This window comes from Pseudobutyrivibrio sp. JW11, from assembly GCF_900115355.1.
GTDB lineage: Bacteria > Bacillota > Clostridia > Lachnospirales > Lachnospiraceae > Pseudobutyrivibrio > Pseudobutyrivibrio ruminis.
Genome location: NZ_FOWB01000006.1, coordinates 1 through 57,671, shown reverse-complemented (window position 1 = coordinate 57,671; position 57,671 = coordinate 1). Strand labels below are relative to the sequence as shown.

General features: G+C 38.4%; 49 protein-coding genes and 1 pseudogene (1 of these 50 running past the window's edge). 10 read left to right on the top strand and 40 right to left on the bottom strand.

Annotation, left to right across the window (positions count from 1 at the left end; translation table 11 throughout):
- From BM102_RS07455 to BM102_RS07405, 11 genes are all read right to left on the bottom strand, one after another.
- On the bottom strand, positions 1-474 hold the beginning of the coding sequence (locus tag BM102_RS07455; protein WP_090480566.1) for a flagellar M-ring protein FliF C-terminal domain-containing protein. It extends 1,137 nt beyond the left edge of the window; only the first 474 of its 1,611 coding nucleotides appear in the window; its start codon is at positions 472-474; the stop codon falls past the left edge of the window.
- A 26-nt stretch (positions 475-500) separates the two neighbouring features.
- The gene (fliE, locus tag BM102_RS07450; protein WP_033153968.1) at positions 501-803 is read right to left on the bottom strand and encodes a flagellar hook-basal body complex protein FliE; all 303 of its coding nucleotides are present in this window, start codon (positions 801-803) and stop codon (positions 501-503) included.
- Positions 804-820: 17 nt separating this feature from the next.
- A complete protein-coding gene (gene flgC / locus BM102_RS07445) occupies positions 821-1,276 on the bottom strand; it encodes a flagellar basal body rod protein FlgC (protein WP_090480563.1) in 456 nt (151 codons plus the stop codon).
- 31 nt (positions 1,277-1,307) lie between these two features.
- Positions 1,308-1,703, bottom strand: coding sequence for a flagellar basal body rod protein FlgB (gene flgB, locus BM102_RS07440; RefSeq protein ID WP_033153966.1), 396 nt, complete (start codon positions 1,701-1,703; stop codon positions 1,308-1,310).
- Positions 1,704-1,991: 288 nt separating this feature from the next.
- The gene (gene codY / locus BM102_RS07435) at positions 1,992-2,768 is read right to left on the bottom strand and encodes a GTP-sensing pleiotropic transcriptional regulator CodY (protein ID WP_044934105.1); all 777 of its coding nucleotides are present in this window, start codon (positions 2,766-2,768) and stop codon (positions 1,992-1,994) included.
- A 137-nt stretch (positions 2,769-2,905) separates the two neighbouring features.
- Positions 2,906-4,978: a type I DNA topoisomerase gene (gene topA / locus BM102_RS07430; RefSeq protein ID WP_044934103.1), complete on the bottom strand. Its 2,073-nt coding sequence runs from the start codon at positions 4,976-4,978 to the stop codon at positions 2,906-2,908.
- Positions 4,979-5,102: 124 nt separating this feature from the next.
- Complete coding sequence (gene dprA, locus BM102_RS07425; protein ID WP_090480560.1) at positions 5,103-6,200, bottom strand: DNA-processing protein DprA; 1,098 nt, start codon at positions 6,198-6,200, stop codon at positions 5,103-5,105.
- The gene (locus BM102_RS07420) at positions 6,200-7,735 is read right to left on the bottom strand and encodes a YifB family Mg chelatase-like AAA ATPase (RefSeq protein WP_090480557.1); all 1,536 of its coding nucleotides are present in this window, start codon (positions 7,733-7,735) and stop codon (positions 6,200-6,202) included. Before BM102_RS07420 ends, dprA begins: the two co-directional genes overlap by 1 nt.
- Before the next feature lie 84 nt (positions 7,736-7,819).
- A complete protein-coding gene (gene trpS / locus BM102_RS07415; protein WP_090480555.1) occupies positions 7,820-8,827 on the bottom strand; it encodes a tryptophan--tRNA ligase in 1,008 nt (335 codons plus the stop codon).
- A 15-nt stretch (positions 8,828-8,842) separates the two neighbouring features.
- Complete coding sequence (locus BM102_RS07410; RefSeq protein WP_044934095.1) at positions 8,843-9,379, bottom strand: DUF5662 family protein; 537 nt, start codon at positions 9,377-9,379, stop codon at positions 8,843-8,845.
- Between the two features lie 3 nt (positions 9,380-9,382).
- Positions 9,383-11,230 (bottom strand): GlgX family protein, encoded by a 1,848-nt coding sequence (locus BM102_RS07405; RefSeq protein ID WP_090480552.1) that lies wholly within the window; start codon positions 11,228-11,230, stop codon positions 9,383-9,385.
- 130 nt (positions 11,231-11,360) lie between these two features.
- On the opposite strand from BM102_RS07405, the gene BM102_RS07400 reads away from it, so the two are divergent.
- The gene (locus BM102_RS07400; RefSeq protein ID WP_090480549.1) at positions 11,361-11,672 is read left to right on the top strand and encodes a DUF1292 domain-containing protein; all 312 of its coding nucleotides are present in this window, start codon (positions 11,361-11,363) and stop codon (positions 11,670-11,672) included.
- Here BM102_RS07400 and BM102_RS07395 read toward each other — a convergent pair.
- Both BM102_RS07395 and gltX read right to left on the bottom strand, forming a co-directional pair.
- Entirely contained in the window at positions 11,645-13,471 is a 1,827-nt protein-coding gene (locus BM102_RS07395; protein ID WP_090480546.1) for an ATP-dependent helicase, read from the bottom strand. The two genes, BM102_RS07400 and BM102_RS07395, sit on opposite strands and share 28 nt — an antisense overlap.
- Positions 13,472-13,531: 60 nt before the next feature.
- Positions 13,532-14,983, bottom strand: a complete 1,452-nt coding sequence (gene gltX, locus BM102_RS07390; RefSeq protein ID WP_090480544.1) for a glutamate--tRNA ligase — start codon at positions 14,981-14,983, stop codon at positions 13,532-13,534.
- Between the two features lie 184 nt (positions 14,984-15,167).
- Between gltX and BM102_RS07385 the strand changes: the two genes are divergently transcribed.
- A complete protein-coding gene (locus BM102_RS07385; RefSeq protein ID WP_177194932.1) occupies positions 15,168-16,199 on the top strand; it encodes a GGDEF domain-containing protein in 1,032 nt (343 codons plus the stop codon).
- 45 nt (positions 16,200-16,244) lie between these two features.
- Here BM102_RS07385 and galT read toward each other — a convergent pair whose 3' ends face one another.
- Positions 16,245-17,738, bottom strand: a complete 1,494-nt coding sequence (gene galT, locus BM102_RS07380; protein WP_090480542.1) for a UDP-glucose--hexose-1-phosphate uridylyltransferase — start codon at positions 17,736-17,738, stop codon at positions 16,245-16,247.
- Positions 17,739-18,033: 295 nt separating this feature from the next.
- Between galT and BM102_RS07375 the strand changes: the two genes are divergently transcribed.
- Positions 18,034-20,031 carry a methyl-accepting chemotaxis protein gene (locus tag BM102_RS07375; RefSeq protein ID WP_090394042.1) on the top strand — a complete coding sequence of 666 codons (1,998 nt, stop codon included), beginning with the start codon at positions 18,034-18,036 and terminating at the stop codon, positions 20,029-20,031.
- Between the two features lie 29 nt (positions 20,032-20,060).
- A complete protein-coding gene (locus tag BM102_RS07370; protein ID WP_044934081.1) occupies positions 20,061-20,540 on the top strand; it encodes a chemotaxis protein CheW in 480 nt (159 codons plus the stop codon).
- A gap of 39 nt (positions 20,541-20,579) precedes the next feature.
- Here BM102_RS07370 and BM102_RS07365 read toward each other — a convergent pair whose 3' ends face one another.
- From BM102_RS07365 to hrcA, 6 genes are read right to left on the bottom strand one after another with little or no spacing between them, the layout of a single operon-like run.
- Positions 20,580-21,305: a sulfite exporter TauE/SafE family protein gene (locus BM102_RS07365; RefSeq protein WP_090480539.1), complete on the bottom strand. Its 726-nt coding sequence runs from the start codon at positions 21,303-21,305 to the stop codon at positions 20,580-20,582.
- Between the two features lie 17 nt (positions 21,306-21,322).
- Positions 21,323-22,264 (bottom strand): DUF1848 domain-containing protein, encoded by a 942-nt coding sequence (locus tag BM102_RS07360; RefSeq protein WP_090480536.1) that lies wholly within the window; start codon positions 22,262-22,264, stop codon positions 21,323-21,325.
- A 10-nt stretch (positions 22,265-22,274) separates the two neighbouring features.
- Positions 22,275-23,444 (bottom strand): molecular chaperone DnaJ, encoded by a 1,170-nt coding sequence (dnaJ, locus tag BM102_RS07355; protein ID WP_033153950.1) that lies wholly within the window; start codon positions 23,442-23,444, stop codon positions 22,275-22,277.
- 58 nt (positions 23,445-23,502) lie between these two features.
- The gene (gene dnaK, locus BM102_RS07350) at positions 23,503-25,395 is read right to left on the bottom strand and encodes a molecular chaperone DnaK (RefSeq protein WP_044934063.1); all 1,893 of its coding nucleotides are present in this window, start codon (positions 25,393-25,395) and stop codon (positions 23,503-23,505) included.
- A gap of 23 nt (positions 25,396-25,418) precedes the next feature.
- Entirely contained in the window at positions 25,419-26,024 is a 606-nt protein-coding gene (grpE, locus tag BM102_RS07345) for a nucleotide exchange factor GrpE (protein WP_090480664.1), read from the bottom strand.
- Positions 26,025-26,069: 45 nt separating this feature from the next.
- Positions 26,070-27,125 carry a heat-inducible transcriptional repressor HrcA gene (hrcA, locus tag BM102_RS07340; protein ID WP_044934060.1) on the bottom strand — a complete coding sequence of 352 codons (1,056 nt, stop codon included), beginning with the start codon at positions 27,123-27,125 and terminating at the stop codon, positions 26,070-26,072.
- Positions 27,126-27,373: 248 nt separating this feature from the next.
- Between hrcA and lepA the strand changes: the two genes are divergently transcribed.
- From lepA to rpsT, 3 genes are all read left to right on the top strand, one after another.
- Complete coding sequence (lepA, locus tag BM102_RS07335) at positions 27,374-29,179, top strand: translation elongation factor 4 (protein WP_090480532.1); 1,806 nt, start codon at positions 27,374-27,376, stop codon at positions 29,177-29,179.
- 1 nt (position 29,180) lies between these two features.
- Entirely contained in the window at positions 29,181-30,383 is a 1,203-nt protein-coding gene (hemW, locus tag BM102_RS07330) for a radical SAM family heme chaperone HemW (protein ID WP_090480528.1), read from the top strand.
- 158 nt (positions 30,384-30,541) lie between these two features.
- Complete coding sequence (gene rpsT / locus BM102_RS07325) at positions 30,542-30,805, top strand: 30S ribosomal protein S20 (protein WP_033153945.1); 264 nt, start codon at positions 30,542-30,544, stop codon at positions 30,803-30,805.
- Between the two features lie 69 nt (positions 30,806-30,874).
- Here the strand turns inward: rpsT and BM102_RS07320 are convergent, their stop codons facing one another.
- Positions 30,875-31,681 (bottom strand): PilZ domain-containing protein, encoded by an 807-nt coding sequence (locus BM102_RS07320; RefSeq protein WP_090480524.1) that lies wholly within the window; start codon positions 31,679-31,681, stop codon positions 30,875-30,877.
- Between the two features lie 159 nt (positions 31,682-31,840).
- On the opposite strand from BM102_RS07320, the gene BM102_RS07315 reads away from it, so the two are divergent.
- On the top strand, positions 31,841-33,610 hold the full coding sequence (locus tag BM102_RS07315; RefSeq protein ID WP_090480521.1) for a sensor domain-containing diguanylate cyclase: 1,770 nt from the start codon (positions 31,841-31,843) through the stop codon (positions 33,608-33,610).
- A 37-nt stretch (positions 33,611-33,647) separates the two neighbouring features.
- On the opposite strand, the gene holA is transcribed toward BM102_RS07315, so the two are convergent.
- The 13 genes and pseudogenes from holA to BM102_RS07250 form a co-directional block, all read right to left on the bottom strand.
- Positions 33,648-34,628, bottom strand: a complete 981-nt coding sequence (gene holA, locus BM102_RS07310; protein WP_090480518.1) for a DNA polymerase III subunit delta — start codon at positions 34,626-34,628, stop codon at positions 33,648-33,650.
- A 68-nt stretch (positions 34,629-34,696) separates the two neighbouring features.
- On the bottom strand, positions 34,697-35,599 hold the full coding sequence (locus BM102_RS07305; RefSeq protein ID WP_330388597.1) for a radical SAM protein: 903 nt from the start codon (positions 35,597-35,599) through the stop codon (positions 34,697-34,699).
- A 56-nt stretch (positions 35,600-35,655) separates the two neighbouring features.
- A complete protein-coding gene (gene thrS / locus BM102_RS07300) occupies positions 35,656-37,425 on the bottom strand; it encodes a threonine--tRNA ligase (protein WP_090480513.1) in 1,770 nt (589 codons plus the stop codon).
- 362 nt (positions 37,426-37,787) lie between these two features.
- The gene (locus tag BM102_RS07295; protein ID WP_090480510.1) at positions 37,788-38,063 is read right to left on the bottom strand and encodes a hypothetical protein; all 276 of its coding nucleotides are present in this window, start codon (positions 38,061-38,063) and stop codon (positions 37,788-37,790) included.
- A gap of 116 nt (positions 38,064-38,179) precedes the next feature.
- Positions 38,180-38,650, bottom strand: coding sequence for an NUDIX hydrolase (locus tag BM102_RS07290; protein WP_090480507.1), 471 nt, complete (start codon positions 38,648-38,650; stop codon positions 38,180-38,182).
- Between the two features lie 7 nt (positions 38,651-38,657).
- On the bottom strand, positions 38,658-39,737 hold the full coding sequence (locus BM102_RS07285; protein ID WP_090480505.1) for a lysozyme inhibitor LprI family protein: 1,080 nt from the start codon (positions 39,735-39,737) through the stop codon (positions 38,658-38,660).
- A gap of 116 nt (positions 39,738-39,853) precedes the next feature.
- Complete coding sequence (locus tag BM102_RS07280; protein WP_090480502.1) at positions 39,854-40,645, bottom strand: hypothetical protein; 792 nt, start codon at positions 40,643-40,645, stop codon at positions 39,854-39,856.
- Between the two features lie 559 nt (positions 40,646-41,204).
- A complete protein-coding gene (locus BM102_RS07275; RefSeq protein ID WP_090480499.1) occupies positions 41,205-43,529 on the bottom strand; it encodes a DNA internalization-related competence protein ComEC/Rec2 in 2,325 nt (774 codons plus the stop codon).
- A gap of 19 nt (positions 43,530-43,548) precedes the next feature.
- Positions 43,549-44,538: a GerMN domain-containing protein gene (locus BM102_RS07270; protein WP_049960234.1), complete on the bottom strand. Its 990-nt coding sequence runs from the start codon at positions 44,536-44,538 to the stop codon at positions 43,549-43,551.
- Positions 44,538-45,974 carry a sensor histidine kinase gene (locus tag BM102_RS07265; protein ID WP_044934035.1) on the bottom strand — a complete coding sequence of 479 codons (1,437 nt, stop codon included), beginning with the start codon at positions 45,972-45,974 and terminating at the stop codon, positions 44,538-44,540. The genes BM102_RS07270 and BM102_RS07265 overlap by 1 nt, the downstream gene beginning before the upstream one ends.
- 12 nt (positions 45,975-45,986) lie before the next feature.
- Positions 45,987-46,685 carry a response regulator transcription factor gene (locus BM102_RS07260; RefSeq protein ID WP_033153935.1) on the bottom strand — a complete coding sequence of 233 codons (699 nt, stop codon included), beginning with the start codon at positions 46,683-46,685 and terminating at the stop codon, positions 45,987-45,989.
- Between the two features lie 21 nt (positions 46,686-46,706).
- Entirely contained in the window at positions 46,707-47,279 is a 573-nt protein-coding gene (locus tag BM102_RS07255; protein WP_074790306.1) for a ComEA family DNA-binding protein, read from the bottom strand.
- Positions 47,280-47,402: 123 nt separating this feature from the next.
- A pseudogene (locus BM102_RS07250) lies at positions 47,403-47,945 on the bottom strand (DNA/RNA non-specific endonuclease); the annotation flags it as partial.
- A 234-nt stretch (positions 47,946-48,179) separates the two neighbouring features.
- Here BM102_RS07250 and BM102_RS07245 point away from each other — a divergent pair.
- Complete coding sequence (locus BM102_RS07245) at positions 48,180-48,692, top strand: SprT-like domain-containing protein (protein ID WP_177194931.1); 513 nt, start codon at positions 48,180-48,182, stop codon at positions 48,690-48,692.
- Positions 48,693-48,699: 7 nt separating this feature from the next.
- Here BM102_RS07245 and BM102_RS07240 read toward each other — a convergent pair whose 3' ends face one another.
- The 6 genes from BM102_RS07240 to argC form a co-directional block, all read right to left on the bottom strand.
- Entirely contained in the window at positions 48,700-50,805 is a 2,106-nt protein-coding gene (locus tag BM102_RS07240; protein ID WP_090480490.1) for a glycoside hydrolase family 36 protein, read from the bottom strand.
- A gap of 72 nt (positions 50,806-50,877) precedes the next feature.
- A complete protein-coding gene (locus tag BM102_RS07235) occupies positions 50,878-52,077 on the bottom strand; it encodes an aspartate aminotransferase family protein (RefSeq protein ID WP_044934020.1) in 1,200 nt (399 codons plus the stop codon).
- Positions 52,070-52,966 carry an acetylglutamate kinase gene (argB, locus tag BM102_RS07230; protein WP_033153932.1) on the bottom strand — a complete coding sequence of 299 codons (897 nt, stop codon included), beginning with the start codon at positions 52,964-52,966 and terminating at the stop codon, positions 52,070-52,072. Before argB ends, BM102_RS07235 begins: the two co-directional genes overlap by 8 nt.
- 21 nt (positions 52,967-52,987) lie before the next feature.
- Positions 52,988-54,211, bottom strand: coding sequence for a bifunctional glutamate N-acetyltransferase/amino-acid acetyltransferase ArgJ (gene argJ, locus BM102_RS07225; protein ID WP_090480488.1), 1,224 nt, complete (start codon positions 54,209-54,211; stop codon positions 52,988-52,990).
- A gap of 12 nt (positions 54,212-54,223) precedes the next feature.
- Complete coding sequence (locus BM102_RS07220) at positions 54,224-54,724, bottom strand: GNAT family N-acetyltransferase (RefSeq protein ID WP_242839250.1); 501 nt, start codon at positions 54,722-54,724, stop codon at positions 54,224-54,226.
- 18 nt (positions 54,725-54,742) lie between these two features.
- On the bottom strand, positions 54,743-55,795 hold the full coding sequence (gene argC, locus BM102_RS07215) for an N-acetyl-gamma-glutamyl-phosphate reductase (RefSeq protein WP_090480484.1): 1,053 nt from the start codon (positions 55,793-55,795) through the stop codon (positions 54,743-54,745).
- A 262-nt stretch (positions 55,796-56,057) separates the two neighbouring features.
- Between argC and BM102_RS07210 the strand changes: the two genes are divergently transcribed.
- Positions 56,058-57,281 (top strand): argininosuccinate synthase, encoded by a 1,224-nt coding sequence (locus BM102_RS07210; protein WP_074790292.1) that lies wholly within the window; start codon positions 56,058-56,060, stop codon positions 57,279-57,281.
- Positions 57,282-57,671: the final 390 nt, after the last annotated feature.

Below are 57,671 nucleotides of genomic sequence, written 5' to 3'. Positions count from 1 at the left end.
AGGAATAGTAAGAATAACTGTTGCAGAATTAACAGCAGTCTGAGACTCCAACATTTCCTCAAACTGATTTTCAAGATAAAGCTTATATTTCTTTTGTTTGTCAGCCTCGGTTGTAGAAAAGCTTCCGTCTACAACATCGTTGATAGAGTATCCTGAACTAGGAATATCATTAGATCCAAGTAAAACATTGGCATTAGCTTTATCCTTGTCCTCAATATAGAAAGTAAAGCCATCCTCACTTGTCTCGTATGCGATTCCTTCGTCGTCAAGGAGCTGTTTAACCGATGCTGCCTGCACTCCGTCCTCACACTGAATCAACTGAACCATAGTAGGACGAGAAATAATCACTCCTAATATTATAAATGACACAATAACAACAGCAGTAATTGATACTATCAACACCTGCTGTCTTCTAGTAAACTTTCTCCACCATTCAAGTATTCGATTAATGATAGCTTGAATTTGTTCTGGCATATTGTTCTCCCTTTAATAATACCTAATTAGACCTGCATCTGCATAATCTGCTGATAAGCCTCAAGCACTCTATCACGTACCGCAACTGTATACTGTAATGCAATGTTTGCCTTCTGCTCTGCAATCATCAAATCATGAGTGTTGTCTGTCTCACCAAGCTGAAACGCAACTTCTTCTTTATGAGCCTGTTGAATCTGTGAGTTTGTGTCCTCTAATAAGCTCATAACAGAATTAAGCATGCTTTGAAATCCTGTATCTGCGTTTACTTTTGTTTCGCTTGATGTAACTGGCGTTGCGCCATATAAACTCTGAATAGAACTAACGTCCATTTAATTCTCCTTTAATATCATCCCTGTCCAATTGAAATACCGCTTGTCGCCATTGACTTAATAGCCTGGAATGCAGTGGTATTTGCTTCGTATGCACGGCTGGCATCGATAAGGTTAGTCATCTCTGTAACAGTGTTTACATTTGGATATCTAACGTATCCATTTTCGTCAGCATCTGGATGAGATGGATCGTACTCCATGATGTAGTCTGTCTCTGTATCCTCAGATACCTTCGAAACCTTTACACCATTTCCATTATATGCAGCTGTACTCTCTTTGAGAATATTTCTAAAAGAAGGATTGCCCGCCTTTAACTGTTTTTCCTGAAATGTAACTATTTTACGTGTGTAAGGGCCACCATTCTCTGTACGAGTGGTGTTGACATTTGCAATATTTTCAGCGATAACATCCATTCTGAAACGCTGTGCTGTCATACCTGATGCAGCAATGTCAAAAGGTTGAAATAATCCCATAGCCTTTCCTCCGTTTATTTAACAATCATGCTTATGAAATAACTGACTTGAAACGTCCAACTTCGTTGTTGACACTAGTTGTAAGAGTTTGATATCTGATTTGTTCAGAAGCAAGCTCTACGTTTTCTGTGTCCATGTCAACATTGTTGCCATCAAGTCTGTAAGAATAATTCTCGTAATCTGTATATTCAATGCCATCAACATGATTTCCATCATCGTCTAAGACATTAACTGCTCTTTCCAAGGAACGCTCATGAGTATTGATAAGTTCTTTTCTAAGAACACTCTCAAACTCTATATCCTGTCTCTTATAACCAGGAGTTGTAGCGTTTGCAATGTTATTCATAATAAGTGTCTGGCGCTGCCAGCTCACATCTGCTGTATTATCAAGTAAGTTGATATATCCAAATGCATCTGAACTAATCATATATACAATCCTCCTAGACTAATTTAATTATAAATTATATGTAAAAAAACACAAGGCTTTTTTACATCATGTAGTATATTTTATAAAATCTAAACACAAGAAATAGTGTCCTTCATTCATTTACTCAATTGCCATTAATAGTGTTGTATTTCGCGAATATTATGGAAATATAGAATACAAATCTCCATCTTATTATCACTTTCATCATAAAATAATTTTGTGTTTAAGTTATGAAATATAACAAAAAAGGGACCTACAAATGTAAGTCCCTTTAAAATAAAATCCTAATTATTTATTTTTCTTAATCTCATTAAGCTCATCAAATACAACGTCGTTGAGAACCTTGATGTATGTACCCTTCATACCAGATGAACGAGATTCAATTACACCAGCTGACTCAAACTTACGAAGAGCATTTACGATAACTGATCTTGTAATACCAACTCTATCAGCAATCTTTGAAGCAACGAGAACGCCTTCGTTTCCATCAAGCTCATCAAAGATATGGATGATAGCTTCAAGCTCTGAGTATGAAAGTGTAGAAATAGCACTCTTAACAACCTGGAGCTTTCTGTTTTCCTCAGCAGACTCTTCATTTACTGAACGCATCATCTCAAGTCCTACTACTGTTGTACCGTACTCTGTAAGGATGATGTCATCGATATCGTACTGCTTATCGAATCTGTATACAAAAAGTGTTCCAAGTCTTTCACCAGCAATATCAATTGGTGCGATGATTGCTGAATACATATCAATATCAGACTTTTCAAAACCTAATGTCTTTAAGTTAACATTTTCCTTTGTTGAAAGAATTGAAAGTAATCTCTCGTTTAAAAGTGGATCAATAAATCCGCCAACCTCGTCAACGATTAACTCACCGATTTCTGTTGTGTTTGGTAAGTGTGAAAGTCCAAGGACCTTACCCTTCTTAGAAATAACAAGTACTGAAGAATCCAAAATCTCTGTAAGTACAGAGCAAATGTCGTTGAAAACAACCTTTGATGAATTATTATTGTGAAGAAGTTTTCCAATCTTTCTTGTCTTGTCTAATAACTGTACGCTCATTTAAAATGTATTCCTCCTGAATCTAAACACTGTATTGTGCCAAATCAATCTAACTGTCGTCCCCGAACTAATGTGAAATTTGTACCAATTATAGCACCGATTAGAACAAATCGCAATAAATTTCAGAAAATTTACTACTATTTATTCTGATTTTCTACAAATCTGCAATCATCATTTGCACAAACAAGTTTATTACCCTTTTCCACCATATAAGTTCCACACTTTGGACACTTCTCAGTGGTTGGCTTTGACCAGCTAATAAAGTCACACTCAGGATGATTTGCACATCCAAAGAATTTTCTTCCCTTTTGAGACTTTCTAATAACTACATCACCGCCACACTTAGGGCATGGCACTCCTATCTTTTCAAGGAATGGTTTTGTATTTCTACATTCTGGAAATCCTGGACAAGCTAAGAATTTTCCATGAGGCCCAAACTTAATTACCATGTTTCTTCCGCACTCTTCGCAGATAACATCAGTAACTTCATCATGAATCTCAACTTTTGCAAGTTCCTCTTCTGCCACTTCAACTGCCTTTTCAAGGTCTGGGTAGAAGTTTCTTACAACAGATTTCCATTCAACTGTTCCCTCTTCAACACCGTCAAGCAGTAATTCCAAGTTTGCAGTAAATTTATCATCAACAATTATAGGGAATGAAGCCTCCATAATTGAATTGACTACTTCGCCAAGCTCTGTAACAAAAAGGTTTTTTGCCTCTTTGGTAATATAATGACGCTTTAAAAGAGTTGTAATAGTAGGTGAATAGGTAGATGGTCTACCAATTCCAAGCTCTTCCAATGTCTTTACAAGAGATGCTTCTGTAAAATGAGGCGCTGGCTGTGTAAAATGCTGCTTTTCCTCAAAAGAATTAAATCCAAGCTTTGTATCTTCTGTAAGCTTTGATAATGGATGTGTCTTTGACTCTGCCTCATCATCTGCTGAAACATAAATCATCATAAATCCATCAAACTTAATTGAAGAATCAGATGCTGTAAATACATGATTCTTTGCTTGAACATTTAATGAAACTGTATCATAAACAGCATTAGCCATCTGGCTTGCCACAAATCTCTTCCATACAAGCTGATACAATCTAAACTGATCTCTAGTAAGACTTTCTTTAATCTCAGATGGAATCAATTCGATATTAGCAGGACGGATTGCTTCATGAGCATCCTGAACCTTGCCATTATTTTTCTTACCTGTATTTACAGGGGCTGATAAATATTCCTGACCGTAATTGCCAGTAATAAACTGTTCTGCTGCTGCTCTTGCTTCATCTGATACTCTTGTTGAATCAGTACGAAGATAAGTGATAAGACCGATTGTTCCGTGTCCCTTAACGCTAACACCTTCATAAAGCTGCTGAGCAACACTCATTGTCTTTTGAATTGAGAAATTCAAAGCCTTTGATGCCTCTTGCTGCATTGTAGATGTAGTAAAAGGTAATGGAGCTTTCTTTTCCCTTGTTCCACGCTTGATTGAAGCAATATTAAAATCAGCGCCCTTTAAATCAGACATGATTTTATCAAGACTTTCCTTGTCAGAAATATCCTTCTTGCCCGATGTATCACCATAATACTTAGCAACGATAGGCTTTTTTGCATCCTTTGCATCAAGCAATACATCAAGAGTGTAATATTCCTGTGGAATAAATTGTTCAATTTCCTTTTCTCTGTCGCAAATAATGCGAAGAGCAACAGACTGTACACGACCTGCTGAAAGGCCACGTTTAACCTTTGCCCAAAGAAGTGGTGAAATCTTGTATCCAACCATTCTATCAAGCATACGTCTCGCCTGCTGTGCATCAACTAAATCCATATCAATTTCTCTAGGATTCTTAAGTGAATTCTTTACAGCAGTCTTTGTAATCTCATTAAAGGTAATTCGATATACCTTTTTATCTTGTAAGTTGAGTGCGTGAGTAAGATGCCATGAAATAGCCTCTCCCTCACGGTCGGGATCAGTTGCGAGATAAATCTTATCTGCTTTCTTCACTTCTTTACGAAGTGCAGCAAGAAGCTCGCCCTTTCCACGAATTGTTATATATTTAGGTTCAAAATCATTCTCAGGGTCAAAGCCAAGCTGGCTTTTAGGCATATCACGAACGTGGCCCTGGGATGCCATTACCTCGTAATTGCTACCTAAAAACTTTTTGATTGTATGCACCTTTGCTGGTGACTCCACAATGACTAGATTTTTTGCCATGTTTTTTGCTCCTATTCACAAAGAAATCGAAAATCACTATACAACATTATTTTTTTCTTTTCAAGGAAAATTTTACCTATTGACAAAACAATTTAATAATTTTCATATAAAATCCATCAACAAATCACGCTGTTTTTACGTAATTATTTTTGAACACTTCTGAAAGCAATTCAAGCCGCTCTAACGAAAGCACCACAGACAGTAAATTCAGATAATCCATGCCACTTTCCTCTATAACTGTGGAAATGCTTTTAGGATAATCATCAAACAATTTATATACCCTTTTCTGCTCCTCCGATAGAATAATTTTAGGCTTCTTTTTGGTGTTTATTGTCTTCGGATTTAGTCCATAAAAATTTGTTATATCAGCTATAAACTGATCTGTGTCGTATATGATTCCTGCCCCTTGGGCAATAAGTTTGTTGGTTCCAGCACTCAATGAATCCCCTATTCTTCCAGGAGTAACAAAAATATCTTTGCCTTGCTCTAATGCAAAATCTGCCGTAATTAAAGAACCAGATTTCTCTCTCGCTTCAATTACAACAACAATATCTGAAAGAGCTGATACTATCCTATTTCGTCTAGGAAAATTCATTGCTACCGGGCTTGTTCCCATCTGATATTCAGAAATAATTGCTCCACCAGATGAAACAATCTCTTCATATAATAATCTATTAGCAGTAGGATAAATCACATCACAGCCACTTCCTAAAACTGCTATAGTTTTACCCCCTGCATCTATACATCCTTTATGGCCATAAGCATCAATTCCTCTGGCCATTCCACTAATAACAGTGTATCCATTTTGTCCAAGCTTCTCTCCAATTTGGAGAGCAAGTCTTTTGCCGTAAGCGCTACATTGCCTAGCCCCTACAATGGAAATCGCCCTTTCAAAAGAAGGAATTTTTCCAACATAATAAAGGCCATAAGGCTTATCATAGATGTTTCTTAGCTTATCTGGATATGTCACATCCTCCATCGTTACAAAAGAAAAAGGTGAATGTGAAAATTCCTCATACTCCTTAGATAAGTCAAACTTTGCTCGATTGTTTATAAAAACATCAGCTGTTTTATTATCCACGAGTCCCGAATCCACCAAATCCTTTTTCGTTGCAAAATAGATATTATAACTATCGTAGAAATAATCAATAAGTTTATGCTTCTTTGAATATGTTATATCTTCGTTTCGCATAAACCAATACTGGTAAAGGTGTTTATCCATCAGATCCCCTCCTCCCAGTAATGCTTATCTAGCCCTCGATAGCAAATAGCCTCTTGAAGATGTAAAAGACTAATGTCCTCGCATCCATCCATATCCGCTATTGTTCTAGCCACTCTCAGTACCTTGTGATAGGTTCTGGCTGTAAGGGAGTACTTTTCATACATCTCTTCCATATATTTAGCTTCTTCAGCCTTCAGTGGACAAAACATATCTATATGGCTACTAGGGATCTGACTGTTAAACTTAAAGTCATAATTCTTGTATCGCTTACGTTGAATTTCGTGAACACGCTCAACTCTGACTCTTATATCAGCAGATGATTCGTTTTTCTGACGTAAGGCAATCTGTGCAAAATTCAAAGTAGGCGCTTCTACACAAATATCTATTCTATCAAGTAGCGGTTGAGATATCTTGGCCAAATATCTTTGAATTGACATCCTGCTACAATGACATCTGTTCAAATCCGGATAATATCCGCAAGAACAAGGATTCATTGCAGCCACCATTACAAAATCTGCCGGGAAGGTAAAGCTTCCTGATGCCCTAGAAATATTGACCTTTTTATCCTCAAGAGGCTGTCTAAGCATTTCTATGGTGGACTTTGTAAACTCAGTAAGCTCATCTAAGAACAGCACGCCTCCATGAGCCAAGGATATTTCCCCTGGTTTTGGATTCTGTCCTCCGCCAACTAATCCTTGTGGAGACACTGTATGATGTGGGCTTCTAAAAGGTCTTTTCTTCATAAGACCACCCCGTTCATCAAACATTCCACAAACAGAATAAATCTTTGATAATTCTAACTGCTCATCTGAATCCATAGCAGGTAATATAGAAGGAATACATTTCGCTATCATGGACTTCCCTGCTCCTGGTGGTCCAACCATAAGCATATTATGCATGCCTGAAATAGCTACCTCGCAAGCTCTTCTTAAAGCCTGCTGTCCATTAATCATGGAAAAATCGTACTCCATGTCTTCCTGAGATGTTTCTTCTATTTCAAGTGCTTCTTCTTTGACTTCGAAGACACCTTCATTTAGTAGCTCGATTACCTCTGAAATCTGGCTTACGCCAATTGTTGTCAAATCGTTTACCAACCTAGCTTCCACTAAGTTATCTTTAGGAACAATCATTATCTGCAAATTATTCCTTCTGGCCTCCATAGCCATGGATAATACGCCATTTACAGGCTGAATTTTGCCATCTAAGCCTATTTCACCACACAGACATATAGATGGAAGCTTCTCGCAATTAATTATTCCAATAGCAGATAAAATAGCCACAGCAATAGGCAAATCAAAGCCTGCTCCTGTTTTTCTAATACTTGCTGGTGATAAATTGACCGTGATTCGCTTTATAGGAAGTGCATAGCCTGCATTCTTTAATGCAGCTCTCACCCTTTCCTTCGCTTCCTTCACTTCTGATGAAAGATAACCCACCATCTCAAAAATGGGCATACCTTCAGATATATCTGCTTCCACAGATATAAGTTTAGAATCAATACCGAAAATAGTAGCGGTATTTACAATACTATACAATTAAACTCCTCTGGAATTAAAATTGAAAATAGAAAAAGACAGGAGCTATCATAGCACACTCCTGTCTTAAAAACAATATCATTATTATCTAATCATCTCTGTTAAACCAAGCTTCTTGTGAACCTTGCGAAGAGTTTTATTTGCAAAATAAGATGCCTTTTCAGCGTTCTCCTTTATGCAACCGTCGATATATGCCTTATCCTTCTCAAGCTCTGCACAACGAACATGGAATGGTTCAAGCATATCCGCTACTGCTTCACCAACAGCAAGCTTGAAATCACCATATCCTTTGCCCTCAAACTCCTTGGCAACTTCATCCATAGACTTGCCAGTAACAACGCCGTAGATTTCCATAAGATTTGATACGCCTGGCTTATTTTCAACATCATATCTTACTTCAGCATCTGAATCTGTAACTGCTTTCTTAAACTTACGGATAATAGTATCCTTGTCATCAATAAGATAGATTGTAGCATTAACATTCTCGTCTGACTTAGACATTTTCTTTGTTGGTTCAGCAAGAGACATAATTCTTGCACCTGCCTTAGGGAAGTATCCCTCAGGAATAGTAAATACATCACCATAGATGTTGTTGAAGCGCTCTGCCACGTCTCTACAGATTTCCAAATGCTGCTTCTGATCTGCCCCGATTGGAACTAAATCAGACTGATATAAAAGAATATCTGCAGCCATTAATGCAGGATATGTAAATAGACCAGCGTTGATATTATCTGCATGCTTTGCAGACTTATCCTTGAACTGAGTCATACGGTTAAGCTCGCCCATGTATGTGTAGCAGTCAAGAATCCAACCTAACTGAGCATGTGCTGGCACATGTGACTGAAAATAAATACAGTTTTTCTGAGGATCAAGTCCTGCAGCCACATACTGTGTATAGATTCTTCTTGCATTTTGTCTAAATTCTGTAGGATTCTGTCTAACTGTAAGGGAATGTAAATCCATAACACCAAAGAAGCAATCATAATCCTCATGAAGATTTACCCAGTTCTTTAATGCTCCTATATAATTGCCAATGGTAAGCTTTCCTGTTGCCTGCATACCTGAATATAATACTTTCTTCTCTTTTTCCATAATGTTATCTCCAAATTACTTTTTATTCTTTAGTATATTTTTACGAATGTATTCGTTTGTCGCACTCTCACCGTGTTCAGCAAGATATGTAAGCATATCTTCCAATAAAGCCGCTGTTTTAGGATGCATCATGTATCGGCCCTTGCCCCTATTGTAGTATTCCAGGGCACTGGCATCATTATACTTTTCCTTTTGATATGTCTTGCAGGCTGCAACTCTATCACAATACATTTCAACCACGTATTTAACAGGCATTTCCATACCAGTCATGTGATGATGCTCATCCAAACTATAATCTATCCAATATTCAAAGTGATGTTTGTTTCTACCCTTGTGATGAAGCCAGGCCATAGAAACTCCTGTCTCTAATCTTTCAGCATTATTAGGGCTTTGTGTCCCCTGATAGTACTTAGCTCCCACTCTGAATTCAACCCATGAATACTTAGATAAATCATGTAGAAGTCCTTGCATATATAAACCTACAGCAAAGCATCCTTTTCTAACTAAACGACGATGATGGGTGATTGTTTTAAAATGCTCCCAAGCCTTCATTAATTACCTCTTTCCTGGCTTTACCCCAACAAGCACGCTGATAGAATTGCCTGGAACATTGATTGACTGTTGGTCATGTATAGGCTTTGGTTCAAAATCATCAGTATATTTAGCCGTGTTAAAGCACAATCGCCATCGTTTTCCTGGAGCCAAAAGCGGAAGTGCCATATCTACAGCATCATAGTGGAAGTTATAGCAAACAAATACTTCCTCTTCTTCATCAACATAAGCGCCATTGTAAAGGACGCCCAACGCCTTTTGCTCCTCACCGATAGACATCATCCATGGCTCAGTACCATGAAATGACATATCTGGAAGACCTAAATGTCTGTAGTCGTTCATTAAAAATGGACTTTCAACTCTAAGACATTTATGGTTCTTTCTAAACTCAATTAAGTTTTTGACAAAGCTTGTAAGTGAATCCTTGCTCTTTGTCTTTGTAAAACAAGTGTATCCAACCTTATTATCCTGGCAATATGGATTGTTATTTCCAAGATGTGTAGCTGCAGCTTCATCTGCTGCCACAAACAATGGAACACTTTGAGAAAGCATCAACGCTGCAAAAGCATTTCGCATCTCTCTGAATCTATTAGCATTGATGGTCTTGTTTGTAGTCTTTCCTTCAACTCCATAGTTGAAAGAATAATTGTTGTTAGTACCATCTCTGTTATCTTCGCCATTATCCCAGTTGTGTTTTTCACCGTATGAATATGAATCCCACAATGAGAATCCGTTAACATTCGCCATGTAATTAACAAATCCATAGGCACTGTTTTGTCTGCGCATATGATTAGCAAACTGAACCATACTTCCGTTCATATGATTTTCTATCTGACGAGTCACATTCATAAATGAATCGTTGTATACAAACAAATGCTTTTTACCTTTTTCGTTACAAAGGATTTCCTCTGGAATAAATTCGTAGAATATCTTTGTATCTGCTAAATAAGGCTCAGATGCAATACGACCTATTGGAGCATTACATCCTACTATATGAAATCCATCTATGTGGAAATACTTAACATAATATTTTAAACATTCTAAGATAAGATCATCTGATGTTTCAGCAGCAAAAGCCATCTCCATAATGACTTCAAAACCACTGTTATGAAGATTGCTCACCATGTTGCGCAGGCCTTCGCATGCATTGGAAGCCCCACCAAAATAAGATGCCTTTGGTGCAAAATAATTAGCAATTCCGAATCCCCAATAGTTCTTCTTACCAGAGAATTCTTTTGTCTCGGTAATCATTCCCTTTGGGGATATCAGCATTTTATTATCTAAAAATAGCTCTTCGAAATCGTAAAGAGGCATAAGCTCAATACTGGTAACCCCCATACTTTTCAGATAGGATTTTTTTGAAAGGAGCCCATTGAAATTACCTACCTTGGATGCTGCCATATTAAATCCAGCAGTAAATCCGCGCATATGAAGCTTATAAAGAATCATATCCGAAGGTGCAACCTCCACCTTTGTATCCTTCCACTTCTTCTCCACATGAGAAATTCCAGAATATACCGCAAACTCTTTTGTCTGACGTTCTTTTACATCTCCCCACTTATCACGGCCTACAACTGCTGTGCAATATGGATCAAGCGCAGTTTTATCATCTTCTTTTATGAGATAACAAATCTTATCAATCTCTATACCAGTAACCTCAACAGAATATACTCTTCCAACGGCAAACTCTGGTAAAAGCTCTATTTCATGTAGCTGCTTTTTAGTCTTTATATCAAATAAAAGAATGGATGCTTTTTCCGTAGTAGATTTGATTGCTACTGTGAAAATAACACCATCCTTTGAACTTATCCTTGGACCATATTCCCTAAAATCGCCCCTCAATATCTTCATAACTATGCCTCGATTCCAAAAAGCTGTATATTAAACTCAATAAATAATTAATTTTGCTAGACAATATTCCTGATGAATTATATCATAAGGACATGCCTTAAACAAATAAAATAAACAAAAGGAGTATAGAATGGACGAAAATCAGGTATTTCCAGTTGACAATGAAGATGATGATGTTGTTGTCACTTTAAGTTTGGATGATGGCTCAGAAGTTACATGTGAAATTCTCACAATCTTCGACATAGGCGATCAGGACTATATTGTACTTCTTCCTCTCGATGAAAACGGCGAGGAAAATTCTGAGGGACAGGTTTACATCTATCGTTATTTTGAGGATGAAACAGGCGCTCCTTCTCTTGACAACATCGAGTCTGATGAAGAATACGATGCTGTAGCTAAAAAGTTCGATGAGCTTTACTGCGAATCATTAGAAGAAGAATAATTCAGCTCATCTAAGAATCGGGATTTATCCCGATTCTTTTTATTTGTATAAGTCAAATACAGATTCCTTTTTGTCCTTGTAATTCCAACATAGAACAATCGACGCTCTGCCTCCATCTCCTCCTTAGAATCAGCTTTATTACTAGGGATTATTCCATCATTTACGCCTATTATAAAGACATTTTCGAATTCCAATCCCTTGCTAGAATGCAACGTATAAAGTCCGATTTTATTCTTTTTATCTATCACCTTTGTCTTGTTTTCATAATCCACTTTAAGCCTCATAATATTTAGCTTATCAATCGCCTGCTTAATAGTCTTACAATCCTTTGTCATTTCAATGAAAAAATCCAAAACATCATAGTATTCGTTAACATCAGCATTCTGTTTTACTGCTTCTTCTCTTAAGAAGCTGTCATACCCCATCACATTCTTTATATAATTAGCAGCAGCGCATGGGGACATTTTACTTATCAAATTTACGTCCGCGATTAACGCTTCTGTAGCTCTCAGGCAACCCGGATTGTCTTTATAAAAAGCTTTCATCCCCTGTAAATTTCCTCTGTACTCTACACTTCTTCTGTGCAGGAAGCGATTAGGGCGATTAAGGATAGATAAAAGCCTGGCTCTCGTTTCATTTCCAATAGCAATTTGAAAATATGCTTCCAAATCTGAAATGATGAAATGAGAATAAATATTAGGCATTTTCTCTTTTAGATAAAATGGTATTTTTGACTCCAGTAGTTTATCAACTATATACCTTGCGTCAGAATGATTGCGATACAGAATTGATATTTCATCAAATGATATTCCCTCAGCAGAAAGCTCATTAATCTTTGAAATAATGTATTCTGCTTCATCGCCCTCGGATTTAAGTTCTTTAATACACAAATTCCCCTGATCAGCAGTAGCCATAATTTTCTTTGGAAAGCGCATTGTATTTTTTGATATTAAATTTTCTGCTTTTTCCACAATATTGGTAGGATTTCTGTAGTTATAATCAAGAACCACAACCTTAGAATCCGGATAATGATTTCTAAAATCCTCCATTAATTTAGGATTTGCTCCTCTGAAGCCATATATAGACTGGTCATCATCTCCAACGCAAAAAATATTATTAGTCCTAGCGGATAGCATCTCAATTAATTGAAACTGTAAGTCGTTCATATCCTGCATTTCATCTACAAGATAATATGAAAACCGATTCTGCCATTTTTTAAGAATTTCTGGCTTTTCCATAAAAAGCTCGTAAGCCTTCTTTAGCATGTCATCAAAATCTATGACATGATATTTAGCCTTAAGGTTTTCGTAGGCTAAAACAAAATCTCTAAGTTCTTTCTTATCAACAGCCTTAGGCAGATAATTATCCATTCCTCCCACTCGATTATTTATCACCGAAAGTTCCGACGAAAAGCTTTTTACAAGCAAACTATCATCATGGCCCAAGTTAACCTTTGCCATTGCCTCTCTGATAATTTTCGTTCTGGTATTTCCAAGGATAATATCTGTAGATTTAAAGCCAATTTCTTTTTGTAGAATTCCCCAAAATAAAGAATGGAACGTTCCAAAAGTCACAGGATGAATATCATCTGATAACCTTTCGAAACGTTCCTTCATTTCTAAAGCTGCAGCCTTGGTAAATGTAATCACCAGGATTTCTCGAGCCGGTACACCAGATTCTATAAGAGCACAAACGCGCCTTGTAAGCACAGCAGTCTTGCCACTGCCTGGCCCTGCCAAAACAAGACAAGGTCCATTCTTGTGTGAAACTGCTTTTTGCTGGCTATCATTAAGATTCATAATTTATTGATAACCGTGTTTCTATATAGAGGTTTCCCAACTCTATCTGCAAGTATTTAATTATTTAGACAGCTTCTCGATAGCTGCTTTAATTCGTTTAATTGACTCTTCTTTTCCAAGAATCTCCATGAGCTCAGTTGCACCACCAGGAGTCATCTGCTTACCTGAAACAGCTGTACGTACTGGCCAAAGCACATATCCATTCTTGTATTCATGCTCTGTAGCAAATCCAGAAAGAAGTGCATATAAAGCATCATTTGAGTAATCATCCTGTGCCTCAAGTACAGGAAGAAGCTCTTTCAAAACTGCAAGTGAAGACTCTTCGTTTGTCTTCATCTTTTTATGAGTATACATTGCACTATCATACTCAGGTACTGCATCGAAGAAATCAACATGATCCTTGATATCAGGGAAGATTTCAATTCTGGTCTGAACCATCTTTGCAATCTTCTTTAAATCATAATCACCCTTGATGTATTCCTTGAGATAAGGCTCAGCCATCTCATAGAACTTATCAAAGTCCATAGCTTTCATGTATTCGCCATTCATCCACTTAAGCTTTGTAATATCAAAGACTGCTGGTGACTTTGAAATACGGTGATAATCAAACTCTTTAACAAGCTCTTCTAATGAGAAGATTTCGTTATCATTTTCTGGAGACCAACCAAGTAGAGCAACAAAGTTGACAACTGCTTCTGTCAAGAATCCCTGCTCAATTAAATCTTCATAAGATGAGTGACCTGAACGCTTTGAAAGCTTCTGGTGCTCCTCATTTGTGATAAGTGGGCAGTGAATATACTTTGGAACTTCCCAACCAAAAGCTTCGTAAAGACGATTGTACTTTGGTGAAGAAGAAATGTATTCATTACCACGAACAACGTGTGTAATACCCATAAGGTGATCATCAACAACGTTTGCAAAATTGTAAGTAGGATATCCATCAGACTTGATAAGAATCATATCATCAAGCTCTGCGTTATCAACTGTAATCTCTCCGTACAACTCATCTACAAATGTAGTTGTACCTGTACGAGGATTGTTCTGACGAATAACATAAGGCTTTCCAGCAGCAAGATTTGCTTCTACCTCTTCCTTTGAAAGGTTTAAGCAATGCTTGTCATAAATGTGGATTTCCTTACCACCAATAACCTGCTTGCACTCTTCAAGGCGCTTATCATCACAGAAGCAATAATATGCCTCCCCTTTTTCAACAAGCTGCTTTGCATATTCAAGATAGATGCCCTGTGCCTGACGCTCAGACTGAACGTAAGGACCAAAGCCTTTATCCTTATCTGGTCCCTCATCATGGATAAGACCTGTAGCAGCAAGTGTTCTATAAATAATATCTACAGCACCTTCAACAAGACGCTCCTGGTCTGTATCTTCGATTCTAAGAAGAAAATCTCCTCCCTCGTGCTTTGCTACTAAGTAAGCATAAAGAGCTGTACGAAGATTACCTACATGCATTCTTCCTGTAGGCGATGGTGCGAAACGTGTTCTAACCTTACTCATTTTATACCTCGCATAAAATCAAATTAATTTAAGACTTACATAAAATTGCAGTCCTAAACTATTCTATACTAATTTTGTAAATTTTCAAGTATATACCGTTACGTTATATAATGTAACGTTGTGTATAATAATATCCTGTCGTATAATCAGATTTATGGTGACTCGTAAAATTAGAAAAGATGAATTGAATAATTTCTACCAATCCAAATTTGATTATTTCAGGGTTGTCAGTGGCTATTCCGCTATCTTAATTGGTCTTTTAGAGATGACCTATTTCATCTCCGATTGCATTTTATATGGAAGGTTTGCAACAGAAACCGTCATCCCTCGATTTTCAATTGTAATCCCTCTTATCTTATTTCTGATTTTGTATCCAAGGATAGTTGATTACAAATGGGGAACTCTCCTATATTATTTGATGCCACATGCAGCTATGTGGTGTACAATATGGGCCATTTATCATCTTGAAAACCGAGACTATGCTCGTGAAGGCTTCATCATTATGCACTTTGCTTTCCTGGCCATCGGCTTTGCTACACCTCTGAAGTACCACATAGTTTTGCACGCTCTTTTGATGGCCAACATCATCGTTTCAAATATGTGGAATCATTATGAGTATTACACCATCATGTTAGCACTTGCAATTCCACTTTATATCGGTGTTGTTATTATGCTTTGGATTTTGGAAAACTCCTACGCTGATCAATACCTTGTTAAAAAGCAGTTGGAAATAAGCTCTGTATCAGATGAGCTCACAGGCGTAAATAACCGTTACATTATCAATGAAATAATCGATAATAAAACAGACAGAATTATACTCAACAAAGACATAGTAATTCTTATGTTTGATATAGATTTCTTCAAAAATGTCAACGATACCTACGGTCATGAAGCTGGCGATGAGATATTAAAATATGTATCAGCAAAAATTAAAAATCAACTTTCAAAAGATGATTATATTATTCGTTGGGGCGGAGAAGAATTCATAATAATCCTTGTAGATTACTCAACGGATAAAGCCCTAGAGCTAGCTGAAAAACTTCGTTCTGATGTTGAACAATCAGATAATGGCATTTGCCCTGTAACAATCTCTATGGGCCTTTGCAAATACAATAAAAACGAAACATATCATCAATGTGTGGACAAAGCCGACAAGGCTTTATACTACGCAAAGAATCACGGTCGTAATCAAATTATTAACTATAATGACTTATAAAACTAAAGCCATCTAGCTTCTAACTAGATGGCTTAATTTATATCATTATAAAGTATTTACAAATCTCATAAATGCTTCCATTCCTTCTTCTGTGCACTTATATACTCCAGCACACTCAAGAACTTCACAGAAGACCTTACCAATCTCCTGCTGAAGGATTTCATTTACATTGCTTTCATCAATCTTATCGTAATTCTTTGAAAAGCTTTCAACCCAATCAGCATGTTTTTCAAGTGCTTCATCTGCTCTTAAATCCTTGCCATTAACAATATAATCAGCAAGCTGCTCCATTTCACCTTTAAGACGGCTAGGAAGAACTGCAAGTCCCATTACCTCGATTAGACCAATGTTTTCCTTCTTAATATGATGTAAGTGAGCATGTGGATGATAAACTCCAAGAGGATGTTCCTCTGTTGTAATATTGTTTCTAAGAGCTAAATCAAGCTCAAACAAATCTCCTCTTTTTCTTGCAATAGGAGTAATTGTATTGTGCTTTTCTCCATCCGTCTCAGCAAATATAAATGCTGATTCGTCTGTATATCCTCTCCATGCATTTAAGATATGTTCAGCTAAATCAATGATTCTCTTCTCATCCTTGCACTGAAGACGAATAACTGAAAGAGGCCACTTAACGATGCCTGCTTTTACATCCTCATATCCCTTTACAGAGAACTCCTTAATAATAGGAGCTTTTTCCATTGCAAATGTATAATGACCACCCTGGAAATGATCATGGCTAAGGATCGAACCACCTACGATAGGAAGGTCTGCATTACTTCCAAGGAAATAATGTGGGAAAAGCTTTACAAAATCAAAAAGCTTTACAAATGTAGCACGTTCGATTTTCATTGGTGTGTGCTCACCGTTGAATACGATGCAGTGCTCATTGTAGTAAACATAAGGACTGTACTGGAATCCCCACTTGCTATCATTAATAGTGATAGGAATTATACGATGATTCTCTCTAGCAGGATGATTTGTACGTCCTGCGTATCCCTCGTTTTCCATGCAAAGCTGACACTTAGGATATGCTGATTGCTTTGCATTCTTTGCAGCCGCAATAGCCTTTGGATCCTTTTCAGGCTTTGATAGGTTGATAGTGATATCAAGTGTTCCGTAATCGGTTTCTGTGGTCCACTTTAAATCCTTCTTTACTCTATATGTACGAATATAGTCAGAATTACGACTCATATTATAGAAGAAATCTGTAGCAGCCTCTGGCCCTTCGTTCTTATATATATCATTGAATTTATCAATAACCTGTGATGGTCTTGGGCAAAGCTGATTCATAAGCTTTGTATCAAACAAATCTCTGTATGTAATGGAATCTTCTATAATTCCTCTTTTGACCGCTTCATCAAGTAAATCCTTTAACACATCTTCTAATACTATATTAGATAAATCACAATCAGGATCCGTGTACTCATCTTCCTTCATGCACTCTAGCAAAAGATTTGTTGTGTAGATTCTTTCACTCTCTGGTGTAAGTCCTGTATCAATTCCATACTGAACTAATTTCTTTATACTTTCCTGCAACATATTTCCCCTCCGAATCTAATGAAATAATAACTATGAAGATTGTCCATCTGGAAACTATTTTACACCTTTTCGGTTTTCTACTTCAAGTATTCTTGCAGGGAAAAATTGCAAAAACGACCATTCAAAAAATCCACTCATCAACTCGCAGTTGAGCAACATAAACAAATTGGAGATAAAAAATTGTGCAAAAACACTATACATAGTTATAAAACCATGTTAATATTGCGACTCGTGTTTCAAGTATAACTTAAAACACTGATAGCAATAACATGTTCATTATTCACGGAGGAATAAAATGAAAAAAACAACAACACAGAAAACAAAACAACAGAGCGTAAGAACAAAACTTATCTCTGTTATGCTCTTAGTATCAATTGTTCCTTTGTTAGTTGCCGTAGCAATCAGCTATAACAGCTCAACTAACAGTGCAGAGGAAACAGCAAAGCAGAATTTGAACTGGCAGGCAAAATACATTGAGTCTGAAGTAGACAAGATGTTAATCAAAGCTGAGACTTCACTGGGAAGCTTCGCTTCTTCTCCAGAGACAATCGCTTTCTTAAAGGGTGAGCTTGAAGATTCATCAGTAGTAAAGGCTCAGATGGTACAGATTAATGAGTCATTCAACGACGACAATACTATCGTTATGTCAAATGCAAACGGTGATATGGTACTTCGTAGTGATGATGGCGAATTAAAGAACATCGGCGAAAGAGATTACTTCCAGGCTGCAATCAAGGGTGAAACTTACGTATCAAATGTATTCGTAAGCTCAGTTACAAACTCAAGAAACATTTGTGTAGCCGTACCTATCTATGATACAAACGGTACTACAGTTCTCGGTGTTGTACATAAAACATTAAACCCAGATGATATTCATACATTATTAGCAGAAGAAGCTGATGAAGCATTCGTTGTAGATAAAAACGCAGATATGGTTGCTCACTCAGATTTCGAAATCGCAGCAACAGACGAAGCACAGAACTTCTCTTCTTCACCATATATGACATCAGAAGATGAAACTGGCTTCTATATCAGTACAGCAAAGGGTTATCCTGTATATGTAAGCTATGTAAGAAATGCTTCATCAGGATACGTAATCTGCGCGGCTGAAGCTCAGAAGGACATTGTTGCCGAAGCTAGACAGGGCGCTATGATAATTATTATGACTGGTATTGCTATGGTTATAGCTGTATTAGTTCTTTCTATCATTATTGCAAACAACTTTACAAAGCCAATGCTCGAGGTAAACAAGTTATTATCAGCATTAGCTAACGGTGAGTTTAAGAAAACAGATAAATTTACAAAGCGTACAGACGAATTTGGTCAGATGATCAACAACGCAAACTCTCTTATTGATAAGCTTTCAGCTATCGTAGGTCATATTAAGGATTCTACAAACACTGTAGGCGAGTCTTCAGACGAGTTATCAGAGATGGCAAACCAGATTGCAGCTACAACAGAATCAGTTGCTGTTGCAGTTCAGCAGATTGCAAGTGGCGCTGTAGAGCAGGCTGAGGAAATCCAGTCAGCTGCAGATAGCACAAACCAGATTACAACAGCTGTAGACAACGTACAGTCTTCTACAAACGATATGTCTAACCTTGCAGATCGTATGAAGTCAGCATCAGAAGCATCAAGCAACTCTCTTGCTACACTTCAGGCTACAAGCTCTGAAATGACATCTAAGATTGAAGAGATTTCTTCTAAGATTTCTTCAACACAGAACGCTGTTGCAAACATCAACGAGCGTGTTGAGGGTATTTCTGGCATCGCTGCTCAGACTAACCTTCTTTCACTTAACGCTTCTATCGAGGCTGCTAGAGCTGGTGAGGCTGGTAAGGGCTTCGCAGTAGTTGCTGAGGAAATCAGAAAGCTTGCTGATGATTCAGAAAACCTTGCATCAGAAATTAGAATCCTTATGGATCAGCTTTTAGCTGAGGCTGAGCAGGCTGTTACAGCTGCTGCTCTTGTTATGAACGGAAATGAAGAACAACAGAAGGCCCTTGGCGAGACACTTTTCGCTGTAGAGGGAATGCTTCAGGATATCGAAGAAACTGTAGCTAGCGTTTCAAAGATTTCTGGCGAAGCAAATAATTGTGTAAACTCAAACACAGTAGTAGCAAACGCTATGTCATCACTCTCTGCTATTTCAGAGGAAAATGCTGCATCATCAGAAACTACTGGTGCTTCAGTTGAAGAGCTTTCAGCTACAGTTACAAACCTTGCAGAATCTGCAACTAATCTTAGAGACATCGCTGAGCAGTTAAATGAAGAGATGAAGTTCTTCAAGTAAGGTAATTATAGTCATTTGGAGGATTAGAAATGTCTAATTTAATTACTAAAACAGATAATAATGTTGACGAAAAGCAATATATTATTTTCACTTTAAATAACGAGTTTTACGGTATCGACATCATCAATATCAACACTATTATTATGATGCCAGAGATTACTGATGTACCTCTCGCTCCTGATTATATTAAGGGAATGATTAGCTTACGTGGACACGTAATTCCTGTAATTGATTTGCATAAACGTATGAATTACGGTGAAGAAATCATAACAAAGGATACACGTGTTATCGTATTCAACATCAACGAAAACGAGCAGGTTGGCATCGTAGTTGATTCCGTTAAGGAAGTAATGGTTATTTCTGGTGAAGAAATCGATTACCCATCTCCTTTTATTAAGTCTGATGAATCATTCATCTCAGGTGTAGGTAAAAAGACAGATATGCTTATATCTATTCTTGATATCAACTCACTTGTTGATGAAAAGGCTATTGAGGAATGTGTAGCATAATATAAGGAAAACGCCTAGAGCAAATGCTCTAGGCGTTTTTTATATTATGTTCATATTATTTACTATCATAGCAATTCCAGAGATAATCAAGAAAATAATTACAAGCTTCTTTATCAGCTTTTCATCCATGATATCTCCAGCCTTCATGCCCACCCATAAACCAATAATCATTACAGGAACAAGGCATATTGCCTTTATAAGGCTATCAAAAGTCATTACACCTAGAAATATGTATGTAATAAACCTAAAGGTGTTTTCTGCTATGAATACTAGGCTTAGATTAGCTTTAAACTCTGTGCTAGTCTTTGTAACTTTACTCACAAATGCTGCTAAAAGCACACCTACACCAAACATTCCACACATAGCACCTGCAAGAATTCCTATTACAATATCGAATACTTTATGACTCTTTCCCGCGGAGGGCTTGTACTCTCGATACAGCATATTTATACCTACAAGAGTAACCATAACACCAAATATCATTTTAACGATATTCGCATTTACGTATCTAAGCACTATGGCTCCAGGAATGCTTCCTAATATCACTACTATAATTAACGGAATTACGATATTTTTATTAATATGTTTTCTATTTTTATAAACTAATGTGATATTTGCAGGATACCCTAGAACAAGCTCCACTGGAGAAATATTTACATTGTTTACTCCAAATCCCAGGATTGTATCGAATACTAACGTATTTGCGAATCCACATAGTCCCTTAACAAAGAAAGCACAAAAGGCTGCTAAAATCCATAAAAACATTAAATTAACCACCTAATCTATATTAAATCAAAAATGCTCATCTGATTATCAATCCAAGACTTTTGATTAGCCTCATGAATTATATCTCCCTCTCGAAATCCTCCAATTAAAAATGGAGAATTAACGTCGTGGAGCTTTTCATTTATTCTTACCTGACTTAAGTCATTATTTGCATAACAGTATTTACAAAAATGTCTGCAAGTATCGTATGCTCCTATGTCCGCACCAAGGTAACAAGCACAAGTTGCTCTGGCAGGCTTAACATTTGATTTAGGCACATTCAAATGAGCCGAAATGGCCTTTTCATACATGTCTACCGTCATACAGCCACTGCAATCAGCTCCGTATTTAGCAAGGAAATCTCCTTCGGCGCATGGCTTTACAACCATATTGTTGGCTTTTGCGATACGAATAATCTCCTGTCCCAAACGTATCTTATCCTCTGCAGATACAGCCATTGCGTCAGGAAAGTTCTTCTTTACCTTTTCATAAATATCAATAAAGCTGATCACCACATGATTGGTGTATCCTTTAAGATTTTCTGCCATCTTTGTGAAGGCTTCAATATGAAAATCGACTGTATATTTTTCATTTACAAAGATTGGATCGTATCGCCAGCCAATACGATTAATCCCCACAGTTTTAGAGAGGAATTTAAAGGACTCCATTACCTCTTTTTTATCTGGAACACCTGGCTCAATATCCTTGCCATAGGGTGTGATTGTCACATACCAATACTGACCATAGTCTTTTACTAAATCCAAATACGAAAAAAAAGGTGCTGGATTCTTTGTGCAAAAGCCAATAGCATCCACCACCTGTGGGTTTAAAATATATTTATTTACTGAACTTTGATTGTAAGGATTGCGCACACATACATAGCCTTCTTTCAAGCGATTGGCAAACCATTCCGGAAAGAATGCAGGTATGTCAGTGCGCTGCCCTGTATTAATAATCATTTATTATCCTTTATAGATCGTCGATAGCGTCCTTTATTTTATCTGCAAAGCCCTTCTTCTTTTTCTCAGCCTTTACTGACTTTGGACCGCCAACTGTTGTGTTGCCTGTAAGCTCATCGAACTTGCGAAGTGCTTCCTTAGCTTCCTTAGAAAGTCCTGTAGGAACCTGTACAACAAGTGTAACATACTGGTCACCACGAACATTTCTATTTCTAAGTGAAGGAATACCCTTTCCACGAAGTCTGATTGTTGTATCAGTCTGTGTACCAGGCTTAACCTCGTATGATACCTTGCCGTCGAGAGTATCAATGATAACCTCTCCACCAAGAGTAGCCTGCGCAAATGAAATAGGTGCTGATGAGTATACATCCATATCTCTACGCTGGAAAATAGGATGATTTTTAACGATTACTTCTACAAGTAAATCGCCTCTTGGGCCACCATTTCTACCAGGCTCACCCTTCTCACGAATACGAACGCTCTGTCCGTTGTCGATACCAGCTGGAATAGAAACAGAAATCTTCTTCTTGCGAGCAACATATCCAGTACCATTACAATCAGGACATGGAGTATCAATAACCTCACCTGTTCCCTGACAATCAGGACATGTTGTAACATTCTGAACCATACCAAAGAGTGATTGCTGAGACATCATTACACGTCCCTTACCACCACACTTTGTACATGTACGCTTGCTTGTACCAGGCTTTGCGCCTGTGCCATGACAAGCTGCACATTCGTCCTTAAGAACGATTTCAAGCTCTTTCTCACAACCGAAAGCTGCTTCTTCAAAAGTGATATGCACTGCTGCTCTAAGGTTTGCACCACGCATTGGACCATTTGAAGCACGGCCACCGCCGCCTCCAAAGAAGCTTCCAAAGATGTCGCCAAAGATATCGCCGAAGTCCATACCAGAGAAATCAAAGCCACCAGCTCCGCCACCGCCGTTTTCGAATGCTGCGTGACCAAACTGATCATACTGACGTCTCTTGTCTGCATCAGAAAGAACAGCATATGCTTCAGAAGCTTCTTTGAATTTCTTCTCAGCTTCTGCATCACCTGGATTCATATCAGGGTGGTACTTCTTAGCAAGCTTTCTATATGCACTTTTGATCTCACTATCTGAGGCTGTCTTAGAAACTCCAAGCACCTCATAGTAATCACGTTTTTGTTCTGCCATTTTTATCAATCCTTTATTACACTATAAGCTCCCCCGAAGGGGAGCTATTATTTATTATTTAGACTTCTTTGAAATCAGCATCAACAACATCGTCGTTTGCTGGACCTGACTGTGCACCTGCACCAGCGCCTGCGCCTGTGAACTGGCTCATATCTGGGCCTGCACCAGCTGCTCCCTGAGCTGCCTGTGACTGCTCATACATCTTTGCAAATACCTTCTGAGCTGACTCTGTAAGCTTCTCCTGAGCTGCCTTAAGCTCACCAATCTGTGAATCGCTCATCTCCTCTGGAGTCTGGTACTGATCAAGAAGCTTCTGAGCTGCTTCGATGTCAGCCTCAACTGCTGCCTTGTCAGCTGCATCAATCTTATCGCCTACTTCATCAAGAGCCTTCTTTGTCTGGAATACAAAGCTCTCAACATCGTTTCTTGTATCAACAGCTTCCTTACGCTTCTTATCCTGAGCCTCATACTCCTGAGCCTCTTTAACTGCCTTATCGATATCCTCATCAGACATGTTAGAACCAGCTGTAATTGTGATGTGCTGCTCCTTGCCTGTTCCAAGATCCTTAGCAGAAACGTTTACAATACCGTTTGCATCAATATCGAATGTAACCTCAATCTGTGGTACACCTCTCATTGCTGGTGGGATACCATCAAGTCTGAACTGTCCAAGTGACTTGTTATCCTTAGCGAACTGACGCTCACCCTGTACAACGTTGATATCAACTGCTGTCTGGTTATCAGCTGCTGTAGAGAAGATCTGGCTCTTCTTTGTAGGGATTGTTGTGTTTCTCTCGATAAGTCTTGTAGCAATACCACCCATTGTCTCGATTGAAAGTGAAAGTGGTGTTACATCAAGAAGAAGGATATCGCCTGCACCGGCATCACCAGCGAGCTTACCACCCTGGATTGAAGCACCGATAGCTACACACTCATCTGGGTTAAGAGTCTTACTTGGCTCGTGACCTGTAAGAGCCTTTACCTTATCCTGAACTGCTGGGATTCTTGTAGAACCACCAACAAGAAGTACCTTTGAAAGGTCTGAAGCGTTAAGACCAGCATCCTTAAGTGCCTGGTTAACAGGACCTGCTGTAGCTTCTACTAAATCATGTGTTAACTCATCAAACTTAGCACGTGTAAGGTTCATATCAAAGTGCTTTGGACCTTCTGCTGTAGCTGTGATGAATGGAAGGTTGATGTTTGTAGTTGTAGCAGATGAAAGCTCTTTCTTAGCCTTCTCAGCTGCTTCCTTAAGTCTCTGAAGTGCCATCTTATCTGTTGAAAGATCTACACCCTCAGCTGCCTTAAACTCTGCAAGCATCCAATCTGTAATCTTCTGATCGAAATCATCACCACCAAGTCTGTTGTTACCAGCTGTAGCAAGAACTTCGATAACGCCATCACCGATTTCAATGATAGATACATCAAATGTACCACCACCAAGATCGTATACCATAATCTTCTGCTCCTGCTCGTTATCAAGACCATAAGCAAGTGCAGCTGCTGTAGGCTCGTTGATGATACGCTTTACATCAAGACCTGCAATCTTACCAGCATCCTTTGTAGCCTGACGCTGAGCATCGTTGAAGTAAGCTGGAACTGTGATAACTGCCTCTGAAACTGTCTCACCAAGGTAGTTCTCAGCATCACTCTTAAGCTTCTGAAGAATCATAGCTGAAATCTGCTGTGGAGAGTACTTCTTATCGTCGATGATACGACCATTGTCTGTACCCATATCTCTCTTAATTGAAGAGATTGTCTTTTCTGCATTTGTAACAGCCTGACGCTTTGCTGGCTCACCAACAAGTCTCTCACCTGTCTTTGTAAATGCTACGATAGATGGTGTTGTTCTAGCACCTTCTGTATTTGCGATAACGGTAGGCTTTCCACCTTCCATAACAGCAACACAGCTGTTAGTTGTTCCTAAATCGATACCAATAATCTTTCCCATTTTTATTTCCTCCTATATATTACTTAGTTAGCAACCTTAACCATTGAATGACGAACTACTGAATCGTTGTACATGTAGCCCTTCTGGAATTCTTCTACGACGATGTTCTCGCCAACTTCCTCATCCTCAACATGCATTACTGCATTGTGGAAATCAGGATTGAATTCCTTTCCTACAGCCTCGATAGGCTTAACACCTGCTTCCTCGAGAGTTGTAAGTAACTGCTTGTATATCATGAGCATTCCATCAGCAAATGGATCCGCTCCCTCCTCAACTGTAGCAAGACCTCTTTCGAAGTTATCAACTACAGGAAGAACCTTTTCAATGATGGCCTTTGCGCCATTTCCAAACATCTGAGCCTTTTCCTGCTCTGTACGACGACGGAAGTTTTCGAATTCTGCCATCTGACGAGTAACTCTATCAGTAAGCTGCTCTATCTGCTCATCACGCTTATCTTTTTTCTTTTCTTTTTTCTTGAATGGCTTCTTGCCATCCTTTTCCTCTTTTGAAGATTCTTCTGAAGTTTTTTCCTCAGAAGCTTCTGTCACATCAGCTTCGGCTTCTTCAGCCATCGCTTCCGCATTTTCCATAGCTTCTTTAACTGCTTCTTCAGTAGAGAACTCTTCCATTTTTTCTTTATTCTCTGCCACGAATTTACATCTCCTTAATTTCTTTTATCCTTTATTTCTGTCAGCTTCCTGTTTCAGTAATTTATCTAGCTGACCTTTAAGACTTTTTATATTGTCAACAACATTTTCGTAGTCCATACGCTTTGGACCAACGATACCAATTGTACCTTTGACTCCATCGCCAAGCTCATATGTTGCTGTAACAATCGAACAATCCTTCATTGTTGATATTGGAGATTCGTCTCCGATATATACCTGAATTCCTGTGCTCTCATTTTCACTTGAGCTATCATTAAGAAGCTCTATAAGTGATTGTTTTTCTTCGAATGTATCTAATAATTCAGAAGCCTTCTTTGAATCTGCAAGCTCTGGATACTTGAAGATGTTGGTAGCACCTGAAGTATAAACCTGTAAATCATCGCCTTCAGTGATTGTCTCTGCTACGGTATCGAGTACCTGCTCTACAATCTCATCATGGATACCTGCCTGCTCCTTTAATCTGGATATAACTGCCAGATTAATCTGGTCAACTGTCAGGCCGTTAAGATTTGTGTTAAGAAGCATGTTAAGCTTTAACATTGTTTCATTATCAAGTGGCTTATCCACATTAATGATTTTGTTCTTAACGATGTTGCCATCCATGACAACTACTGAAAGTACCTGGTGTTCATCAACAGCTGAAAGCTGAACGAACTTTAATCTATTTGAAACAACTGAAGGAGCTGAAACTAATGTGGCATACTGGGTATTGTTTGCAAGTGTTTTTGCTACATTCTTGAGAAGGCTTTCCATCTTTTCTGTCTTCTCAATCATCCATTCCTGCATGTCAGCAACTTCTTTGTCCTTCTCAGCTATCAGGTTGTTTACGTAGAATCTGTAACCTTTATCTGAAGGAATACGACCTGCCGATGTATGCGGCTGAACTATATAGCCTAAATCCTCAAGATCTGACATCTCGTTTCGGATGGTAGCTGAACTAAGATTCAAATCAGTGTATTTTGATATTGTTCTTGAACCAACTGGCTCACCAGTTTCAAGGTAATTCTTAATGATTGCATTTAAGATTTTAACTTTTCTCTCATCTAGTTCGATATCAGCCATACATTCACCTCACTCCCACTCAGTTTTATGTTGTTAGCACTCATCTAATTGGAGTGCTAATCATTTTCTGATGTTAATTTACACCTAGGGTCCCCTTTTGTCAACCGCCTTAAGATATTTTTTATACTTTCTTTATTAATGTTATATAATTGTTATTTTTCCTAAGCTTTGGTAATATATGAGGGCAATCATTTTTGTAAATATCATCGTTTTTTGCAAAAATAATTACATTAATATAGAGGTGTTTTATGGATCAAAGTAAAATCAGAAATTTTTGCATTGTTGCACATATCGATCACGGCAAATCAACCCTTGCCGATCGTATCATACAGATGACTGGCACTCTTACTGAGCGTGAAATGCAAGCCCAGGTCCTTGATAACATGGATTTGGAGCGTGAGCGTGGAATCACAATCAAATCACAGGCTGTAAGAATCATTTATAAAGCCGATGATGGAAATGAATACATTTTCAATCTTATTGATACACCAGGTCACGTGGATTTTAATTACGAAGTTTCTCGTTCTCTCGCTGCTTGCGATGGCGCGATTCTCGTTGTTGATGCAGCTCAAGGTATCGAAGCGCAGACTCTTGCCAATGTTTACCTTGCACTTGATCACGATTTGGATGTTATTCCTGTCATCAACAAAATCGATTTGCCATCTGCAGATCCTGAACGAGTAATCGAAGAAATTGAAGATGTCATTGGTCTTGAGGCACAGGATGCTCCACAGATTTCTGCCAAGACTGGTCTTAATATACATGACGTTCTTGAAGCAATAGTTAATCAATTGCCACCACCATCAGGGGATGTTAACGCGCCTCTTCAGGCACTGATTTTCGATTCACTCTATGACCCTTACAAGGGCGTTATCGTATTTTGTCGAGTAAAAGAAGGCACATTAAAGGTTGGCGACAGCGTCAAAATGATGGCTACTGGTGCAGAATTTGATGTTGTAGAAGTAGGCTACTTCGGTGCCGGTCAGTTCATTCCTTGTGATGAACTCCCAGCTGGAATGGTAGGTTATATGACTGCTTCCATCAAAAACGTTCGCGACACTCGTGTTGGTGATACAATCACTCACGCTGATGCTCCTGCTACCGAGCCACTTCCAGGATACAAAAAAGTTAATCCTATGGTTTACTGTGGTCTTTATCCTGCAGATGGCGCTAAGTATCCAGATCTTCGTGATGCACTTGAAAAGCTTCAGCTTAATGATGCAGCTTTGCAGTTCGAGCCAGAGACATCAGTTGCACTTGGTTTTGGATTCCGTTGTGGTTTCCTTGGACTTCTTCATTTGGAAATCATCCAGGAGCGTCTCGAGCGAGAATATAATCTAGACCTTGTTACTACTGCTCCAGGCGTAGTTTACAGAGTTTACAAAACAGATGGCACAATGATAGAGCTTACAAACCCAAGTAATCTCCCTGATCCTAGTGAGATTGAATACATGGAAGAGCCAATCGTTGAGGCTGAAATCATGGTTACCAGCGAATACATTGGTGCAATCATGGACCTTTGCCAGGAGCGCCGAGGCCAGTATATTTCAATGGAATACATGGAAGAAACCAGAGCGCTTATCAAGTACACTCTTCCACTCAATGAAATTATCTATGATTTCTTTGATGCTCTAAAGAGTCGTTCTAGAGGATACGCTTCATTTGACTATGAAATGAAGGGATACATGAAGTCTGACTTGGTTAAGCTTGATATCCTTATTAATAAAGAAGAAGTTGATGCACTTTCATTCATCGTCTTCTCTGGTACTGCTTACGAGCGTGGACGTAAAATGTGCGAAAAGCTTAAAGAAGAGATTCCACGTCACCTTTTCGAAATTCCTATCCAGGCTGCAGTTGGTTCAAAGGTTATTGCCAGGGAAACTGTTAAGGCTATGCGTAAGGACGTTTTAGCAAAATGCTACGGTGGTGATATTTCACGTAAGAAAAAGCTTCTTGAAAAGCAAAAGGAAGGTAAAAAACGAATGCGTCAGGTTGGCAATGTAGAAATTCCGCAGGAAGCCTTCATGAGTGTTCTTAAATTGGACGAGGATTAAAATGACTCCTATCGAACTATATATTCATATACCATTCTGTGTAAAAAAATGTTTATATTGCGACTTCCTTTCAGGAGTGTTTGATGAAAAAATGCAGCGGCGTTATGTCGCTGCTTTGTGCACTGAAATAAAATATATGGCAAGCCAGGTCCACGGTGTTGAAGTGGCTACAATTTACGTTGGCGGTGGCACCCCATCTTGGCTATCTGAGGATTTGATGGATTTAATTATTACCACCGTCAAATCATCCTTTAGAGTCAATCCATTGGCCGAGATATCTGTTGAATGTAACCCGGGAACATTATCAGCTGAAAAGCTCAATGTATACCGTAGCGTCGGAATCAACAGACTCTCCATTGGTCTGCAGTCAGCAAATGACGATGAATTAAAGGAGCTTGGTCGAATCCACGACTACAATCGTTTCCTTCACACTTTTGATTTAGTTCGAAAGGCAGGCTTTGATAATGTAAATGTGGATATCATGACAGGATTACCTCATCAAACAGTGGAAAAGCTTGAACGCACCCTAAACGCAGTCACTATGCTTCGACCAGAACATATCTCTGCTTACTCTTTGATTATCGAGGAAGGCACTCCATTCTACGATAAATATAAGTTTGATGCTGTTAAGCAGCATGCAGGCATGGAAACCGAGGATTTACCTACCGACGAAGAGTCTTATCATTTGTATAAATACACAATGGACTATCTTGAAAAGAAAGGATATAAACGTTACGAAATCTCCAATTATGCCCGCGGTGGAAAGGTTTGCCACCACAATATTGGCTATTGGGACCGTGTTCCTTATTTAGGACTTGGCCTTGGCGCTGCTACCCTGTATCAAAACAGACGTGCAGACAACATTCGTGACATATACAAATACTGCGAAATTGCCGAGCAAATCGCTGAAGGCAGAGAAGTTCCTACCGAGCTTTCCTCTCCTTTCTATGACAACGAGGAAACCCTTTCTAAAAAAGAAGCCATGGAAGAATTCATGTTCCTTGGTCTTAGAAAAATCGATGGTGTCAATCGTTCTGACTTCTTTAATATGTTCGGAATTGATATCGAAGCAATATATGGTCCAATCATTACTGCCCTTAGGAACCAGGGATTTATGGACGCAAAAGAAGGTCGTTTGTTCCTTACCGACATAGGAATAGATGTAAGTAATCAGGTTCTTGCCCAGTTTTTATTAGATAAGTAGAAATATTTACATTATTTCAATAAAAATATTCTCAAACTATTGACAACTTAGGATTCATTAACTATTATATTTGAGTATGCGTTGAACTGTCCGTGTCCGGCTACAACGTATTTAATTTGAACATTTTATAATTATACAAATTGGAGGTGTAGCAACACATGGCAAATATTAAGTCTGCTAAGAAGCGTGTTCAGGTAACAGCTATCAGAACAGAGCGTAATAAGGCAATCAGATCAGAGGTTAAGACATACGTTAAGCGTGTTGAGGCTGCTGTAGAAGCTGGCGATAAGGCTGTTGCAGAGGCTGAGCTTAAGGCTGCTATCAAGGTTATCGAGATGGCTGGTTCTAAGGGCGTTTACCACGACAACACAGTTAGCCGTAAGGTATCTCGTCTTTCAAAGCTTGTAAACACACTTGCTTAATTTAAATACGAAATAATAAAAAGCATCGGTCCCGTCAGCCGATGCTTTTTTTGTGTTATTTTATTCTTGTTATTCATCTTCTTCAGATTTACTAATCTCTTCTGCTATATCTTCTTTCCAGAACTCTCCTGTTTTAACACGTTTTATACCTGACTGATTGCTCTTGCCTCTAATAGCCTCTATTTGCTTTGTTGCAATATATCTTTGTAGAAAAGCTGCATGGTCTGATGAAATAGTGCATCCACTAAAAACGCCACCATTCTCATCTTCCTTTTGATTGATAATCCTTCCAAAAAACTTTCCTACTTCTCTCTCTCCATCATCTGTATCCTCAAGAAGATGCAGTATGAACTCTCGATTCGGGTCAATTTGAGAACCTAAAGGCTCCACAAAGCCCACACCGCAATATGATAAATCTCGAACGATAACCGAATACATTATATCGTCCTGCTCAACGTCCATTACCTTATCAATATTGATGCGCACTCCACGACGTCGATTATATTTATTTCCCTCTTCTAATAATGGTAATACAACGTGGATTGCACGACCTGATGAAAATGTAAATTTATATATTTTAATATTTTCCCAAATAAAAACACCTTGATCATTCACTACTATCAAATCAAGTTTTGAAACGCTTCCTGTAAAATCAACTTCTCTAACTGAGTTTTGCCACATCTGAATAATGTTCTCTATTGGGATACCTTTATTGCCAAACTTAGTAGTAAACTCTTCTTGCTCCTTTTCGTTCAACACGGCATACTCTGTCGGCAACTCCAGTTTTTTATTCTCAAGAGTTGCTTGCACTGAGATGCGCGCCTTTTCTGTCACCTCTGAAATATGTAATTTCGTAATTGTTTTTTCTTTATTCATACTTTAATTTTAGCAAAGAAAAAAGTTCCTGACTACTATAGAATTACCGGCAATATATGGTTTCTTTCGTAACAAATACTTCACAAAATTTGCATGATTTATCGTACAGTATTATGTATATTTAAAGAGGGAGTATAAAAACGCAATGAGGGCGATAATTTGAAACAATATAATTTTGAACTAGAGAATATATCTCATCTAGAAAATGCACTCGATTCTTTACACAAAGACATCGACAATGATTCATATTCATCTATTCTATTCCATATATATACAAACGGTATCGACAAATCAGAAATAGACATTGTTAAATCTGAGATTCTTGATGCTTTTCCAACTGCGTCTATTGGTGGAACAAGTACAAATGGAGGCATTTGCGATGGCCATCTAGTTGATGAAGGAATGGTTATTTCTGTTTCAGTTTTTGAAAGCACATCAACTCAGGTCAAATTATTCAATTGCATTCCAGGAAATGAAGACATTGTAGGGAAAAGCATATCAGATTTTATAGATTCAACGGAAAATATCGTAGCAGCAGAATTGCTCATAACACTCAAATCAATTAACAGTCATATTATTTTAAATAATGTAGAAAAGTGTCATAATGATATTTTCGTATTCGGCGGAGGAAGTGCCGCCGTCACAATATCTGATGAAAATACCTGTGTAATAGATGAGAATGACATCTCTCCTAATGGTGTCCTTGTGATAACCTATTCCGGTCCAGATTTTCATATCGATGTGCACCATGCAATAGGCTGGAAGGCATTAGGCAAGGAATTAAAAGTCACCAAAATAAAGGGCAAACAGCTATTTGAAATCAATAATACCCCTGCCGGCAAAGTATATAGCAAGTACTTGGATATCCAGGCTGACGAAAACTTCTTTTCAAACATACTTGAATTTCCAATAATGTCTCATCAGCATGGCAATGAAGTATTACGATTACCATTTTCATGTAATCACGAAGATAACTCTATTATTCTTGCAGCAGATATCGACCCGGGAACTCCAATCAATCTTTCCTACGGAGACCCTGATGTAATCAAGGAAGACGTAATTGCTCTTATAAAAAAAGTAAAGGCCTTCGCACCACAGGCAATATTCTTGTACAGCTGTGGTGTACGACGACTCTATTGGAAATACCTTATAAACAAGGAAACAGCTCCATTTGCAGCCATCTCTCCAACCTCTGGATTCTACTCAAGCGGAGAGATTATGCGTATGGGAGACCACATCATCGAGCATCATGTCACACTAATAGCAATCGGAATGCGTGAAGGTGAAAAGGCTATTGTTCAGCCATCATTTAATGGCGACAAAGCTCTGCCTATACCAGAAGAGCAACAAATGCACAGTCAGGTTTCTATGGTACGTCGTTTGGCCAACTTTATTAACGTCACAGCTGCTGAGCTTCAGGAGGCCAACGAAAAGCTGCAAGAGATTGCAGATACTGACGAACTAACAGGATTATATAATCGCAGAATGCTCAACAAGCTTGTTTCAAACGCTATTGATAGAGCGAATAAAAACGGCTTTGATATGATTATCGGTATTGCGGATATTGATAATTTCAAAGAAATAAACGACACCTACGGCCATGTAATGGGTGATAAGGTACTGGTAGAGCTAGCTAAGCAGCTGGATAATGAAGTCGAAAAACTTCCTAGTGGAATTATCGGACGCTGGGGCGGCGAAGAATTCATGTTTATCGCCCCTACATTAAAGCTAGATGATGTTCTATCCAATATTGAAGAAGCCAGAAAACGAGTCTCCAGCATCAAATTTGATGGAATAGACTCTCCTACTATAAGTCTTGGCCTCACTGCTTTCGTTATGGGCGACACTGCTGAATCAGTATTTAAACGAGCTGATGCTGCCTTATACGAAGCCAAGGAAACAGGAAAAAACAAGACATGCGTAAAATAAAATAAGCCCTGTCCCACACATAGGGACAGGGCCATTTTTATTTACCTGCATATTTCATAATAATAAGTTCTACAGCCAGCTTTTCATCCAAGCGACCAGTCTTAAACTGCTCCTCAAAATCAGCCGCATCATTTAATAGATTCGTAATTTCCTTTGCAGAAAAATTGTTAGCCAGCTGCATTGTTCGTCTGACAGCAAAATCTGGCATTCCAACTTTGCTTGCTATCGTTCCTGCATTGTTGCCATATGCCGACAACTCCTTGATAACCTTCATCTGTCTGAACTGGCGAACTATCATAGTCAGAATTCGCATAGGAGGCTCCTTCGCAGAAAGCATATCCTGATACAAATCCAATGTCTTTTTCAAATCCTTGGCAGAAATAGCATTTAGCATATCGAAAATCTTTGTCTCTACTCGGGCAATACAAATAGCATTAACATCTTCAAGTGTTATTTGATTTCTATCCCCAACATAAGAAACAAGCTTATCAAGCTCTGTAGCCATGTTATCCATTGAGTCGTGAGTCATGTTCAAAAACTGAGACCAGGCATCTCTTTTCATCTGCTTGCCAGCAGCGTTTAGCTGACCACCAACCCATTTAGCCAAAACACTTTCATTAGGCATATTCATCTCTATGTCTCGACCTGCAGCTTTTGCTGCCTTATATAGCTTTCCTCTTTTATCTGCAGAAGGCTCTACAAATATAAAGATGTTAAAATCAGGGATGTTTGATAAATAGTTTCCTAAATCCTCAGGCATCTTTTTGCCAAACCCGCTATTCTCAATGAGTATAACTCTGTGCTCAGCAAAAAATGGCATTGTCTCAGCCTGGTCAATTACCTGGCCTACATTGATGCCATTGTCCTCGTATTTGGTGAAGTTCATATTATCCCCTTCATTCACAAGAGCTTTCAAAAGCTTATTCTTGTATTGAAGCTTTAAATAGTCTTCCTCGCCATAAAGCAAATATATATTTTGAAATTGTCCTGAACTAATATCTTCATCTATACGTCTCATAGGTAAAAGTATAGCCTAAATCCAGATTAACTACTAGTGAATATTAAAAAGAAATAATATTCTATAAACTAATCCCATTCGTTAGAAAACTCTGGAATAAAGCTCTCCTTCGCAACTTTTCTATCCTGTATAAAGGCGTTTTCTACACCCAAATCCAAAGCGTAATTAATAAGGCTATCGTATTCACGTTTAGTAACTCTTCTGTTTAATTCAGGGTATTTTGAAGCTATATGAGGCATCGGTGTATATTGACTCATCATGCTAATGAAAATACTATCCTGATATTTCTCATACAAGTATTTTATAATCGCTTTCCCATCCTTAACATGGCCTGGCAATAAAAGCTGTCTAACTATGACGCCGGATTTAACAAACCCCTGCTCATCAAACTCCACAGTCGGACACTGGCGAACCATCTCATCAATAGCCGCTTTTACTACCTCAGGATAATCTGATGCATGTGAATATTTTCCAGCCAACGCTTCATCCATATATTTAAAATCTGGCAGATATACATCTACTACTCCTTTTAGAAGCTTTAATGATTCCACCTTCTCATAACCACTGGTATTGTAAATTACAGGTATCTCAAGACGACTACCATCTTCCAAACCAGCTTTAGCCAGCTTCACCGCTTGAACAATCTGTGGGATATAGTGGGTACCTGTTACAAGATTTATATTGTTTGCACCTTGTTTTTGGAGCTTAACAAACTGACGTGTCAACTCTTCTACAGAGATTTCCTTGCCAACCTTTCCATGGCTTATCTCTTCATTCTGACAAAACACGCAGTGAAGATTACATCCTGAAAAAAACACAGCTCCGCTGCCGCTTTCCCCTGAAATACATGGTTCCTCCCAATAATGCAAGGCGATTCTGGCTATCTTAAGCTTATCAGATACCTGACATATCCCTCTTGAATTTACTCTATTAACTTTGCAATCTCTAGGACAAAGCCTACATTCATTCATAATTTCCATAATAAACAAAAAGTGCCTGGCATAATACCAGGCACCCTATCTTTTAATTATTTATTGCGACCCTTTGTCTTGATTTCATTAACAATAAGCTCTACAAACTCATCAAATGAAACTGTTGTAGTGCCCTGCTCTCCGTGAAGTCTGTATGAAACTGTTCCTTCAGCTTCCTCATTCTTACCAAGTACAGCAAGATAAGGAACCTTCTGGATCTGTGCTTCACGCATCTTGTATCCAAGCTTCTCTGAACGAGTATCAAACTCAACACGAACATCTGCATCATTGAGTGCATCAACAAGCTTCTGCGCGTATGCATTAAGCTCTTCATCATCATTCTTTACAGGAAGCACCTTAACCTGTGTAGGTGCAAGCCAAAGTGGAAGATTTCCCTTTGTCTCCTCAAGAATGTAAGCCATAAATCTATCAAGTGAACCCAGGATAGCTCTATGGATAACTACAGGTGTCTGCTTGTTAGACTCTGCATCTGTGTATGTAAGGTCAAACTTAGCTGGTAAGCAGAAGTCAAGCTGGCATGTAGAAAGTGTAATCTCGTTACCAATAGCTGGCTTAACGTTAACATCAAGCTTTGGTCCGTAGAATGCTGCCTCTCCGATTTCCTCTGTGAACTCAATACCGATTTCTGTAAGAGTCTCACGAAGAGCCTGCTCTGCTGTGTTCCACATCTCATCATCCTGGTGATATTTCTTTGTATCAGCTGGATCACGAAGTGAAAGGACACATCTGTAATCTGTGATACCGAAATCTTCGTATGTACTGAAGATAAGATCACAAACGTTCTTAACCTCGTCCTTAATCTGTTCCTGTGTACAGAAGATATGTGAATCGTTCTGGCAGAAGTGACGTCCTCTCTCAATACCCTTAAGTGTTCCTGAAGACTCGAAACGGAAATCGTGAGCGATTTCAGCAATACGAATTGGAAGCTCCTTGTATGAGTGTGGACGGTTAGCGAAGATTCTCATGTGGTGTGGGCAGTTCATTGGACGAAGAACAAAGTTCTCTCCCTCAACTTCCATAGCGGGGAACATATTCTCCTTGTAGTGATCCCAGTGACCAGATGTCTGGTAAAGCTGAACTGTACCAACACATGGTGTCATAACGTGAAGGTAACCAAGCTTACGCTCTTTATTACGGATGTAATTCTCAAGCTCTGTCCAGATTGTGTAACCATTTGGAAGGTACATTGGAAGTCCACGACCAATTAAATCGTCAGCCATGAAAAGCTGCATATCCTTGCCAATCTTTCTGTGATCACGCTCTTTTGCTTCCTCAAGAAGTGCAAGATGTTCATCAAGCTGCTCCTGTGTTGGGAAGCAAACACCATATACACGGTTAAGTACCTGATTCTCAGCATCGCCCTTCCAATATGCACCAGAGTGCTTGATAAGCTTGAAGTAACGGCAAAGCTTTACATTGTCAACGTGAGGTCCACGGCAAAGATCAGTGAAATCGCCCTGATCATAGCAAGAAATTACTGTTGAATCCTCATCCATATTATTGATAAGGTCTACCTTGTAAGGATCGTCCTTGAACTCCTCTAATGCCTCAGCCTTAGAAATCTCACGACGATAAATCTTAGCTCCTGTCTTAGCGACCTTCTTCATTTCTTTTTCGATTTTTGCGATATCCTCATCTGTAAGCATAACATCGCCAAGATCCATATCATAGTAGAATCCTTCCTCTACAACTGGACCAACCCAAAACTTAGCGTTTGGATAAAGATGCTTTACAGCCTGTGCCATCATATGAGCACATGAGTGATTGAGAGTGTTTAATGCCTCATCTTCTTTGAAATTAACCATTGCTTTTCTCCTTTTAAAATGTAATGAAATCTGTACATTACCAAGGGTGTAAAATAAAAAACACCCATAGGAAAGCTACTTCTAGCAATCCTAAGGGTGCATCATTCATTTTAATACACGGTTCCACCTTAGTGTTTCACTCATTTTGTCTTTAACGGAACTACCCGGAGGCGCTTCACCAAAAGGCTTCTACGCTCAGCTCGAGAATGGTGTTCATAAATGCTTCCGCTAGACGCTTCCAGCCTAGGCGTCCTCTCTCTTAGCTTTCACAAATACTACTGTTTCTGTCATCGCTTTTCGTGTCTTATCCTACCACAAAAATACTGTTAAATCAATAAAACAGTTTGGTTATCTTATATTCATTAAAGTCGCTCTATAACTCTTTTTGCCCAATCAAGCTCCCATTTGATTCTTACGTTTAGAATTTCTATCTGCTGATTTATGAGATTCTCAAGCGTATCCTCTTTTGATGTAATCCCCTTCATAGTTTCTATAGAATCAAACATGTTATCATACTGTGACACCTTGTTTCTATATTCATTTTTTAGCATTGATGGTACATTATCCATCTCAAATAAACTCTGGGCTTTGTCATGTACCTGTACCATTTTGCTGTGTAATTCTTCTAGTTTTGTCATATTTATTTTATGTCCTTCATAATTATTAATACTGCTATCATATAGCTAATAAGATTCATGTGGAATTTAAATTACTGTTATGCATCAAGGAATCAATTAATAAATTAAATATACTATTATTCATATATAGTTTGAATAAGATTATCATGACTGTCATACACCAATTTAATCGAGAAGAACTCACACTTACTCTCTTGGTCTTGGTTCATAAGAATCTTCAGGAAAGCCTTATCCCCCTCCCAAAGATTTAGGTCCATCACTTTATCAATATCAACCCAAGTCAGCTCACCTTCGCTACAAGATTCTGCCAAATTCCCAGAGAAATCATCGCTGGTGAAAAGTATAGCATGCTCAGTCTCATCTCCCATAACGAAAGTGATATAGCCTCGCATTTTTACAGAATTTAGTGTCAATCCAGTCTCTTCCATTACCTCTCGCTTAATGCAATCAGTAGGCGATTCTCCCTCTTCAACATGTCCACCAACACCAATATATTTTCCAGCATTGATATCATGCTCCTTCTTGGTGCGATGTAGCATCAAATATTTATTATCTTTTATTAAATAGCATAAAGTTGTAAGTGTCATATTATTCCTATTCTATATACTCCAGTAACTTTTTGCAGCGCTCCATTGTGGCACTGGCATAAGTATCATTATATGCAACAGACGCAAAACTACCACCATCATATTCGTCCGCTGACTCTTGTGCTTTAGCATCTCTGTCCTTTAACCATTGCCTCTGTTCTTCAAGAATCTTGTTAAATTCAACCTCATCTGTGTTGTACTTTATTACTCTCCAAATATTATTGAGGCAATCATCACTAATTCTTACCTGTGAAGAAGTTATTTCAACCATATCAGCAGTAGTTAACGCTTCAGAGAGCATATCGCTATAATACTCATAGCTGTTTTCTGTTGTATTATAGAAACCTTCGGCTTCTTTCTTTGCAGATATTCTCTCACTGCTGACAATACCTTGATTTTCTGCTACATTTACCAATGCCAAATTGTCTAATGTATCCTGCTGTTCTTGATAGTCTATGAATAACCATCTCTGTACTTGTTCATCAATTTCCGAAACAGGTTTACCTGGCATATAAATATCAACCTCATCGGCACCACTAAGGGCATATGGCGAAAGTGGCACATATTTCACTCCATCAGCAATATACTCCTTATCATCATTAAGAATTGTAATATCCTTCATCTGCATTTTATAAGTATATTCGTCCACCTTTTGAATATTCTCAAAATGTCCTTCGTAGTCACAATAATATCGAATGCCATCTGGATAATCTTCACCAGTATCCCCCATATCAGAGTCGTGATAACTGCCATGAAAATATCCATCTCTTTCTATATCAAAATCATCTTCCCAACCACCAGCTCCGCTGGAAAACGAATAGCTATACTTCGCTAAATCTGCAAATGTGATTGTAGAATCATCAATATCTTCGCTAGTTTCTGGAGCGTTGCCATTATCACCACTTGAATCCTTCGAGCTCTCTACCTGAATCTCGTTATTTCCATTTAGCTCTGTAGCTGTATCATCTGATTCTTTTCTATTTAATATTAAGAAAATGCAACCTCCAGCTAGTAATAATAAAACAAAGTCAATTATCAAAATAGTCCTAATTCTTTTTTTCTTTCTTTTCTTATGTTGTGTTTTCATCTAGCATTCTCCCTTTCTGTTTACAACATCACTAAAGACATTGTATTACAAACAATTTATTATTTCATCCAAGAACCACCGAACAATTACTTAATTTAGATTACACGCAATATGAACTACAACAAAAATAACTTAATTTTATGCTCAATCAAATTCACATCCAAATTTATTCCATAGGCTTCTGTAGATATTATTAGGTTTTCTCCGGAAATAATTCCAGATTTCTCATATCTTGCAAGCTTTTCTAGATTTTTATCTGAATATGTATTATCGGATGTTAAGCCAAAATGTTCCCAAAAATAAGTCTTCCTTTCTCGTAAGTTCAATAAAACAAAATCTGGATAGCACTTAATCCCATTATGTAGGATTATCTCAGGCTCATATTGATAAATAACACCATATTGATAAAACAAATCAGCAAGAATCTTTTCTGATTTAGACCTCACCTCCTCACCATTGTTTGTCGTATAAGATGATGACTTGTCATATTTATTTTGTGCTCCACAATACTTCTCATACCATTCTTTAATATAATCAGCATCTGATTTGATAATAGGATTTATTAATTGTTTTCTTCCCTCAGATAACTTTTCATACAAATTACTAACACTAGCACAATTATATTTTAATATAAACCTTTTTATGGCCATCTCCTGCCTATGAAGATTTGTTAGCATTTTCTCATAATAATCTTTCTGCGCTAAACGTTTTGCTATATCCTTATCCGCTGCAGAAATATACTCTAAATCATCATCTGCATCCCTATAATAGTATTGGTAAATGCCATTGCTTTTCTTCAATACAAGAGTTTCATCTAGAAGATCACTACAATTTGATAGTTCATTCAATACAAATTTTTTCTGTTCTGTAATTTGTGTTAGTTCCTCTTTTAATACTTCTATATTCATACTTTTAATTCCTTTCTTTTATCAAAATTACTATTTTTCCACAAAATAGTAAGCATTCACTCATGTCCTACTATCTAAATCTAGTTTTTCCCATTAGATAGTAAGAAATCTGTCATGGCTTACTATCTATAACTCTTTTTTCTTACTAGATAGTAAGAATCCGCCAGTTCATTACTATCTAAATAATGTTTTCACCATCAGATAGTAAGATTTCTGTCATGGCTTACTATCTATAACTCTTTTTTCTTACCAGATAGTAAGAATTCACCAGTTCCTTACTATCTAAATAATGTTTTCGCCATCAGATAGTAAGAACCAGCTCATTCCCTACTATCCAAGCGCAAACATCAACTATAGGTTTTTGTTTTTCATCAGAAAAACAAGAACCGGACATAGACCAATATTTTCCGAAAGAAAATATTGCTTGGCGAAGCCAAGTTCTTGTGGGCTTTTTCCTTAAGTAGCCCACAAGAAGTCATACAAATATGCGCTAGACCACGCCATACTTCTACTGTAAAACATTCAAGGCTACATAAATGCAGTAGCCAACTATCTAATATCACTGCGATTCCCGTATAAACACATCAACTCCCCCTGCCCTCGCTCTCACGCGGCCTGAGTCCATGGTGTAATAAATGCTTCCTGCCGCGGCCTCAATGCGTTCCACGGCTTCAGCGGCTGGGTGGCCGTAGCGATTTACCTTGGCGCAACTGATAACAGCAACATCAGGGGCCAGTAGGGACAAAAACTCTGAATCAGAGCTGAATCGGCTGCCATGGTGGCTAACTTTCAGCAGGTCAACATGTCCCACATTTCCCGACTGAGCAATAGCTATCTCTTGCTCTGCTCCTAAATCACCTCCAAAGAATCCTGAGTAATCAACAGTTCCGTCACCATCCTTGTCATACTCCATCAATAATGCCAATGACAGTGCATTAATGTCATCACTGACCACTCCATCAAAGGGATAGATGCAAGTAAATGTGAGATGTCTACTGCCACACTTATCTCCCTGGTTCATGTATAGAACATTGGTGCCATTAGCTTTACATAATTCCAGTAACTGGCTCAAAGTATCGTCGCTAGGTATCTCTGCTGAAAGCACAATATTATCGATTCTATACCCAGACTCAAGTAGTTCTAATACACCGGATACATGATCCATGTCCATATGAGACAGAAACCAATAATCAATATGGCTGGCTCCTTTATATTTAAGAAAAGGAAGCAACGTATATTTTCCAACAGCATCGGAGCTGGTGCTTCCTCCATCTATGAAAAATCTCACACCATCCTGAGAGGAAATATATATGCCATCCCCCTGTCCTACATCTAAAATATCTACCTCAAATGATTGTTTAGAAGGGATGAACCATGTGCAAATCACTACTATGAAAAGCCCCATTGTAACAAGCATTTTCCTTCGTATATACGATATTCTGGTTCTTGGATTAATTAGCTCAGCATCGATATGGCTATTAAACAATTCAGAAAGACGCCATGCCACAAATATTAATCCATAATAAATGACAATTCTTATAATTCCACGGTGCCCAACAATTGCATTAGCATTTGGTAGCTTCGAAAACATTGACGCTATCATCTCAAAAATGTAAATAACAAAATGACATGGCATCAGAATAAGCTTTCCCAGTGGTAAATAAATTAGTCCAAGAAATCCACCAAGCAAACCTAGCCCAAGCAGCACCGGCATAAGCGGCAAGATTAATAAATTAAGCATTGAAGAATAAACCGGAGTTTCATGATACATTTGAGTAACAATGGGAAGCATGACCCCGTATATACCAATAGAAAAAATAAAGCTAGATACGAAATATTCAACAATGACTCTATGGATTGGCTTTTTAATTGCTTTTCCAAAGCCGTCATCTGATTTCATAAGCTTCTTTCTTTCGTTACAATACTTTCCATATATCCCACTTAAAGGTAGCGCTACATACCAAATACCAAGAATTGCTCCAAAGGAAAAAATAAAACTTCCATTTCTGATAAGCAATGGATTTCCCAGAAGTAGAAAATCCGCCACAACTGCCAGCGCTGTCAAAGAATCATATGCCTCTCCTAAAATGTCCGCCAAAAGAAATATCAGAAACATGCAAATCGCTCTCACTGAAGATATACTTCCCCCTGTAAGTAATCCGTAAAAAACAGCCACTATTCCAGCAAGGATTCCAGCACAAATAAAGCTTTTTCCTCGTCGTCTCAGAAGTTTATAAAATGACATGCACACCACTGATACATGAAGTCCTGAAACAGCCAACACATGTGCCACCCCTACAGTTCGGAAAAGTTCGCGCAAATCGCCTAATAGGTCCCCCTTATTACCAATAGCAATGCTTGATAAAAAGCCAGCTTCTTCGCCTGGTAGCGCCCATTGATAAACTGCATCCAGTGCTTTGCTAAGCTTATATAAAATATCTTTTCCTGATAATAAGCCACAGCTGTATCCTAAAACTTCAGGATTAGACAGCTCAAAATACAGCCCCATTGATTGATAATAATTGTTCATATCAAAAGCGCCATCATTTCTGGCAGTCATAAAATGACTAACCTTACCTTTAATATTTAGTTTGCAATAATTTGGGATTTCATCTGAATTAAATTTGAAAATAAAAGATGTATTTGAAAGCCTACCTATTTCAGAGTCCACGGTGGCATTTCTTACATAATAGAGTACACTGTCGTTTTTGATTTCCTTATGATAAACCCTGCCAACAGCCTGCACCTGAGTGCCTTCTGGCATACAATCAGCTGCATTAGCTTTTGTATAGACCCCCAGAAAATCCCAGGGGCCATGTACACTAAAAGCAATCGTTATTATTATCAACAAGGAAATCTTACAAAGTCTTCGACCTCGTAACATATGTCCTCCTTGTTAAAAATTATTCTTCTGTTTCTGTATAGTCGAAATCGCTATCATCTTCTAGATATAACTCTTCGTCCTCTTCCTCTTGATCAGCAAGCTCATTGATAATATCCTCATTGCGAGAAATTGATGAAGATAAATCTACATCAACATTTGAGATGTGAGGGGTATCTCCATTAACAAGGATTTGCACTTGCTTGATATTATCCAGTTCTGTCAATGAGTTTACAATTGAGTACACAGTAACATTTTCAGTGACACCTGTTACTGTAGACTCAATAGCAGCGTCAAAGTTTACTATACACACTCCATTTTCTGAAACAGAAATTGAGTTTAATTTTGTTCCTGGTGGAATTGCTGAAAGAAGCTCATCGGAATCAGGCCCCTTCAGTAATTGTTCTATGACAAGTCTCTCAATTGTAACATTACGACTGTAGTACACTTCTCTCGTTTCTGCCACTGTAGACATACCATCTGCACTAGCAAAATATAATGTAAGATTTGTAGAAAGAAGCGAGTCTGTCTCCTGACCAAAATCCTCGATGAAAGTATCTGCAGTCATTGCACCAATGCTATCGCCATTTGAATCAGCAAGTGGCGCATCATTTACGTAGATAGAAACAGATTCTACACCATCGATTTGCACTAACGTTTTTACGATAGCTGCTCTAACAAGTATCTCTGTATAAGTATCTAACGAATCATAGCCGCCAACTAAATACAGACTAAGGTTTCCATCATTAATCTCCCAGCTTTTAGCTTCAACCTCTGATGGGATTGTATTGATGTAGTCTATGTCATCTGGCGATTCAGCCAACTCGTTGATAGCCTCTTCCACCATTTCTGCAGTGTCATCGGACTGGAATGTATAAGCAGTTGGAACGATTCCAGCTTTGTCAGATTTCAAGTAATAGATCTGATAGTCCGACTCTTCATTCTTTGAACCACATGAAACCATAGAGAGTGCTAATGTAATTGTAAGAATTAAGCTAAGTAGTCTTTTCATTAGTGCACCTCCTTTTCAATGTAGTTGAGAGGAATTCGCACATCAAATGTAGATCCTTCATTAAGCTTTGAACGGACCTTAATTTCACCATTGTGCATAGCAATGGCGCTCTTGGTAATTGCCAAACCAAGACCTGTTCCACCAATTTCTCTAGAATGAGATTTGTCTGCACGATAAAATCTTTCAAAAATATGTTCCACTGAATCCTCAGGGATTCCAAGACCATTGTCTTCTACCTTGATATAGAAGAATTGATGATCCGAGTTCAAAGAAATATGAACCCATCCACCTTCGTTATTATATTTAATAGCGTTTTCAACAAGATTTGTAACTACCAGTGTAAACTTAACTTCATCAACTTCAGCAACAACTGGTCTGAAGGATTCATATACAACCTCAATATCAGACTTCTCTGCAATAGGCTTAAGTCTCTTTAAGATATGCTCAATAAGCTCGTTGATATTTACGGCTGTAACATTAAGCTGTGCACCGCTCTTATCCATTCTAACAAGACTGAGAAGATCATTGATAATCTTAGTTTCTCTGTCAATTTCATCACCAATATCAAGCATGAATTCCTTGTACATTTCTATAGGTACATCTTCTGATCCATTTAAAGAATCCGCCAAAACCTTCATAGATGTAAGTGGTGTCTTAAGCTCATGGGATACGTTTGAAACAAACTCCTGACGAGACTCATCTATGGAATGTAGTTTACCAATTACTTCGTTGAACTTAGAAGAAATATCCTGTAGCTCTGTGAATGAATCTTCCTCCGGCATCTCACTTGTATATTCACGAACAATAGCATCCAACGACTTAGACATTCGCTTTATTGGCTTTGTAAAATGAATATGAGAAAATACCGCTACTATAAGTGTCAATGAAACAATAATGATCTCGCCTATCAACATGTAAGAAAGGAAAGTATCTTCATTTGTAAGGATGTAATCCATTGATTTGTTAATAACCAAAACACCTACAGTCTCCCCCTCTGAGCTGGTGAGAGGAACTGTAACTATAAGATAATTGGTCAACTTATCATAGTAATACAATGACTGTCCCTGCATTGAATAAATGATATTTTCCCAAATAACAGTCTTTCCCACATCTGCAGAAAAAGAATCTCTCACTATCTTTAATGTAGAGTTCACCACAAGAATTCGACCATTGTAACTCTCCGCTACAGCCTTAAGCTGGGTGTCAAGAAGTGAATTCTCATCACCTGTAAGATAACCACTTGTTACTATTTGATTATTGTAGGAAATGGCCTGTGCCATAAGATTTGTGGCATCAGTTCTGATTGAAACTGATTCATATGCACGCATAGAAATAGGCACGCAAACCACAAATGGAATGATGCCTACGCAAATGATAATAAATGCTATTTTAAAACCTATACTGCGAAAATAACCGTGACTAAATAACTTTTTCATTAACAACCCACTTTACATATAATAATAGCCAACGCCCCATTTTGTGCGAACGTATTTTGGCTCCTTTGGATTTGGCTCTATCTTTTCTCTAAGACGTCTAACATGAACATCTACTGTTCTTTCATCACCAGGATAGTCCTCTCCCCAGATAGTATGGAGCAAATCCTCTCTTGAAAATACTTTCTTAGGATTTGTGACAAGCAAAAGAAGCATGTCAAATTCCTTTGAAGTAAGATTATATTCAACACCAAGAATTGTAAGACGGCGATTACTCTTATCTAATACTAAATCGCCATTTTCTACGATATTTTCCTCAGCTTTATGATCAGTAGCAACAGGCTGTCCCAAAGCTGCTCTTCTCATAATGGCTTTGATACGTGCTTTTACTTCAAGGATGTTAAAAGGCTTAGTAATGTAGTCATCTGCACCATATTCGAGGCCAAGAATCTTATCCATATCGTCACCCTTAGCAGTAAGCATAACAATAGGAACATTAGAAAACTCTCTAATGCTTTGGCATACCTCAAATCCATCAAGCTTTGGAAGCATAACATCAAGAAGAATCATATCGTATGAATTGGCTGAAGCTAAATCAAGAGCCTCCTGCCCATCATATGCACAATCCACTTCCATGCCATCCTGCTCAAGTGAAAATCTAATTCCCTTTACGATTAGTTTTTCATCATCAACTACTAAAACTTTTTTAGCCATAACAATCCTCTATACTGTTCTTTATATTTTGATAAGTGAATTAATTTGGTTGAAAATACCATCGCCAATTCCTGAAACATTTTTAATATCCTCTACCGAAGAAAAATCTCCGTTAGCCTCTCTGTAGGATACTATCTGTTTTGCTTTAGCCTCCCCTATTCCAGGCAATGACTGAAGCTCAGCGGCGCTGGCTGTATTAATATTGACAAGTCCGTCGTCCTGCTGTGACGAAGCAATCATCTCTTGCTTTAACGCTTCGGATTCTTCTACCGTATATACGTATAGCTTCTGTCCGTCCTCAAGCACTGATGCCTGATTGATGTCGCTATCATCTGCTGAATCTAACAGACCTCCTGCAGCTTCTATTGCTGCATAGACTCTGGAGCCAACTGGTAATTCATATACATCTGGATTTTCAACAGCACCTGCAACCTGAACAAAAATAGTTTCCGGCAATAATTCCTCAACCATCTCGTCCTCTTTAGGTGTCTCTTCTGTGGAATCCACAAGCTCCGTTGATTGAAAATATGATGCTTGACCGCATCCTGTAAATAAAAAAATGCTACAACAAGCAATAAATAAAAATCTCTTCATGTAATCTCCTATAATTCTCTGTAGGAGACTCCAATATCGTCCTGCTTATTGTAGCTAATTTTTCCATATATTACAATAGTTTTACAAAATATCGAAATATTAAAATATTTTTGACATAATTTGACTATCACCAGTAGCATAGTCGATTGTTATCCCCGGTTGCACATTGTAACAATATACGTTAAACATGACACCGGCTCCCTGGTCTTCCACTGAGTAGGCTTCCATCTGAACACCGGAAGCCACCAAGTTATCGCCTTCGAATACAGGTGTGACTCTATACAAAACATGATTACCTGTCTCTTCTACATATTCAGCCACCTCATTTTCAAAAGGAAGCATCCCCTCCACATTTAGATATCTAGTCCCTGTAATAAGATTCTTCTCATTGGCATTTTCTCCACTTAGCTGATATCCAATGAGATGGCATCTATTATATAGGTAATTTCCATCTACATATTCATGATAGTTTACAGTATGCCATCCACTAGGTTTTACACTTCCTATTTCGCCTCTCTCTTCTGTAGGCATAAGTTCCTGACAAATATTTGCATATGCCACTCCGCATCTGCCTAAAGAATCCAGTTCACTATATGTTTCAAAAGCATCAGTACGAGTCAAATCTTCCTCTGAAAAATATGGGACATTATCATTTACAACTGAATAAGGACTATCAGTATAATCTTCATCAAGTTGAACTTTATCATTTGTATCATTACCTGCATTGCTAGTTCCATAGTACAAATAATCTGCTATGCATAACACTGATACAATCAAAAACATATATAGTTTTTTCTTTTTCATTCTTGTCGCTCCTTGTTGTCTTGTCTTATATCTAATCATAACATATGATACAATTCCAATATCAGACTTGACATGAAAATCAAAGGATATACAACGTTGAAGGATTTTGAAACATTAAAAGAAAAGTGCATAGATGAAGTTACTCATCTTGGAATCAAATTAGGAAACATTTCTTCTTGGAAAATTAACACTAGAGCCAAAACTCGTTGGGGACTTTGTAAATTGAATCCAGATGGTAGCTACTCCATAGAAATAGCTGCCAGACTTTTAGAAGATGATAGAATATCCGAAACTGCCTGCAAGGAAACTATAATTCATGAATTACTTCATACCTGCAAAGGCTGTATGCGTCATACTGGAAAATGGAAATATTATGCAGAGGTTGTAAACCAAGTGTATGGATACAACATAAAACGCGTTACTGAAGGCAGTGAGAAAGGCATTGAAAACTACGAAAGTAAAGAAATGAATGTAAAATATGTCTTCACCTGCGGCAACTGTGGTGCCACAATCTACCGCAAGCGAGACTCTAAATTCACTAGATATTACAGATACTATGGATGTGCCAGATGTGGCGCTACAGCTTGGTCTAGAAAAACTGTAGGCTAGTACATTTTCATCTCTTCTCTAAATATAGACAAACAGCATACATATCATCAGGAATCCTATATTCTAATGCACCATTTTTTAGAGAAATCTGCTCATCCTGATATGAATAGTAATCCGCAATGTAATAATGACTATTAACATCAAGTTGGACTTTTTTACCTTTTGCCTGATTAAAGCCATGTATTACAATATAAGCATTCTTCTCGTCGAGACTCTCTCTAAGTATTGCCTGCCAGCCTTTTGGATGACGATAGCTACTTATCTTATCTCCATAAAAATAAGTCTTTCCATCTTTGATTATTGGAGAGATTTTCTTATAAAAAGAAATACCTTCATCTATCACCTTCCACTGTAATTCGTCCAATGAACACACGTCACCTGATAGGCACATTCTTCCTAAAAACGTATTTGCGATAGAATAGGCTATTCGCTTCAATGAATCTTCCTGTCTTATAACTGCCCAGATTTGGCTTTGTCTTGGCAGAATCACTCTGTGAAGATTTGCCGCAATAATAGGAATTTCCGAGCACTCATGGGCATCTGAAAATGAGGCCATGCTACAAAGCGACATCATCAATGGTTCAAGTTTATGTCCGCCAGAAGCACAGTTTTCTAATATTATTCCAGGTATTTCTTCTTTTACTTTTTGGATGAACTTAATAGAGTACTCTTGATTTTGGCGAAGACCTTCTCCCAAGGATTCAGCCCCATCACATCCGATTCCAACAGTATCATTGCAATCCATTTTCATGTATTCAAACCCATACTGTTTTAATGTACCAATTACTTTTTCTCTTAGGTATTCCTGCACATATTCCTGACGCAAATCCCAAAACCTTCTCATAGTAGTTGTTAATGGATATCCGTCCCGCTTTAGCAAATGTTCTGTATCATTATAGGCTTTTGATTTTTCTCCCACATTGTCTATTTCGAACCATATGCCCGGCTTCATTCCAGCATCTTTAATAACCTGAACAGTCTTATCTAAGCCATCCTTAAAGAGTTCCTTTGATACCTCATAATCTCCCATAGACACATCCCATGGAATCCCCTCTTGCTTATACCAACCGCAATCAATTACAAAATATTCGAAGCCCATGTCTTTAATTTTATTAACTATCTCGCATATGTTTTCATGACTTGGATTTCCCCATGTGGTGCAATATTCGTTAAACATCACAGGCAAGCTCTGCTCTGACTTCGGTCCTTCATTCACTACACTGTTTAATGACGAAGTAAGACGACGATATACTTCTTCCTCCTCATCCTGACATACAGAAATAATTGCTTCAGGAGTATAAAACTCTTCTTGTGGCCTTATATTTTTAGACCAATGTCCATACTCACGATCTGCTATACCGCCTGAAATTTGAACGTAATCCCCTCTTCTATAAACCTCCATTTGCCATGAAGCATTGTGCATAAGTTGAGCACCCCAAAAGATTTGGTTCTTAGAATCTTCCAACACCATAATAGGGAAGAACTTATTAACTGGAAGTGATCCGATAGACCCGAATCTTTCACATCTGACAGCGTGACCTCCCCATGAAGGCTCCAGTTGAAGATCTTCGAGAGAAAGTGTCTCCTTTCTTCCTTCCATGCTCCAAACACTGCGAATCCTATGAAGCTTTAAAGTATCAGCACCATCTTTATCCATCAACGGAGAAAGTTTGCCTAATGAAAAACTTGAGATTGATTCCAAGGATACTTCTTTGTCACTATTATTCTTGAAGCTAGAATATGTTCTAATAACCTTTTCACCTTCTGTATATTTAAGATGATGACATAATAAGTAACCTCTTTCATCTTCCAACAGAGTTTTAATCTCCGTTGTATCATCTACAATTTTTACGCTTTGCTCTTTATATTCAAATCCAGTTACTGAAGGACTTTGACGCATCGTAACACCAGGAGCGTAACCGCCATTATATGTATCCCCCATAATCTTAATTTGAACCAGAGAATCAATATATGGTTTTTCTTTTTGGGAATCCATGTCCTTATATTCGATTCCAGCTGGCAGTAAAACAAGTTCTACATTAGCTGTATCTTCATCAATAAGATATGTTGCCTTCATATCCCCCAAAACATAAATGTTTAAAATATTTTGCATAGTTATTCCCCCAATTTAAACAAGCATATAAAAAGCACCGCTTTCATTATATCTGAAAACGATGCCTTCTGTTTACACAAATTGCTCAAATACTTTTTCAATCTTCTCTTTGAACAAATCGATGTCCTGTTCATTTATCACAAGTGGTGGAAGCAAACGTAGTACATCAGCACCTGCTGAAAGTACAACCAAATGCTGCTCTAACAATGCTTTACTAACAACTTCCTTCACTGGAATTGTAAGCACAAGTCCCTGCATCAAGCCCATACCTCTTCGTTCTGTAATAAAATCGTATTTATTAACAAGATTATCAAGAACCTGCTCCAAATAAGGTGTAATCTCCTTTACATGGTCGATTAGTTTATAATCCTCAAACATATCAAACACTTGAGAAACTGCTGCAGTACAAAGTGGATTGCCACCATAGGTTGTGCCATGATCTCCCGGCTCCAGAGAGCTCTGGGCCACCTTGTCTGTAACGGCAAATGCTCCAATTGGAACACCGTTACCAAGTGCCTTTGCAGTGGTGAGAACATCAGGCTTAATACCATACTGTTGGAACGCATACATGCTTCCTGTTCGTCCCATACCGCACTGGACTTCATCGAGAATCAAAAGAATATCTTCCTCATCGCAAAGCTCACGCACTTTCTTCAAGAAAGTCTCCTCCGCTGGATATAGACCGCCCTCTCCCTGAACAGTCTCCATTATAATGGCGCATGTCTTATCACTAAGATTTGCAAGGACACTACCGAAGTCATTAAATGTTGCAAATTTAACTCCAGCCATCAAAGGGTAAAAAGGCTCTCTATAGTGGTCAGTTCCAGTTACTGAAAGTGAACCAACTGTTCTACCATGGAATGAATTCTCCATGGCAATGATTTCATAATCTCCTGGCCCCTTCTTCGTATATGCGTATTTCTTTGCAGTCTTAAGTGCACCTTCTATTGCTTCTGCACCTGAATTAGTAAAAAATACTTTGTCCATTCCAGATGCCTTTGTCAGTTTTTGGGCTGCCTCTATCATAGGTACATGATAATAAAGGTTTGATGTATGAGTAATACGTTTTAATTGAGTTGTAAGTGCAGCCTCATAATCCTCATTACCATATCCAAAAGCCATAACCCCTATTCCAGATGCGAAATCCAAATATTTCTCGTCTAACTCATCATATAAATACACACCTTTTCCATAGTCAAATATAACTGGAAATCTATTATATACGTGTAATAAACAGTTATCCGCTGCCTCTATATATTCCTTTTTATTCATTGTAGTACCTCGTGTCCTTATCTCCGATAATTGCTGTTCCAATTCCCTTGTTAGTAAAGATTTCAAGAAGAAGGCAATGAGCTATTCTTCCATCCAAAATATGCACACGGCTAACTCCCTGTTCGATGGCTTCGATGCAATTGTTAAGCTTTGGAAGCATTCCGCCACCAATGTATCCGTCCCCAATTAAATCCTTTGCTTCCTCAACTGTAAGCTCGGAAATAAGTGAATCTGGATCATCTTTATCCTTATAAACTCCCTCGATATCTGTAAGAAATGCAAGCTTCTCTGCGTTTACCGCTTTTGCGATAGCACATGCAGCATCATCTGCATTAATATTATATGTAACAAAGTTCTCATCCATTCCAATAGGGCAAACGATTGGAAGGAAATCATTTTCAAGCAAATCCATAATAATCTTTGGATTTACTTCTGTAATTTCTCCTACAAAGCCAATATCCTGGCCATCGGAAAGCTTCTTTTGAACCTTTAATAGTCCGCCATCTTTTCCAGATACGCCAACTGCATTAACACCAAGAGACTGAACATTCTGAACAAGAGATTTATTAACCTTGTTTAAAACCATCTCTGCTATTTCCATTGTGGCTTCATCGGTTTTACGAAGTCCGTTAATAAATTCAGGCTCCATTCCTGTCTTCTCAACCCAACGGCTGATTTCCTTGCCACCACCGTGAACGATGATTGGCTTGAAGCCTACAAGCTTAAGCAAAGTCACATCCTGAATAACCTGCTTTTTAAGCTCCTCATCAATCATGGCACTTCCACCATATTTAACAACAATAATCTTACGATTAAAACGCTGAATATATGGCAACGCCTCTATTAAAACTTCCGCTTTGTCCATAACCGCTAACATGCTCTTGTCCATTGTGTTTTCCTCCCAGTTTTATTATGAGCGATAATCTGCATTAATCTTTACGTAATCATAGGTCAAATCACAGCCCCATGCTGTAGCCTCTGCTTCACCTTCATGCATATCTACAAATACTGTAACAGCATCAGCTTTCATGATTTTAAGGGCCTCTTCCTCGTCGAATACAATAGGTGTTCCCTTATCAAAAACCTTTAACTCTCCATTTGCACTTTTGAAGAAAAGCTCCACGTCATTCTGGTCAAAATCTGCTCCAGAATATCCCATTGCACAAAGGAAACGACCAAAGTTTGCATCGCATCCAAAGATTGCAGCTTTTGAAAGATTGGAACCAACTATCGCACGTGCCAATGTCTTTGCATCTTCTTTCGACTTGGCATTTACGATAGTAGCCTCGAAAAGCTTGCTTGCTCCCTCTCCATCAGCAGCCATTGTTTTAGCAAGACTAGTACATACATAAGAAAGTGCTTCTTTAAAAGCTTCATAGCTTTCATCTTTAGATGTAATTTTCTTGTTGCCAGCTAAACCATTTGCCATGCAGATAAGTGTGTCATTTGTTGATGTGTCTCCATCAACTGTGATCATGTTAAAGCTATCTGCAACCACATCGCTGACTGCTTCCTGCAGAAGCTCCTTTTCAATATCAAGATCTGTGCCAAGGAAAGCAAGCATTGTACACATATTAGGATGAATCATTCCTGAGCCTTTGCTCATTCCGCCTAGCTTTACTTCCACACCATCTATCTCAAATGAAACAGCAATCTCCTTATTTACAGTATCAGTAGTCATGATTGCCTTTGATGCTTCTGTTCCTGCATTTACACTTCCATCAAGCTTTGGTGCCATAGCTTTCACACCAGCCACAAGCTTATCAACAGGAAGCTGCATTCCGATTACACCAGTAGATGCCACTGCTACAGTATCGTAAGGTACACCAAGAACCTCCTGAACACCTCTTGCTGTAGCTTCACAAGCATTAAAGCCTTCCTGACCTGTACAGGCATTTGCAATACCTGAATTTATAACAACTGCCTGAACTGGCTTGTCAGATTTTACAATTTTCATATCCCACTGAACACATGCCGCCTTTACCACATTAGTTGTGAATGTTCCAGCAGATACACATGGCACCTTCGAATAAACCATTGCCATGTCAGTACGTCCCTGATATTTAATCCCTGCTACTGTGCTTGCTGCCTCAAAACCTTGTGCCGCTGTTATGCCACCATCTATAATCTTCATTATATGTACTCCTTAACTATTGAATTTGATTATATTCTCGTCATTTAAAACGAAATCGTATGTGTTGTAATCTTCGCGCTCTCTCCATCCCTCTGCATGCCAGAAATGATTTCCAATTTCATTTCCAGAAAAGGCAACCAACTGAACCTTATTGATTCCTTCGTTTTTCAGACGAACCATCGCAGATGTAACCATAGCTTTACCTATACCGTGTTTACGATAATCCTCGTGAACACAAACATGATAAAAGCTTCCATGACGACCATCATGTCCAGCAAGAATAGAACCAACTATTTTGCCATCAACAACCGCAACTACAGATGTGTTTGGATTCCTTTTTATGAACTTTAAGATTCCCTCTTTTGAATCATCAAGGCTTCGCATTGCAAATCCATGAATTGTTGTCCAAAGTTCATAAACCTCTTCATAATCAGACTCTTCCATGGTGCGAATTTGATACTCTGTATATACACCTAAATCCATTGAAATCTTAAAATTTTCCTGTACAACCATACTTACTACCCCTATTACCTATGGGAACATTGGTGCAAAATCAAGTCCCATCTTTTCATCTAAACCAAAAATAATATTCATGTTCTGAACAGCCTGCCCTGCAGCGCCCTTAACAAGATTATCAAGAGCACCCATCATAACGATTCGGCCTGTTCTTTCGTCAATCTTGCAGCTAACATCTACAAAATTACTTCCTTCAACCCACTTTGTTTCAGGACACTCACCATACTCAAGAACTCTCACAAAGAATTCATCATCATACATGTCGTGGTAGGCCTTCATTACCTGCTCTTTTGTAGGAAGCTTTCCATCCTTTTTAACAAGTGTTGCATACTCTGTAGCAAGAATGCCTCTATTCATAGGAACCAGATGTGGAGTGAAATTAATCATAATCTCCTGCCCACATGCATAACCAAGCTGCTCTTCGATTTCAGGTGTGTGGCGATGTGATGTAACTCCATATGCCTTGATGCTTTCATTTACTTCGCAATAAAGATTAGGAAGCTTTGCTCCACGTCCTGCACCACTGGTTCCTGACTTTGCATCAACAATCAAAGTAGAAGGATCAACAAGTCCAGCCTTAACAAGTGGATATGCTGTAAGGATTGAGCATGTTGTGTAGCAACCAGGATTTGCAATAAGTCTTGCTCCTACTTCCTTATCTCTATTGATTTCACAAAGACCATACACTGCTTCATCAATAAACTGAGGACTCTTATGCTCAATGCCATACCACTTTTCATATGTAGCAACATCCTTAATACGATAATCAGCAGATAAATCGATTACTTTACAATTGCTAAGAATTTCTTCTGTAAGAACACCTGCTAAATATCCCTGAGGGGTTGCTGTAAAAATAACATCTACTTGCTTTGAAAGCTCAAGTATATTGTCATCTAAGCATTTATCATCTACCAATGTGAACATGTTCTTATATATAGAAGCAAATCTCTCATCCACATATGAACGTGAGCCATACCATACTATTTCAGCCTCTGGATGACTATATAGAATTCTTACTATTTCTGCTCCAGCGTATCCTGTAGCACCGATAATACCTACCTTAATCATAATTATGCATTTCCTTCTCTTTTATTTTTGTACAACTGCATCCATTGTATAACTTTACTTTCATGAAGTAAAGTGGTGCAGCGTAAAAATATGAATTAATATTGCATAAATATACATTGTATATTTCGGTATTTCAACGTTAAAATTAACTAAATTTATTTTTATGCTATTTTCATGTATAAATAACCCTTGAATTTATTACTTTATTGTAGTACAGTATTTTCAGACTATAGAACAATAAATTCAAAAGGAGATATACATTATGGCACAGGAAAAAGTTGTACTTGCATATTCAGGTGGTCTTGATACCACAGCTATCATTCCATGGCTTAAAGAAAACTATGGATACGAAGTAATCTGCTGCTGTATCGATTGCGGACAGGGCGAGGAATTGGATGGCCTTTCAGAAAGAGCAAAAGCATCTGGCGCTTCTAAATTATATATAGAAGATATTGTTGACGATTTCTGCGACAACTACATCGTACCTTGTGTACAGGCAGGCGCTATTTACGAAAACAAATACTTACTTGGAACCGCTATGGCTCGTCCAGGTATTGCTGCAAAGCTTGTTGAAATCGCCAGAAAAGAAGGTGCTGTTGCAATCTGCCATGGTGCTACAGGAAAAGGTAACGATCAGATTCGTTTCGAGCTTGGAATCAAAGCCCTTGCTCCAGACATCAAGGTAATTGCTCCATGGAGAAGTGACAAATGGAAGCTTCAGTCTCGTCAGGACGAAATCGACTACTGTAAAGCTCACGGCATTAATCTTCCATTCTCAACAGATCAGTCTTACAGCCGTGACAGAAACCTCTGGCACATCAGCCACGAAGGACTTGAGCTTGAAGATCCATCTCAGGAGCCAAACTACGAGCACTTACTCATGCTCACTACTCCACCTGAGAAGGCTCCAGACAAGCCAGAATATGTCACAATGACATTTGAAAAGGGTGTTCCAACATCAGTTAATGGAAAGAAAATGAAGGTATCAGATATCATCAAGGAATTAAATGAAATTGGTGGTAGAAACGGGGTTGGTATTGTAGATATAGTAGAAAACCGTGTTGTAGGTATGAAGTCTCGTGGCGTTTACGAGACACCAGGCGGCACTATCCTCATGGAGGCACACGCTCAGCTTGAAGAGCTTTGTCTCGACCGCGCGACAATGGAAATGAAAAAAGAAATGGGTGCCAAGCTTGCACAGGTTTGCTACGAAGGCAAATGGTTCACACCACTTTGCGACGCCATCCAGGCATTCGTAAAGTCTACACAGGAATACGTTACAGGCGAAGTTAAGTTCAAGCTCTACAAAGGAAACATCATCAAGGCCGGCTCAACTTCACCATACTCACTCTACTCAGAGTCACTTGCATCCTTCACAACTGGCGACCTTTACGATCACCACGACGCCGAAGGCTTCATCACACTTTGGGGCCTCCCACTCAAGGTCCGCGCCATGAAGCTTGCCGAAAACCAAAAGACTAAGTAAAACATAGGTACCCCAGGCCACCCCAACGGGGCCCAGAGCCCCAGGGAGCCAGGGTACGTCGCAGATTTATGATTATCTAAATGTGTAGTCGCCCATATTTATTAGTAGGTGTTCTTACAAAGTTTTACAATTCTATCGGTAAGGTATGGGTGGAGACGGACAAACACTACACTTAGTAATCATCAGTCTTAAACTAGCTTTGTATTTATTACTATTTGCTTTGGAGTGAACTTAGAAAAATAAAAAGAGATATTTGATATGAATTGGCAGCTGCCGCTAGGACGGCGGCAGCAGTGGTCACTTGAAACACGATGTTGAATGTGCCACGGTGCCAATACATACAAATATCTCTTTTTTAATTTTTCTTAGTAAACGGAGTAGCAAAAGTAA

Coding starts and splice junctions, on each gene's coding strand:
- rpsT (WP_033153945.1), top strand. CDS start 30,542: ATGGCAAATATTAAGTCTGCTAAGAAGCGTGTTCAGGTAACAGCTATC.
- argB (WP_033153932.1), bottom strand. CDS start 52,966: ATGGACAAGAGCATGTTAGCGGTTATGGACAAAGCGGAAGTTTTAATA.
- BM102_RS07305 (WP_330388597.1), bottom strand. CDS start 35,599: ATGAATGAATGTAGGCTTTGTCCTAGAGATTGCAAAGTTAATAGAGTA.
- BM102_RS07320 (WP_090480524.1), bottom strand. CDS start 31,681: ATGAATAAAGAAAAAACAATTACGAAATTACATATTTCAGAGGTGACA.
- trpS (WP_090480555.1), bottom strand. CDS start 8,827: ATGGAAAAAGAGAAGAAAGTATTATATTCAGGTATGCAGGCAACAGGA.
- BM102_RS07280 (WP_090480502.1), bottom strand. CDS start 40,645: ATGAATATAGAAGTATTAAAAGAGGAACTAACACAAATTACAGAACAG.
- BM102_RS07395 (WP_090480546.1), bottom strand. CDS start 13,471: ATGAATCTTAATGATAGCCAGCAAAAAGCAGTTTCACACAAGAATGGA.
- flgC (WP_090480563.1), bottom strand. CDS start 1,276: ATGGGATTATTTCAACCTTTTGACATTGCTGCATCAGGTATGACAGCA.
- BM102_RS07400 (WP_090480549.1), top strand. CDS start 11,361: ATGGACGAAAATCAGGTATTTCCAGTTGACAATGAAGATGATGATGTT.
- thrS (WP_090480513.1), bottom strand. CDS start 37,425: ATGGTTAATTTCAAAGAAGATGAGGCATTAAACACTCTCAATCACTCA.
- BM102_RS07210 (WP_074790292.1), top strand. CDS start 56,058: ATGGCACAGGAAAAAGTTGTACTTGCATATTCAGGTGGTCTTGATACC.
- hrcA (WP_044934060.1), bottom strand. CDS start 27,125: ATGGCTGATATCGAACTAGATGAGAGAAAAGTTAAAATCTTAAATGCA.
- hemW (WP_090480528.1), top strand. CDS start 29,181: ATGACTCCTATCGAACTATATATTCATATACCATTCTGTGTAAAAAAA.
- BM102_RS07405 (WP_090480552.1), bottom strand. CDS start 11,230: ATGAAGATATTGAGGGGCGATTTTAGGGAATATGGTCCAAGGATAAGT.
- dnaK (WP_044934063.1), bottom strand. CDS start 25,395: ATGGGAAAGATTATTGGTATCGATTTAGGAACAACTAACAGCTGTGTT.
- dprA (WP_090480560.1), bottom strand. CDS start 6,200: ATGGATAAACACCTTTACCAGTATTGGTTTATGCGAAACGAAGATATA.
- BM102_RS07270 (WP_049960234.1), bottom strand. CDS start 44,538: ATGAAAAGACTACTTAGCTTAATTCTTACAATTACATTAGCACTCTCT.
- BM102_RS07410 (WP_044934095.1), bottom strand. CDS start 9,379: ATGAAGGCTTGGGAGCATTTTAAAACAATCACCCATCATCGTCGTTTA.
- BM102_RS07240 (WP_090480490.1), bottom strand. CDS start 50,805: ATGCAAAATATTTTAAACATTTATGTTTTGGGGGATATGAAGGCAACA.
- gltX (WP_090480544.1), bottom strand. CDS start 14,983: ATGAGTAAGGTTAGAACACGTTTCGCACCATCGCCTACAGGAAGAATG.
- BM102_RS07290 (WP_090480507.1), bottom strand. CDS start 38,650: ATGACACTTACAACTTTATGCTATTTAATAAAAGATAATAAATATTTG.
- dnaJ (WP_033153950.1), bottom strand. CDS start 23,444: ATGGCAGAACAAAAACGTGATTACTATGAGGTGCTTGGAGTTTCTAAG.
- BM102_RS07285 (WP_090480505.1), bottom strand. CDS start 39,737: ATGAAAACACAACATAAGAAAAGAAAGAAAAAAAGAATTAGGACTATT.
- holA (WP_090480518.1), bottom strand. CDS start 34,628: ATGAGACGTATAGATGAAGATATTAGTTCAGGACAATTTCAAAATATA.
- BM102_RS07295 (WP_090480510.1), bottom strand. CDS start 38,063: ATGACAAAACTAGAAGAATTACACAGCAAAATGGTACAGGTACATGAC.
- BM102_RS07255 (WP_074790306.1), bottom strand. CDS start 47,279: ATGAAGAGATTTTTATTTATTGCTTGTTGTAGCATTTTTTTATTTACA.
- grpE (WP_090480664.1), bottom strand. CDS start 26,024: ATGGAAGAGTTCTCTACTGAAGAAGCAGTTAAAGAAGCTATGGAAAAT.
- fliE (WP_033153968.1), bottom strand. CDS start 803: ATGGACGTTAGTTCTATTCAGAGTTTATATGGCGCAACGCCAGTTACA.
- BM102_RS07375 (WP_090394042.1), top strand. CDS start 18,034: ATGAAAAAAACAACAACACAGAAAACAAAACAACAGAGCGTAAGAACA.
- argJ (WP_090480488.1), bottom strand. CDS start 54,211: ATGAAGATTATAGATGGTGGCATAACAGCGGCACAAGGTTTTGAGGCA.
- BM102_RS07360 (WP_090480536.1), bottom strand. CDS start 22,264: ATGATTATTAATACAGGGCAGCGCACTGACATACCTGCATTCTTTCCG.
- lepA (WP_090480532.1), top strand. CDS start 27,374: ATGGATCAAAGTAAAATCAGAAATTTTTGCATTGTTGCACATATCGAT.
- BM102_RS07275 (WP_090480499.1), bottom strand. CDS start 43,529: ATGTTACGAGGTCGAAGACTTTGTAAGATTTCCTTGTTGATAATAATA.
- BM102_RS07265 (WP_044934035.1), bottom strand. CDS start 45,974: ATGAAAAAGTTATTTAGTCACGGTTATTTTCGCAGTATAGGTTTTAAA.
- BM102_RS07260 (WP_033153935.1), bottom strand. CDS start 46,685: ATGGCTAAAAAAGTTTTAGTAGTTGATGATGAAAAACTAATCGTAAAG.
- BM102_RS07235 (WP_044934020.1), bottom strand. CDS start 52,077: ATGAATAAAAAGGAATATATAGAGGCAGCGGATAACTGTTTATTACAC.
- argC (WP_090480484.1), bottom strand. CDS start 55,795: ATGATTAAGGTAGGTATTATCGGTGCTACAGGATACGCTGGAGCAGAA.
- BM102_RS07370 (WP_044934081.1), top strand. CDS start 20,061: ATGTCTAATTTAATTACTAAAACAGATAATAATGTTGACGAAAAGCAA.
- flgB (WP_033153966.1), bottom strand. CDS start 1,703: ATGATTAGTTCAGATGCATTTGGATATATCAACTTACTTGATAATACA.
- topA (WP_044934103.1), bottom strand. CDS start 4,978: ATGGCAAAAAATCTAGTCATTGTGGAGTCACCAGCAAAGGTGCATACA.
- galT (WP_090480542.1), bottom strand. CDS start 17,738: ATGTTGCAGGAAAGTATAAAGAAATTAGTTCAGTATGGAATTGATACA.
- codY (WP_044934105.1), bottom strand. CDS start 2,768: ATGAGCGTACAGTTATTAGACAAGACAAGAAAGATTGGAAAACTTCTT.
- BM102_RS07220 (WP_242839250.1), bottom strand. CDS start 54,724: ATGGTTGTACAGGAAAATTTTAAGATTTCAATGGATTTAGGTGTATAT.
- BM102_RS07365 (WP_090480539.1), bottom strand. CDS start 21,305: ATGTTTTTATGGATTTTAGCAGCCTTTTGTGCTTTCTTTGTTAAGGGA.